General features: G+C 54.1%; 45 protein-coding genes and 1 pseudogene. 20 read left to right on the forward strand and 26 right to left on the reverse strand.

The genetic code is table 11. The features are described from left to right. Positions 1–419: 419 nt before the first annotated feature. Entirely contained in the window at positions 420–1,955 is a 1,536-nt protein-coding gene (locus ACTVJH_RS12375) for an ATP-binding protein (RefSeq protein WP_455991218.1), read from the reverse strand. A gap of 161 nt (positions 1,956–2,116) precedes the next feature. Next, positions 2,117–3,661 carry an ATP-binding protein gene (locus tag ACTVJH_RS12380; protein WP_455991220.1) on the reverse strand — a complete coding sequence of 515 codons (1,545 nt, stop codon included), beginning with the start codon at positions 3,659–3,661 and terminating at the stop codon, positions 2,117–2,119. A 265-nt stretch (positions 3,662–3,926) separates the two neighbouring features. Here ACTVJH_RS12380 and ACTVJH_RS12385 point away from each other — a divergent pair, with 265 nt between their 5' ends. Next, entirely contained in the window at positions 3,927–4,166 is a 240-nt protein-coding gene (locus tag ACTVJH_RS12385; RefSeq protein ID WP_455991306.1) for a hypothetical protein, read from the forward strand. Here the strand turns inward: ACTVJH_RS12385 and ACTVJH_RS12390 are convergent. Continuing rightward, a pseudogene (locus tag ACTVJH_RS12390) lies at positions 4,133–4,512 on the reverse strand (integrase core domain-containing protein); the annotation flags it as partial. The gene ACTVJH_RS12385 and the pseudogene ACTVJH_RS12390 sit on opposite strands and share 34 nt — an antisense overlap. Before the next feature lie 353 nt (positions 4,513–4,865). On the opposite strand from ACTVJH_RS12390, the gene htpG reads away from it, so the two are divergent. The 4 genes from htpG to ACTVJH_RS12410 are packed head-to-tail and all read left to right on the forward strand — an operon-like array spanning position 4,866 to position 10,688. Further along, complete coding sequence (gene htpG / locus ACTVJH_RS12395; RefSeq protein WP_455991222.1) at positions 4,866–6,788, forward strand: molecular chaperone HtpG; 1,923 nt, start codon at positions 4,866–4,868, stop codon at positions 6,786–6,788. Positions 6,789–6,847: 59 nt separating this feature from the next. Further along, on the forward strand, positions 6,848–7,765 hold the full coding sequence (locus ACTVJH_RS12400) for an AAA family ATPase (protein WP_455991224.1): 918 nt from the start codon (positions 6,848–6,850) through the stop codon (positions 7,763–7,765). Further along, the gene (locus tag ACTVJH_RS12405) at positions 7,762–8,730 is read left to right on the forward strand and encodes a DUF58 domain-containing protein (RefSeq protein WP_455991226.1); all 969 of its coding nucleotides are present in this window, start codon (positions 7,762–7,764) and stop codon (positions 8,728–8,730) included. Before ACTVJH_RS12400 ends, ACTVJH_RS12405 begins: the two co-directional genes overlap by 4 nt. After that, positions 8,727–10,688, forward strand: a complete 1,962-nt coding sequence (locus ACTVJH_RS12410) for a transglutaminase family protein (RefSeq protein WP_455991228.1) — start codon at positions 8,727–8,729, stop codon at positions 10,686–10,688. The genes ACTVJH_RS12405 and ACTVJH_RS12410 overlap by 4 nt, the downstream gene beginning before the upstream one ends. A 38-nt stretch (positions 10,689–10,726) precedes the next feature. Here the strand turns inward: ACTVJH_RS12410 and ACTVJH_RS12415 are convergent, their stop codons facing one another. Further along, entirely contained in the window at positions 10,727–11,617 is an 891-nt protein-coding gene (locus ACTVJH_RS12415; protein WP_455991230.1) for a YitT family protein, read from the reverse strand. 147 nt (positions 11,618–11,764) lie between these two features. Between ACTVJH_RS12415 and ACTVJH_RS12420 the strand changes: the two genes are divergently transcribed. Beyond that, the gene (locus ACTVJH_RS12420) at positions 11,765–11,953 is read left to right on the forward strand and encodes a hypothetical protein (protein ID WP_455991232.1); all 189 of its coding nucleotides are present in this window, start codon (positions 11,765–11,767) and stop codon (positions 11,951–11,953) included. Between the two features lie 53 nt (positions 11,954–12,006). On the opposite strand, the gene ACTVJH_RS12425 is transcribed toward ACTVJH_RS12420, so the two are convergent. The 3 genes from ACTVJH_RS12425 to ACTVJH_RS12435 form a co-directional block, all read right to left on the reverse strand. Beyond that, the gene (locus ACTVJH_RS12425; protein WP_455991234.1) at positions 12,007–12,660 is read right to left on the reverse strand and encodes a lactate utilization protein; all 654 of its coding nucleotides are present in this window, start codon (positions 12,658–12,660) and stop codon (positions 12,007–12,009) included. A gap of 216 nt (positions 12,661–12,876) precedes the next feature. Continuing rightward, entirely contained in the window at positions 12,877–13,617 is a 741-nt protein-coding gene (locus tag ACTVJH_RS12430) for a polyphenol oxidase family protein (RefSeq protein WP_455991236.1), read from the reverse strand. Positions 13,618–13,868: 251 nt separating this feature from the next. Continuing rightward, positions 13,869–14,441 carry a 5-formyltetrahydrofolate cyclo-ligase gene (locus ACTVJH_RS12435; RefSeq protein ID WP_455991238.1) on the reverse strand — a complete coding sequence of 191 codons (573 nt, stop codon included), beginning with the start codon at positions 14,439–14,441 and terminating at the stop codon, positions 13,869–13,871. Between the two features lie 177 nt (positions 14,442–14,618). Between ACTVJH_RS12435 and ACTVJH_RS12440 the strand changes: the two genes are divergently transcribed. Both ACTVJH_RS12440 and ACTVJH_RS12445 read left to right on the forward strand, forming a co-directional pair. Further along, entirely contained in the window at positions 14,619–15,290 is a 672-nt protein-coding gene (locus ACTVJH_RS12440; protein ID WP_455991240.1) for a metallophosphoesterase, read from the forward strand. Positions 15,291–15,304: 14 nt separating this feature from the next. Next, positions 15,305–16,072: an exodeoxyribonuclease III gene (locus ACTVJH_RS12445; RefSeq protein ID WP_455991242.1), complete on the forward strand. Its 768-nt coding sequence runs from the start codon at positions 15,305–15,307 to the stop codon at positions 16,070–16,072. Positions 16,073–16,079: 7 nt separating this feature from the next. Here ACTVJH_RS12445 and ACTVJH_RS12450 read toward each other — a convergent pair whose 3' ends face one another. From ACTVJH_RS12450 to ACTVJH_RS12520, 15 genes are all read right to left on the reverse strand, one after another. After that, positions 16,080–17,585: an alpha,alpha-trehalose-phosphate synthase (UDP-forming) gene (locus ACTVJH_RS12450; RefSeq protein WP_455991244.1), complete on the reverse strand. Its 1,506-nt coding sequence runs from the start codon at positions 17,583–17,585 to the stop codon at positions 16,080–16,082. Further along, positions 17,582–18,388, reverse strand: a complete 807-nt coding sequence (gene otsB / locus ACTVJH_RS12455; protein WP_455991246.1) for a trehalose-phosphatase — start codon at positions 18,386–18,388, stop codon at positions 17,582–17,584. The genes ACTVJH_RS12450 and otsB overlap by 4 nt, the downstream gene beginning before the upstream one ends. Beyond that, a complete protein-coding gene (locus tag ACTVJH_RS12460; protein ID WP_455991248.1) occupies positions 18,385–19,617 on the reverse strand; it encodes a glycosyltransferase in 1,233 nt (410 codons plus the stop codon). The genes otsB and ACTVJH_RS12460 overlap by 4 nt, the downstream gene beginning before the upstream one ends. Then, positions 19,614–20,276, reverse strand: coding sequence for a DUF5752 family protein (locus tag ACTVJH_RS12465; RefSeq protein ID WP_455991250.1), 663 nt, complete (start codon positions 20,274–20,276; stop codon positions 19,614–19,616). The genes ACTVJH_RS12460 and ACTVJH_RS12465 overlap by 4 nt, the downstream gene beginning before the upstream one ends. Before the next feature lie 496 nt (positions 20,277–20,772). Then, on the reverse strand, positions 20,773–22,062 hold the full coding sequence (locus ACTVJH_RS12470) for a DUF401 family protein (RefSeq protein ID WP_455991252.1): 1,290 nt from the start codon (positions 22,060–22,062) through the stop codon (positions 20,773–20,775). 11 nt (positions 22,063–22,073) lie between these two features. Then, positions 22,074–23,600: an ABC transporter ATP-binding protein gene (locus ACTVJH_RS12475; RefSeq protein ID WP_455991254.1), complete on the reverse strand. Its 1,527-nt coding sequence runs from the start codon at positions 23,598–23,600 to the stop codon at positions 22,074–22,076. Positions 23,601–23,731: 131 nt separating this feature from the next. Continuing rightward, positions 23,732–24,394: an adenine phosphoribosyltransferase gene (locus ACTVJH_RS12480; RefSeq protein WP_455991256.1), complete on the reverse strand. Its 663-nt coding sequence runs from the start codon at positions 24,392–24,394 to the stop codon at positions 23,732–23,734. 258 nt (positions 24,395–24,652) lie between these two features. Next, positions 24,653–25,636, reverse strand: a complete 984-nt coding sequence (glpX, locus tag ACTVJH_RS12485; RefSeq protein WP_455991258.1) for a class II fructose-bisphosphatase — start codon at positions 25,634–25,636, stop codon at positions 24,653–24,655. Positions 25,637–25,915: 279 nt separating this feature from the next. Further along, positions 25,916–27,919: a transketolase gene (tkt, locus tag ACTVJH_RS12490; RefSeq protein ID WP_455991260.1), complete on the reverse strand. Its 2,004-nt coding sequence runs from the start codon at positions 27,917–27,919 to the stop codon at positions 25,916–25,918. Positions 27,920–27,954: 35 nt separating this feature from the next. Further along, a complete protein-coding gene (gene rpiB, locus ACTVJH_RS12495; protein WP_455991262.1) occupies positions 27,955–28,395 on the reverse strand; it encodes a ribose 5-phosphate isomerase B in 441 nt (146 codons plus the stop codon). Between the two features lie 64 nt (positions 28,396–28,459). Beyond that, a complete protein-coding gene (locus ACTVJH_RS12500; protein WP_455991264.1) occupies positions 28,460–28,807 on the reverse strand; it encodes a hypothetical protein in 348 nt (115 codons plus the stop codon). Between the two features lie 66 nt (positions 28,808–28,873). Next, positions 28,874–29,740, reverse strand: a complete 867-nt coding sequence (locus ACTVJH_RS12505) for a hypothetical protein (protein WP_455991266.1) — start codon at positions 29,738–29,740, stop codon at positions 28,874–28,876. Next, positions 29,733–31,391: a tetratricopeptide repeat protein gene (locus tag ACTVJH_RS12510; protein WP_455991268.1), complete on the reverse strand. Its 1,659-nt coding sequence runs from the start codon at positions 31,389–31,391 to the stop codon at positions 29,733–29,735. Before ACTVJH_RS12510 ends, ACTVJH_RS12505 begins: the two co-directional genes overlap by 8 nt. Before the next feature lie 10 nt (positions 31,392–31,401). After that, positions 31,402–32,193: a hypothetical protein gene (locus tag ACTVJH_RS12515; protein WP_455991270.1), complete on the reverse strand. Its 792-nt coding sequence runs from the start codon at positions 32,191–32,193 to the stop codon at positions 31,402–31,404. Beyond that, a complete protein-coding gene (locus tag ACTVJH_RS12520; protein ID WP_455991272.1) occupies positions 32,183–33,151 on the reverse strand; it encodes a sigma-70 family RNA polymerase sigma factor in 969 nt (322 codons plus the stop codon). Before ACTVJH_RS12520 ends, ACTVJH_RS12515 begins: the two co-directional genes overlap by 11 nt. Before the next feature lie 397 nt (positions 33,152–33,548). Here ACTVJH_RS12520 and ACTVJH_RS12525 point away from each other — a divergent pair, with 397 nt between their 5' ends. The 10 genes from ACTVJH_RS12525 (at position 33,549) to ACTVJH_RS12570 (ending at position 44,752) form a co-directional block, all read left to right on the forward strand. Beyond that, on the forward strand, positions 33,549–35,972 hold the full coding sequence (locus ACTVJH_RS12525) for a homocysteine S-methyltransferase family protein (RefSeq protein WP_455991274.1): 2,424 nt from the start codon (positions 33,549–33,551) through the stop codon (positions 35,970–35,972). 26 nt (positions 35,973–35,998) lie between these two features. Further along, positions 35,999–36,490: a TlpA family protein disulfide reductase gene (locus tag ACTVJH_RS12530; RefSeq protein WP_455991276.1), complete on the forward strand. Its 492-nt coding sequence runs from the start codon at positions 35,999–36,001 to the stop codon at positions 36,488–36,490. 40 nt (positions 36,491–36,530) lie between these two features. Beyond that, positions 36,531–37,007 (forward strand): N-acetyltransferase, encoded by a 477-nt coding sequence (locus ACTVJH_RS12535; protein WP_455991278.1) that lies wholly within the window; start codon positions 36,531–36,533, stop codon positions 37,005–37,007. A gap of 76 nt (positions 37,008–37,083) precedes the next feature. Beyond that, the gene (gene hpt, locus ACTVJH_RS12540) at positions 37,084–37,605 is read left to right on the forward strand and encodes a hypoxanthine phosphoribosyltransferase (RefSeq protein WP_455991280.1); all 522 of its coding nucleotides are present in this window, start codon (positions 37,084–37,086) and stop codon (positions 37,603–37,605) included. A gap of 100 nt (positions 37,606–37,705) precedes the next feature. After that, on the forward strand, positions 37,706–38,518 hold the full coding sequence (locus ACTVJH_RS12545; protein ID WP_455991282.1) for a DUF3426 domain-containing protein: 813 nt from the start codon (positions 37,706–37,708) through the stop codon (positions 38,516–38,518). A 321-nt stretch (positions 38,519–38,839) separates the two neighbouring features. Beyond that, positions 38,840–40,174, forward strand: a complete 1,335-nt coding sequence (gene radA / locus ACTVJH_RS12550) for a DNA repair protein RadA (RefSeq protein ID WP_455991304.1) — start codon at positions 38,840–38,842, stop codon at positions 40,172–40,174. Between the two features lie 401 nt (positions 40,175–40,575). Continuing rightward, complete coding sequence (locus ACTVJH_RS12555; protein WP_455991284.1) at positions 40,576–41,346, forward strand: hypothetical protein; 771 nt, start codon at positions 40,576–40,578, stop codon at positions 41,344–41,346. Continuing rightward, positions 41,343–42,953 (forward strand): B12-binding domain-containing radical SAM protein, encoded by a 1,611-nt coding sequence (locus ACTVJH_RS12560; protein WP_455991286.1) that lies wholly within the window; start codon positions 41,343–41,345, stop codon positions 42,951–42,953. The genes ACTVJH_RS12555 and ACTVJH_RS12560 overlap by 4 nt, the downstream gene beginning before the upstream one ends. A 25-nt stretch (positions 42,954–42,978) precedes the next feature. Then, complete coding sequence (locus ACTVJH_RS12565; RefSeq protein ID WP_455991288.1) at positions 42,979–43,692, forward strand: hypothetical protein; 714 nt, start codon at positions 42,979–42,981, stop codon at positions 43,690–43,692. Positions 43,693–43,711: 19 nt separating this feature from the next. Continuing rightward, on the forward strand, positions 43,712–44,752 hold the full coding sequence (locus tag ACTVJH_RS12570) for a threonine aldolase family protein (RefSeq protein ID WP_455991290.1): 1,041 nt from the start codon (positions 43,712–43,714) through the stop codon (positions 44,750–44,752). Positions 44,753–44,927: 175 nt separating this feature from the next. On the opposite strand, the gene ACTVJH_RS12575 is transcribed toward ACTVJH_RS12570, so the two are convergent. The 3 genes from ACTVJH_RS12575 to ACTVJH_RS12585 all read right to left on the reverse strand — a co-directional run bounded on the left by ACTVJH_RS12575 (position 44,928) and on the right by ACTVJH_RS12585 (position 47,807). Beyond that, positions 44,928–45,848, reverse strand: a complete 921-nt coding sequence (locus ACTVJH_RS12575) for a transposase (RefSeq protein ID WP_455991292.1) — start codon at positions 45,846–45,848, stop codon at positions 44,928–44,930. Between the two features lie 108 nt (positions 45,849–45,956). After that, entirely contained in the window at positions 45,957–46,673 is a 717-nt protein-coding gene (locus ACTVJH_RS12580) for a 2-dehydropantoate 2-reductase (protein ID WP_455991294.1), read from the reverse strand. A 315-nt stretch (positions 46,674–46,988) separates the two neighbouring features. After that, entirely contained in the window at positions 46,989–47,807 is an 819-nt protein-coding gene (locus ACTVJH_RS12585; protein WP_455991296.1) for a hypothetical protein, read from the reverse strand. Between the two features lie 509 nt (positions 47,808–48,316). On the opposite strand from ACTVJH_RS12585, the gene ACTVJH_RS12590 reads away from it, so the two are divergent. Then, positions 48,317–50,119 carry a methyl-accepting chemotaxis protein gene (locus tag ACTVJH_RS12590; RefSeq protein WP_455991298.1) on the forward strand — a complete coding sequence of 601 codons (1,803 nt, stop codon included), beginning with the start codon at positions 48,317–48,319 and terminating at the stop codon, positions 50,117–50,119. 449 nt (positions 50,120–50,568) lie between these two features. Then, positions 50,569–52,668, forward strand: a complete 2,100-nt coding sequence (locus ACTVJH_RS12595) for a methyl-accepting chemotaxis protein (protein ID WP_455991300.1) — start codon at positions 50,569–50,571, stop codon at positions 52,666–52,668. A gap of 263 nt (positions 52,669–52,931) precedes the next feature. Here the strand turns inward: ACTVJH_RS12595 and ACTVJH_RS12600 are convergent. Next, positions 52,932–53,164 (reverse strand): DJ-1/PfpI family protein (locus ACTVJH_RS12600; RefSeq protein WP_455991302.1); only part of this gene is annotated, 233 nt, incomplete at its 5' end.

Consider the following 53,164-nt stretch of genomic DNA (forward strand, 5'->3'; position numbering starts at 1 on the left):
GAACTCCTGTTTTACGCGATCCACTTCTTCGCGAACACTTTTTTTGTTCATCGTTGCCATGGCCCGTACTATAACACAGGTTTTTTCGACCCTCTGAGATGGCCTGTGCTGGACGAACTAGACGTCTCGAAAAAAATTAGGAGAGTCTCCGTTGGCTGAACAGGAAAAACGTTTGGCTGCCGAGGTTTTTGTGTTGCCCGCTGAAAAAGGGGAAGGGCCAGTCCTCTACCTTGCTGTTTTGCTCTGATGCTAACTCTCCAGGCCGTTTGTCATGCCTTGAAAGTTGTTGAGCGGTCACTGATGATCAGGTTGGCATGGCAGGTAGTACGGCCGACAACTTCCCTGACAAAGGGGGTATGTTTCTCGGTTCTTGTTGGGTTTCTCTGACACAAGGGGCCTATGCCCGTCGAGTTTCTTTGTCACTTTCTTACCCATTCAAACCGAACGATATTTCGTTCCTCACTGGAAAACTCCACCCCGATCAGATAGACCTCCTGTCCTGCAAACTGTTCAGCATAGCCTTTGGTTTTGATCTGCTCCAAAGCCTTGCCCTCACCTGCCTGTTCGATGACCTTGAATTCGATCAGATAGATTCGGTCCTCGAACCGGACCACCAGGTCCATCCGTCCCTTGTTTGCGTGGACTTCGGGACGGACATCGACTCCCGTGGCCGCGAAATAGCAATACACGATGGATGCGTAATAGGCCTCGTACCCGGCAGTCTGATTCTTTTTATACCACTCGCTGGGGATGGAGGCGAAAAAAGCGTGGAAGAGTCTGCCAAGTCCTTTGAGATCATTGGCTTGCAGAATTTCGTACAGGGAAAAGGCGTTGCGCTGTTGCGCGACGGCCGCCCTGGTAAAATACCTCAGGATGTAATCGGCCAGGCTCTGACGAACTTCCTGGTTGGGATAGCCAAGGGTGTACCGCCGCATTCCGCCAAGAATTTCGAGATTTTTGATGGTCAGGTATCCGGTCTGGAAGAGCAGGGTTTCCACTTCGATATGCTCGACATCAAAGCTTCCAAGGAGATTTTCCCCCACCTGCAGGTTGTTTAATTCCGGCACTAGGTATTTTCCGGCAAGCAGAAGCTTGAGCAGGAATGTCGGCGTGGCGCTCTCGAACCAGTAGTTGGAAAACTGTTTGCTATCTAAATAGAGGAGGACATCAAAAGGGTTATAGACCTTTTCTCCCAGCCAGTTATAGCCGTTGTACCATGTTTTGACGGTGTCAAGATTGACATCCTCCAGGTACGCGGCAAATACCTTCTCAAGTTCCTGCTGGGTATAGCCGCAAAGAGTTGAATATCGTTTATCCAGGGTAATATCCTTGAGGTTGTTCAGACCGCTGAACAGGGAAACTTTGCTAAATTTGGATACCCCGGTGATAAAGACCATGCGCAGATAGGGGTCACTGTCTTTCAGGACGGAATAATAATTTTTGAGTTCTTCCCGGATTTCAACGGCCAGATCGGTTTTGTCGATATTATCCAGGATGGGCTTGTCGTACTCGTCAATGAGCACGACGACCTTTTGTCCGGTGACTGCGTGCAAGGTTGCGATAAGTTCAGCAAATCTTCCCTTCAGGCTTTTTTTCGCATATTCGATACCGTGTACGATGGCATGATCGTAGAGGATTTCTTCGAAGGTTGTCTGCAATTCCTCCAGCGAACGCATCACTCCTGCGCCGAAACTGATATGAACGACGGGATTCGCCTGCTCCCAGTCCCAGTTGTCTTCCAGATAGAGTCCTCTAAAGAGATCCCGTTTACCTTCAAAAGCGGCTTTAAGCGTGCTCAGAAAGAGGCTTTTGCCGAACCGGCGCGGGCGGGACAGAAAATAATACCCGCCTCCGGCTTTGCTCAGGTCCGCGACAAACCGGGTTTTATCCACATAGGCAAAACCTTCCTGGATCAGCTTTTCAAAGGTCTGGATACCAATGGGTAATTTTTTCATGATCATCTCCGGAATGTTACGGGGCTGCTTGCTACATGAAATAGTTACGGCAGGCCGGGATCTCAAGGAATAGTTTGGGCATGAGAAAACCGGTTTGGCCGGGGGATGCGCTTTGTGATATCTGGGGGATTGGGGCCCAAACATAAGCGATGTACAGGCATCTACTCTTGCCCCTGTCGTTCCCATTCAAACCGAACGATATTTCGTTCCTCACTGGAAAACTCCACCCCGATCAGATAGACCTCCTGTCCTGCAAACTGTTCAGCATAGCCTTTGGTTTTGATCTGCTCCAAAGCCTTGCCCTCACCTGCCTGTTCGATGACCTTGAATTCGATCAGATAGATTCGGTCCTCGAACCGGACCACCAGGTCCATCCGTCCCTTGTTTGCGTGGACTTCGGGCCGGACATCGACTCCCGTGGCCGCGAAATAGCAATACACGATGGATGCGTAATAGGCCTCGTACCCGGCAGTCTGATTCTTTTTATACCACTCGCTGGGGATGGAGGCGAAAAAAGCGTGAAAAGCTTCTTTTATCCTGTCCAGGTCATTTGCCTGAAGGGCTTCCAGCAGCCTGGACTGATTTCGGAATTTTGCCAGCCTGTCCTTGCAGAAGTCTATCAGGATGGAATTGGTCAAACTGGTTTTGACTTCCAGATTAGGAAAGCCAAGGCTGTATTGGCGGAATGCTCCCGTCTGCTTAAAGCCCGTGAGGGTGAGATATCCAGTTTGGAAAAGCAGGGTCTCGACGGCGATGTCTTCGATTTCGAAACTGCCGACAATCTCCTCCCCGGCCTCGATCTGCTCGATTTCCGGGATCAGATAGCGGCCCTGTCGTAAAAGCTGGATCAAAAAAGAAGGCGTGCCGGTTTCAAACCAATAACTGGCAAAGGTCTTCTTTTTGAAGAACAGCAGAATATCAAAAGGATTGTATACCTTCTTCCCGAGCCAGTTGTACCCATTGTACCAGGTGCGAACTTCATTCAGGTCATGACCGGCGAGATAATCCGCGAAGACATCCTCGAGCTCCTTTTGCGTGTAGCCACAGATATCGGAGAACTCGGGAGTCATGGTAATGTCTTCCAGGTTGTTCAGACCGCTGAACAGGGAAACTTTGCTGAATTTGGATACCCCGGTGATAAAGACCATGCGCAGATAGGGATCGCTGTCCTTCAGGACGGAATAATAATTTTTAAGTTCTTCCCGGATTTCAATGGCCAGATCGGTTGTGTGTATGTTGTCCAGGATGGGCTTGTCGTATTCGTCGACGAGGACGACGACCTTCTGCCCTATTGTTTGTTCTAGCAGCCTGATGACCTGCAAAAACAACTCCCGCAGATCCTGTTTGGTGGTTTTGAGCCCATAGGCTTCGATATGGTCCTCGAGAATCGAAGCGAAACGAATCCTTAGATCCTGCACACTGCGCATCACTCCCGACCCGAAACTGATGTGAATGACAGGGTGTGCCGTATCCCAGTCCCAGTTGTTTTCGAGAGACAGGCCGTCAAAAAGCTCCCGCTTGCCCTGGAATGCGGCATCAAGGGTGCTCAGAAAGAGGCTTTTGCCGAACCGGCGCGGGCGGGACAGAAAGTAATATCCGCCTCCGGATTCATTGAGTTCGGTTATGAATCGGGTTTTGTCCACATAGATAAACCCTTCCTGAATGAGTTTTTCAAAGGTCTGGATACCAATGGGTAATTTTTTCATGATCATCTCCGGGGAAATATCGGTATGGCTAGGAAGGTTGCCATGGGGCCCACCGTGTCAGGGAGGGGGGCATTTCTTCGAAAATTTTTCAGGATCTCCTGTCGCCTGTTCTCTCTGCCTCTGAACTCCTGAGATGTACAGCCTGCTGTCTGACCAATGTTTCAAAAGCAGATCCACATCCCCACCCTGGGCACCATCATCCAGGTTTGACCCGAACAGATAAACGCGTGCCTCTGTGTCTGCGTAGCTGACGGGGATCGTTGGTATGATGTCATTCTGTCCTGATGATAATCGCACAACGCCATCTCCCGAAATAAACCTGTTTTTCGTAAAAAATGCTATGGGCTGGCCTCGTCAGCTCTCACCGTGCCTGCCTGATCGTTTCTTCTCACTATCCTTTTTCATCCAGGATGCGCATCAGTTTTTCCACAACCTGGTAATTGTCAAAGAAGTTGTCGCTTTTTTTGATGTCTATACGACCTTCTGTTCTGATGTTTCTTTGTGATCCTTGGGGTTGAGTTTTACCGCACCCACAACAGACCAATTTCGGGTCCCTCTAGCCCAGCGTTCAGGCCGTTTATTGCGAGCAGCCAGATAGAGTTGATGCCGGGCGTACAATATCTGCCTATCTCGGCCCTGGTGACGATCACCCGGGGTCACAAACCGCAGCCCGCTGTGAAGATGCACTGTGTTATATACCAGGCCACGAATTGAGAGACCCATTCCCGGGCGGCCTCCAAGGTTTCAAAGGGCTTCTCGGGATAATCAGGACGGTACTTGCAGGTCCTGAATAACGATTCCGAGAAGGGATTGTCGTTGCTGACAGCTGGTCTACTGAATGATGGCATCACTCGGGGCTTGTTCACATAAGCAAACTCAGCCTACCCTCGCCATGGGCTGACCTCAAGCACAATGTGTCTGTCAAAAAAGCCCCGGTCATTTGCCGAGGATGAGGTACGTTGTGAAATCTACAAGCAATCCAAATGATTACGAACCCTTCTTCCGTCTCCTTTGTCTCCCGTATTGACTTCCTGTGGATCGGTTTTATCAACTTTCACGCTTTCGTATCATGCGGAAGTGATGGAAATATGGAGAGACGGTTGGGTACAACGTGAACCGTTCAGGTTCAGGCTTGATCAGGGCACGTTCACATCCCGGCCCGATCGTCTTTGAAGATTACAGTTCGTATACATAAGGAGAAGATATGGCTGCTGCACAGGAACATTGCGAGTTCAAAACCGAAATCAAGAAGCTCTTGGATATCATTACCAACTCCCTGTACACCAACCGGGAGATTTTTTTGCGTGAACTGGTGTCAAACGCTTCGGACGCCTTGGACAAGCTCCGTTTCGAAACCAGCAGGGGAACAGCGGTCAAGGACCCGGATCTTTCCCTGGAAATCACCCTTTCGGCCGACGATACAAACCATGTCCTCACCCTCACGGACACGGGGATCGGCATGAGCCGGGACGAGATCGTCCGCTTTCTGGGGACCATTGCCCATTCCGGTTCCGAGCAGTTTCTCGAGAACATGGCCAAGGAAAGCAAGGAGAAACAGGACGCCAGCGACATCATCGGCCGGTTCGGCGTGGGATTTTATTCCGTGTTCATGGTCGCGGACAAGGTCGTGGTCACCTCCCAGTCCATGAACGAGGATGAGGCTTCGGTGCGTTGGACCTCGGACGGCACGGGTTCCTACGATGTGGAGACCCTGGATGAGTCCCTGTCCCGGGGCACGACCATCGAGATCCACCTCAAGGACGAGTACAAGGAGTACGCCACCGAGGATCGGATCAAGCATATCATCAAGACCCATTCCAACTTCATCTCCTTTCCCATCAAGCTGGGCGAAGAAACCGTGAACCAGGTCACGGCCCTGTGGCGGGAACCCAAGTTTTCGGTCAAACAGGAGCAGTACGACGAGTTCTACAAATTTTTGACCTATGACAGCGAACCGCCCCTGGACACCCTGCACATCTCCGTGGACGCCCCGGTCCAGTTCAAGGCCCTCATGTTCGTGCCCAAAAAGGATTATGATATCTTCAATCAGGATCGGGACAAATACGGGCTCGATCTGTATGTGCGCCGGGTGCTGATCCAGAAGGAAAACAAGGACCTGCTTCCCCAGTATCTCGGGTTCGTCAAGGGGGTCGTGGATACCGAAGACCTGCCGCTTAACATCTCCCGGGAAACCCTGCAGGAAAACCGGGTCATCGCCAAGATCAAGTCGACCATCACCAAGCAGATCCTTTCCGGTCTGGAAAAGATGGCCAAGAGCGATCCTGAAAAGTATGCTCAGTTCTGGAAGGAGCATTCCAAGATCTTCAAGATCGGGTATATGGATTTTGCCCACAAGGACCGGTTTGCCGGACTGCTTCGGTTCAACTCCTCCATTCACGAGAACAAGGACGAACTCACCTCCCTGGCCGACTACATCTCCAGGGCCCGGGAAGGGCAGAAGGAGATCTATTACATTTCCGGTCAGAGCAGGGAGGCGGTGGAACTCAATCCCCATTTCGAGATTTTCAAGAAAAAGGGGGTCGAGGTGCTCTATCTGTACGAACCCATTGACGAATTCGCTCTGGAGGCCGTGGGTGAGTTTGAAAAATTCAAGCTCAAGGCCGCTGAAACCGCCGACCTCAAGAGCCTGGATGATTTTGCCGACACCACCGCGGATGACGAACAGCCTGTTGAGGAATTGTCCAAGGACGAATCCGAGTCCCTGGACGAACTCCTGAAGAAGATCAAGGACACCCTGGGTGAGAAGATCACCGAGGTGCGTCTTTCGAGCCGGCTGACATCGAGCCCGGCCTGTCTGGTCAGCCCCGACGGGACCATGAGCTCGCACATGCAGAAGATCATGCGTCTTGTGGGCGGGGGAGACAAGGAGGATTCCGTGCCCACCAAGGTCATGGAGATCAATGGAGACCATCCCCTGGTCAGGAACATGATCGCCATTTTTCATGCCGACACGGACGATCCCTACCTGACTACCTGCATCGAGCAGCTTTATGAATCCTCCCTGCTTCTGGAAGGATATCTTTCCGATCCGCACAAGATGGTCAACCGGATCAACGAGTTGCTTGAACAGTCCAGCGGCTGGTACAAGGAAGTCAAAAAGGTCTAGTTTCAGGATGCCCCCGGACGATTGTCATCGTCCGGGGGCGTCAAGGAAAAAAGGGCGTCATGCACCCAATCCTGGCTTTGGCCGTGGATGAAATCAGCAAGGTGGTCCTGGGCAAGCGGGCACAGATCAGGCTGGCACTGACCTGCTTTCTGGCCCGGGGCCATCTGCTCATCGAGGATCTGCCGGGTATCGGCAAGACCACCCTGGCCCATTGTCTGGCCCGAGTGCTGGGCCTTGATTTTTCCAGGGTCCAATTCACCTCCGATCTGCTCCCCGGGGATCTTCTCGGGGTTTCCGTGTACGAGCAGAATGCCGGGCTGTTCACCTTTCATCCCGGACCCGTGTTCACCCAGGTGCTGCTGGCCGACGAGATCAATCGGGCCACGCCCAAGACCCAGAGCGCACTTCTCGAGGCCATGGAGGAGCGGCAGATAACCGTGGAAGGGACCACCCGCCCCCTTGAGGAACCCTTTTTCGTCATTGCCACTCAAAACCCCCTGGAACAGGCAGGCACCTTTGCCCTGCCCGAATCCCAGAAGGACCGGTTCCTTTTTCGCCTGGCCATGGGCTACCCCGATCCCGAGGCGGAACGTTTCATGCTTCGAAACGATTCTCTGGGGCCTGGTCCTGCAGATCTCAAACCGGTCATGGACGCACACACCCTTGTGGATCTGCAGCAACAGGTAGCAAAGGTCCATGTCTCGGACATCCTGCTTGAATACATCCAGACCATCATGGAGGTCTCCCGGGCCAGTGATCTTTTTTTGGCCGGTCTCTCTCCCCGTGCCGGTCTGGCCCTGCTGCGGGGGGCCAAGTCCTGGGCCTTTGGCGAGGGAAGGGATTACGTCATACCCGAGGATATCCACGAGGTCTTTTACTTTGTGGTCACTCACAGGCTGGCCCCGGCAGCGGCCCACGGTGTTGTCCGGACCGAAGACGTGACCGAACTTCTCAACGCCGTTTTGGTTCCCATATGAAATCTCCTCCGCCTGTGCGCCGATTTTTTGCCAAACGGGCAAGGGCTGAGTTGCCCGTTGTCCTCAACAGAAAACGCATCTTCATCCTGCCCACCAAATTCGGGTTGTTGTTCGCCCTCCTGCTTCTCGCCCTGCTCGTAGGCTCCATCAATTACACCAACAATCTCGGCTTCTTTTTGACATTTCTTCTGGCAGGCATGGGATTTGTCTCCATATTCCACACCTATGTGAACCTTCGCGGACTCGTGATCACGCGAATAACGACCAGAGAAACCTTTGCCGGCAATCCCCTGGTTGTAACTGTGCAGTGCAGCTCACCATCCAGGTCCTTGAGGAACATCCGGATTTCCCTTCGTGGCGAGTCTTTCGCCGGCAATGCAGTATGTATCGACCCGAAAGCGACCAGGACTCTTCCTGTCGCTGGCAGTGCAAAACCACGTGGCATATGGCCCCTGCCTCAACTTGTCGTGCACACGAGCTATCCTCTGGGGCTTTTTCGGGCCTGGTCCAATGTATCGGTTGCGAAAACCTGTGCGGTCTTCCCGGAACCATCCGGGGCTGTTTCCCTGATCTCCAGGGAGACGGCCGGGGATTCGAGTCGCGATGACGGTTCAGGGAGGCGGACCGGAAGCGATGATTTCGCAGGGCTTAGAGAGTATGTTCCAGGGGATCGTATGCAGCGCATTGCCTGGAAATCATCCTCCCGGGGGGCGGGTATTCTGACCAAGGAGTTCGTCACCGGGAGCAGGCGGCATGTGGGCATTCGCTTTGAGGATGCCCGGGGTACAGATGAAGAACGCCTTTCCATGCTCTGCGCCATGGTTCTGGCCGCCGACGCACGGGGGGTTCCCTATTGGCTGGAACTTCCCGGATATGTCTCTGACGTGGACCGAGGGGCCAAGCATCGATATCGCTGCCTGATGCGTCTTGCCGGATACGGTATGGGCACAGGGGGTGCGAGATGAAAAAGCGTGTGTATCTCCAGGTCGATGATCTGTTGCTGGTTCTTTTGGCCGTTGTTTTCGCCCCCCATGTGGTTCGGGTTCCTGTCTGGATCAGTTTGTTCTGCGTTCTGTCCTGGGAAGGGGCCTTTACTATCCGTCGCAGGGGGAGAGGGCCCCTTCCGCGAGTGGTGGTCATTGTCCTGGCCCTTGTGTGCACGGTGGGTGCGGCCTTCAGTTTCGCCGGTTCCCTTGGCAGGGAGGCAGGGGTGGGGCTTCTCTCGCTCATGCTCGCCTTGAAACCTTTGGAGACACGGAGTGATCGGGACAGGATGGTCATCATCTTTCTGGCCTATTTTCTGACCCTGACCAATGTCCTTTATTCCCAGTCGTTGGCCATGGCCGGATATATGGTAGTCTGCGTCGTCCTGGCATCCATGATCCAGATCCGGATCAACGATGAGCATGGCAGGACCGGAACGCATTTCAAAACGAGCTGTGTCCTTCTTGGTCAGGCATTGCCCCTGGCCCTGGTCCTTTTTCTGCTTTTCCCGCGTCTTTCAGGGAGCTTATGGGGATTTCAGAATCAGCAGGCCGCAGGCGTGACCGGGCTTTCCGACTCCATGTCCCCGGGGCGGATCAGCGCCTTGGCCCTGTCCCGGGCCATAGCCTTTCGGGTCAGCTTCGAGGAGGACCGGGTTCCTCCACGAGGATCATTGTACTGGCGAACCCTTGTGCTCTCCCGGTTCGACGGCCGAGAGTGGACCCAGGGGGATGTCCGGGATCTCAAAAAGTGGGACGTGCAAGCGGCTGATCCCGTCAGATACACGGTCACGGCCGAGCCTTCGGAGAGGACCTTTATGTTTGCACTCGATCTGCCCACTACGGCTCCCCTGACAGTGACCCGGTCCCAAGATCTGACCCTGAAGGCTCCGGTCAAGATTTCCAAACGGGTCCGTTACCCACTGGTTTCATGTCTCGACTGCCCGAACAAGATGGCCGGAGATCTAGATTCTATGGTCGAGCTGCCGCCGTATGGAGGAAAACAGGCATGGGATCTGGCCCTTTCGTGGCGAAAGTCATCCCGCTCTGCCAGGGAGATCGTGGACACGGCCCTTTCCTACTTCAGGACCAATGACTTCTCTTATACCTTACATCCCCCTCTTCTGGCCATGGATGACCCGGTGGAGGACTTTTTGTTCAATGTGCGCAAGGGGTATTGCGAACATTACGCCTCGGCATTCACCTTTTTGATGCGCGCTGCCGGTATCCCGGCCCGGGTGGTTGTGGGGTATCAGGGCGGGGAGATGAACCCGGTGGGCGATTACATGATCGTTCGTCAGTCAGATGCCCATGCCTGGTCCGAGGTCTGGCTGGATGATGAGGGGTGGACGCGTATCGATCCCACGTCAGCGGTATCGCCCCTGCGCATCGATCAGGGAGCCGGTGCCGTTGCCGCCCGGGAGGTGGGGACCATCTTCGAGGCTCCGGCCCTGGGTCCCGTCCGCTGGGTTCTGGACCAGGTGCGGCTCAATTGGGACGCCTTGAACAATGTCTGGAATCAATGGGTCCTTGATTACAGTGCCGGGCGGCAAAAAAAGCTGCTGGAATTTCTGGGCCTCGCCCGGACCTGGAAGGGGATCTCCACGGGAATCATCCTCAGCCTGATGGCGGTACTCGGATTCGGCGCGGGACTGCTTCTCTATCTGGGAAGACCCGTGCGCACGGCCACAGACAGGGTCTCGGTAATCTATGCACGCTTTTTGAAGAAGACATCGGCGTGGCCCAACGAAAAGGGACTTCCTCCGGTGACGTACCTGACCGATCTGATGGAGAAAATTCCGGAAAGGGCAGAGGAAATCCGGGTGATCCGGGATCTGTACGTGTCCCTGCGTTATCGTCCGCAAGGCCCGGAGTATGAACGGGATCTGCGGGCATTCAGGGAAAGCGTCAGAATCTTCAAGCGGGTGAAAAAGCGATGATTGTTTGATCCGAAATCAGCCCCTGGCCGGATATCGGGTCAATAGATCTTGCGTTTGGAAAATCCCTTGCCAATGACGTTCAAGGTGTTTTCAAAGATGACAAAGGCGCTGGGGTCCACGGAAAAGACGAGTTCCTCCACATCCTTGAGCTGCAGGGTATTCACCACCGTGAGGATGACCTTTCTGGGACTGTGGGAGTAGGCCCCGCGGCCGTACAAAATGGTTGCGCCCCGGCGGAGGCGGTTGTTGACCAGTTTGACAATCTCGTCGGGCTTTGACGAAATGATGAGCACCATTTTTCGCTGGTTGAACAGGCTCAGGATATAGTCAGTGATCTGCGCCGAGATAAACACCGCGGTCAGGGAATAGAGGACCTTGTCTGTTTCAAGGGTGGCAAAGGCGGCCGCAAAAACCAGCGCATTGGTCATGAATCCGATCTGGCCGATGCGAAGACCGAATTTTTGATTCAGCCAGATGGCGATGATGTCTGTTCCCCCGGTCGATCCCAGAGACCTGAAGCTGATCCCCAGTCCCAGACCGCTGACACATCCAAAGGAAAGGGCGGCGAGAAAACTGTCCTGGACAGGCAGGGCGAGGTGAACGAGTTCGAGAAAAACCGAGACCATGAGTGCCCCGTACATGCTGTACCAGAAAAACCTTCGGCTGATACTGAAATAGCCCAGGGCAAACACCGGGATGTTGAAGATAAAAAGCCATACCCCCGGCGTGATCACTGAAAACAAATAGTATAAAAGGATGCCAAGCCCGGAAAATCCACCGGTCACAAGTCCGTGCGGGATGGCGATCCCGTTGATGGCTATGGCGATGAACAAGGCACCTGTGGTCAGTAAAAACAGATTCCAGGGAATGGAATAGGTGATATCCCTGTAGGTGGAAGCCGGGGCGGCTTTCTGGGAGATGGTTTGCATGATTGTACCTGGTAAATGGTGGTTGCCAATGAGCAGAGGCTGCATGATGAGGGGGAGGGCTGATCGCATCAACCGGTATTCTTGTCAATAAGAATATGCATTCGACGATTCTGATTTTTTCCAAACAGGCTGTTCCTGGACGCATTCGTGTTCAGCAAAGGTGGAAACCCAGAAAAATGGAAAGAATCTCAGAGTATTGTTGCACATTTCCTGTCTGAAAAAGCCCCGCTTGGTGACGGGGCTTTTTCAGTGGAAAATTGGCGTGGTACCATGTCGCCTGCTTTATTAGTACCTTACTCAGAATATTCTGTAATAAAAAACAAGAAAATTCTGTAACCGCTTGAACTTAAAACTTAAAACCTAAAACTTAAAACTGCGGCTTGGCCGCATTAGAATCCCAGGTCCTCGTTGACAAGGACCACCTTGATCCGTTTGGGGGGAAAGGCCTTTTCCGTGATTGTCCAGGTGTTGCAGATGCGATCCGGGCTCTTGCAGTCCTGGCAATAGGATGTCTTGATGCAGGGGGTTTTCTTGTCCAGGCGCATGGCATTGACCGGGGCGACGTAATTTTTGATCCGGTACATGGCCTCGTCCAGATCGGTGACGATTTTATTTCTGCCGGCCAAAACGATGACGTTTTTGGGGCCAAAGGTGAGCGCGCCCACCCGATTGCCTATCATGTCCAGGTTGACCAGGGTTCCGTCCACTGTGATGGCGTTGCTGCCGGTGACAAAGAGATCCACTAAAAGGGCCTGACGGCGGCGTTCATAGGATGCTTCCTTGGACAGGTTCTTGTCGTAGGTATCGAGGATCTCGAGGTCTTCGCGGTTTGCGAGTGCATCATAGAGACCTATGTCCTTGAAGGTTGTGGAGCCGCCCCAGGAAAGGGTCTTTGCCCCGGTCTGGGGGAGGATGGTCTCAAGAACCAGGGTCTTGGCATCTTTGGCTGTGTTGGCAATAAAGACCTCGAAATTGTTCTTTTCAAGGGCCTGGGCCGTGTCCTTGATGCGCATGTTCCAATAGGTGTCGATGGGGTTGTTCATGGGGTGACTCCTTGGGTTTTGAGGTCGAAGGGGTATAAGGTTTCAAGGGTTAAGGAAGAAAGTGCGCAGTTCGCAGGGCGCAGGGAAAGACAGGTTGAAAGGTTAAAAATATGTATGCAAAATCGAGCCGTTATTCATTTTTGTAGTATGTTTCGGGTAAAGGAGCGGGCGGGATGTCCGCACTTCCGGTAAAAGAGGTGATGATGTATGGGGCTGTCATTTTTCCATCCAGATGATGGATGCCTGTCTGCCGCAGGTATTGTTCCTGCGGTAGGAGAAGAACCACTCTTTCATGGAGTGGGTGCACAGGTCCAGGGCGAAGATGTTTTTCGGGAAGAGGCCCGCTTCGGTGAGCTGGTCTCTAGTCAGCTGCCAGAGGTCCATGGTTTGTGTTTTCGGGTCGAAATAGCAGGTGAACGCTTCTCCCCATTCCGTATCGAAATTCGTGAACTCGCTTTTGATCGGGCTGAGGCTGGGGCCTCGAACGGCCAGGACCTCTTTCGGTTCAATGCCGTAGGTACTGCAAAAGGCGATGACCGCCTGTTGGGGGAAGAGCATCCGGTTCCCTCGCCAGCCGCAATGGATGGCCGCTACATAGTTGCCTGAGGCGTGGGCCAGCAGGATGGGCTGACAATCTGCGGTCTTGATCACCAGACCAACCCCTTTTTCCCGGGTGGACAGCCCGTCTCCGGGATCTTCGGTCCCTTGAATGACGTCATGTTGGGGGTTGGGGATAAAGCCGCAACCGTGGACCTGCTTGAGCTCGCACCACTTGGAAAATCCCAGTTCCTTGCGGAATGCGTTGCGGTTGGCAAGAACCGTTTCGGGTTCGTCGCCCACTTCGAAAGAGATGTTGTTTCCTGCGAAAGGCCCCGTGCTGGTGCCGCCCATGCGGGTGCCAAAGGCGCAACGGATATGAGGCAGATCGGGGAAGGTGAAAGGGATGGAGGAAAGCATGGGGATTCCTTGGTTAGGTGATTAGGTTTTAAGTTTGAGGTTTTAGGTAACAGCGAGGGAGACGGGAGGCGGGAGACCGGAGACGGGTATCCGTAGAGACAAGGCATGTCTTGTCTTCGAAGATGGCGGCAAAAAGAGAAAATTCAATTCACAAAGTGAGAACTTTATTTCAAGAGTCGACAAAACCCGTGTCTCCGGTCTCCCGCCTCCCGTCTCCGTTCTTCGTTTTTCGTTCTTTTCATCTTCTATCCTTAAATCCGGATCATCTCATCTTCCGTAACAATAACATCGACTCGTTGATCCCACGGATCATGCGGCAAATGGTCCATAATCTGACAGGAAAATGCCAGGCCGATGACCAGGGCGTCATCCAAGGGATGGTCGGCTAGAAAGCGGTCGTAGTAGCCGCCTCCATAGCCGATGCGGTGCCCCTGGCGGTCAAATCCCACTCCAGGGACAAGGATGATCTCCGCCTTGGGATCGTCCATGAACGTACATTGGTTTCTGTCTGGTTCCGGGATATTGTACGAACCCTGGATCAGTTGTTTGTTGCTGCCGACAGAGTAAAAGTCCATGCATCCGGGTTCGTCCTTGCGGCAGCAGGGCAGAAGCACCCGGCATTTTCGGTTCAGGCAGTCGTCAAACAACGGCCAGGTGTCCACTTCATCGTTGACCGGAAGATAGAGCATCAGGGTGGCGGCCTTTTTCCAGGCGTCAAGTCCGGTAATACGCTCTCTGATCCGTTTATTGGCCCGGACCTTGGCATCCCTGGCCATGGCCCTGCGGCGTGCAAGAAGGGTGGAACGGATGGTTGATTTGTCCATGGTAAGTAACGTAGTGATCTGCTGGTTGCGGGCGAAGTCTTTTACAAGCGCCTCGGTATGGACAAGCCGCACATGACCGACGTGTTTGCTGCAGGAGACTGCCCTCTGTGCGCCTCGAATATGCGAGAGCCGGATAATGCTGCAAGCTGTATGAAATTGCAAAAAAGGAGCGGCGCTATGGCCACTGAGAAACTATGGATCGCCCTTGGCGACATACATGAAAACCTGACACATCTTTCCAGGATTCCTGACCTTGGCAAGGCGGAGCATGTCCTTGTTTCAGGGGATCTTACCAATTGTGGAGACAGAAGAAAAGCCGGGAGGATCATCGAGAAAATACGCTCATACAATCCCCGGGTACTTGCCCAGATCGGGAATATGGATTTGGCCGATGTGGATGTGTTTTTTACGGAACAGCAGATAAACACCCATGCACGAGCCGTGGATCTGGGTTCTGGTGTCACTTTGATCGGGCTCGGGTATTCCCTGACAACTCCTTTTCATACACCGTCCGAACAAGGGGAAGATGTTTTCAGAGAGTGGCTGGATACAGCCTATGCCGGGTGCGGGGAGTATGATCACCTGATTCTTATGTCGCACAATCCTCCCGTGGATACGAAAACGGATCGCATTGGATCCGGGGCCCATGTGGGCAGCCGGGCTGTAAGGGAGTTCATCGAGAAGGTTCAGCCCGATGTGTGCATCACCGGTCATATTCATGAATCCAGGGGGACGGACCGGATCGGCAGAACCGTGATCGTCAATCCGGGCGATTTCGCATCAGGCGGATATGTGGTCCTTACGAAGGACGACAGCTCCATCCGGGTCAGGCTGGAACAGGTACAATAACCAATGGGAGATCAATGAAAATCTATTCGTGGAACGTGAACGGGGTCAGAGCGGTAATCAAAAAAGGGTTTTGGGACTGGTTTGCCCAGGCGGATGCGGATGTGGTCGGTATCCAGGAGACCAAGGCCCATGAAGAACAGCTCGACCCTGCTGACCGATCGCCTGAGGGGTACGGGGCCATCTGGAATTCCTCAAAGATCAAGAAAGGGTATTCCGGCACAGCCTGTTTTTATCGCAACGCACCTCTTTCTGTACAAACCGGGTTTCCGGACGGCAGTTTCCAGGGGGAAGGGCGGCTCATTCTGCTTGAATATCCGCAGTTCTATCTGTTCAATATCTATTTTCCCAATGGTCAATCCAGTGACGAGCGCCTGGATTTCAAGATGGGCTATTACGATGCCTTTCTCGCCTATGCCCAGGAACTCAGGAAAACCAAGCCCATCGTCGTGTTCGGGGATTTCAACACCGCCCACACGGATATCGACCTGAAAAATCCCAGGGCCAACGAGAAACGGTCCGGGTTCCTGCCCAGTGAACGGGCCTGGATCGACCGGTTCATCGACCACGGCTATGTGGACACCTTCCGCATGTTCACCAAGGAACCGGGTCACTATTCCTGGTGGACCTACCGGTTCAACGCCCGCAAAAATAACGCCGGATGGCGGATCGATTATTTTTTCGTATCCGAAGAATTGCAGGACAAGGTCAAAAATGCCTGGATCGAGCCGCAGGTCATGGGTTCGGATCATTGTCCCATCGGTTTGGAACTGGATCTGGACTAGGTGATTCTCAGGTTTCGTCGGACTCGGTTGGTTCGGAATCAGGGACAAAAAGGCCGATTTTGGGAAACGAACTCAAATCGCCTGTTTTGGCCGCATGCAAAAAGGTGTTGGCCCAATTGAAGATATCATTTTTTTTGATGGCCTTTCGCAACAGCGTCATGCGTTCGTATTGCTCGGAAGCGTTCATGGTCAATGCCTGGTGCAGGGCTTCACTCACTCCGTGCTCGTCATACGGGTTGACCAGGATGGCCCCGTGGCTCAATTCGGCTGCCGCCCCGGCAAATTCGCTTAAAACGAGCACCCCGTCCTTTTGGTTCCTGCAGGCACAGTATTCCTTGCAGACCAGATTCATCCCGTCTTTTATAGGGGTGACCAGGCAAACATCAGAGCGGATGTATTGCCGGATGAGTTCCTCCCGGCTCAGGGATTGAAACAGATAGTGGATGGGTATCCAGCCGTTTTGACTGAACCTGCCGTTTATCTCGCCCACAAGCTGATCGATTTCCTGTTTGAGCTGGTCGTAGGATCCAACGTCCTGGCGACTGGGGACTAAAATCTGTTTAAAGATGATTTTTCGGGCATACTCGGGATGCTTTTCCAGGAGCTGGGCGATGCCCCGAAGCCGCAAGGGGATGCCCTTGGTATAATCGAGGCGATCGACCCCGAGAATGATCTTGTATTCATCTTCCTTGCGTCTATCCGGAATATTTGGGGCTTTGTGTCCCTGAGTGCGCGCTATCCGGGAAAACGTCTTGAAATCGATGCTGATGGGAAAGGAGCCCACCCAGATCTCCCGGCCATTGATGGTGTAAGATCGTACATGGCCTTCCCCCTGTTCCCTGGCCTCGGGTATGAGATTGAATACGCAGTCCCTGAAATTGCGCATGTCCCGAACGGTCTGAAATCCAATAAGATCGAATTCGAGCAGAGCTGTGAGCAGCTCAAGACGCCAGGGCAGTTTGAGAAAGATGTCCAGGGGCGGAAAGGGGATATGCAGAAAAAAACCGGTTGTGCGCGCAATATTTTGATCAAGAAGTTCCCGGGCCACCAGCATGAGATGATAGTCGTGTACCCAGATGTAATCTGATGGTTTGCTGTATTCACCAATGGTTTTGGCAAAATGGGCGTTCACTGCCTTGTAGCTTTGCCAATAGGAAGGGTCGTACCTGCAAAAGGCCGGGAATTCGTGAAACAGAGGCCAGATGATCTCGTTTGAAAATCCCGCGTAATAGCTTTCCACCTCCTCTTTGGTCAGATCCACGCTATAGAGATCAAACCCGCTCGTAGCGGTTTCCTTTTGCAGGAGCCGGGTAAATTCGTCCGGGGTGGTGAAATCATCACTGGCAATGCCCAGCCAGCCGATCCAAAGCCCCCCCCGGTCCCTGAAGACAGGCCCCATGGCCGTGACCAGACCTCCTGATCCTGGAGATGCTTTCCAGCCATCATGTTCGTCTTTTTCCAGGACAATGGGGAGTCTGTTGGAGACGACCACGATACGTCGTCTGTTGTTCATGCTCGTAACTCCTGTTTTTTTGCCTGGTGTGTGATTTCCAGCCAGGTTTGAAGTGTCAAACGAACTGCCTGACAATCCTCGATGATCGCGTCGGCCATGGTGGGCCGATTATCTCTTCCCACTTTGATTCCAAGTCCCTGCGGCGGCAGACGGGTGAAGACGTCTTCGTCGGTAAGATCATCCCCCATATAGACGATCAGATCTGCAGGCGGGTCCAGGGAATCGATACATTCAAGCAGGGCGATCCCCTTGTGTCGGCCCGGTGTGCGCAGTTCGATCCCGCCGTTAAAGGTCAGGATTTCCAGATTATGGTGATCAGCCAACAGGGACCATGCGTTGCGGATTTGCTCGAGCAGCTTGTCGGCCGTTTTTTCATCCTCTCCCCGCACATGCAGTGCCACACTGGTTTGTTTGTCCTCCAATCGACCTCTATCTGATATTTCCCTGGCCTGGGTTTTGGCCCGTTCGATTCCCTGGGCCTGCGTGGCAGTGATCTCTTCTCGAATGATCGTTTTATTGTGCGAGAGCACCTCCATGCCGTGAGAACCGATGTAAGTGCCCGGGATCTGAATCATGGCCCGGAGTTCGCTCACGGGCCGGCCCGAGACAAGGATGATCCGTGTCGGGGTCAACATGGCGATCTCTTTGAGTATCTCAGGAATACCCGGTAAGGGATGGGCCTGTAACGGATCGACATGAAAGGGCGCCAGGGTCCCGTCATAGTCCAGACCGAGTGCCGGGTGGCGTGATGACCGCACCTGGTTCCAGAATGCCTGGTTCAGGGGTACGTTTTTCTCGCTCATAATTCGATGCGCTCCTCGAGTCCGTGCAGTACGGCCGACATAAGGGTCAGGTATTCGCGCAAATGCCGGGTGAGCAGGAAGTTTTCCTGAACAAATCCCCTGGCCTTGTTCCCCATTTCAATCAGTTTATCCCGATTCTTGAGCAGATACCGGATACGCAGGGCCGCTCCTTCCGGTGTATTGACCAGAAATCCGGTGTGGTAGTTGATCACCTGCAGCCTGATGCCTCCGGTATCCCCGCCAATGACCGGTTTACCTTTCCACATGGCCTCGGTCACGGTCAGGCCGAATCCTTCCTTGGTCGATTTCTGGATAACAATGTCCGAGATGCGCTGCAGGGCATTGATGGTCACGTTGGAATCCGGTGGAAGTTCAAGGACGTGGATGTCCGGATCGTCGCCAGCAGCCTCGAGCACCTCGGCCAGAACCTCCTTGCCCTCGGGATCGTCCGAGGCCCCGCCACCGGCCAGGACCAGCTGGACCGGATAGTATTCCCTGACCAGTCGGTAGGCCTGGATGACCCCTACCGGGTCCTTGAACCGGTCGAACCTCGAAATCTGGGTGATCACCGGGCGAGAGGGATCGATCCCCCAGTCCTGATACACGGATTCCTTTTCCATCCAGTTGAGATCCCGGTTTTTGTCACTTAAAGGATCGATGGATGGCGGTACCAGATACATGGGATGGGGCAGGGGCTGGGCAAAAGCGGCCAGCGACCAGATGGAGGCATCGTATCCGGTTACGAAGCGCCGCAGATATTTCCACAGGGGACGATAGGGACGGCTGACATCGATATGACAGCGCCAGATCCACTTGCCCTTGCGGTTGGGCAGGGCGTTTAAGAGTGGAGCGGGCTGGGGATCGTGAATAAAGACAATGTCCGCGTTTTCCAGGATATCCTGCAATTCTCCGGCACGCTTGATGTTGGTTGATTCATAGGCTGCCAGAAGTTGTTTGGTCATCTCGACCCGATTGCCCTGAAGTCCATTGTGGAATCGTTTGGTGCAATTATAGAATTCTGGCGGGCCGGTGATGATTTCCCATGAGGCATCGAGTCCGAGTTCCTTTTTGAGCGGGATGAGACGGTTTAAGATCTCTGCGACCCCGCCGCCTTCCCGGGTCGAATTGACATGGACAATGGACAACCCCTTGAGACTTTCAGCGAGCTGATGGAGCTGATCGATGACATTGTCACCAACGATACGGGCGTATTGTTCGAGAAGGGTCATGACAATCCCTCCTGCTGGGCGCATTCGGCACAGATGCCGCTCAATTCGGCGCGTAGTTCGGACAGGGTGGTGAAATAGGGGTCCACACTGGCCAGGCGGTTGGCAAGGATGTCTTTGGCGCTTCCAAATTGATACAGCCATTCGGTGAAGTCATTTTTGCCGTGGATGGTTCTCCCGCGTGCGTCGATGAAATGATAGAAAATGCTTCCCGAGGTCATGTCCGCGATGCTCCTGGTCAGTTCCCCAGGATCGCTCAAGCGGCGGTTGGTATCAAAGACCACGATCTGGGCATGGGTGAAGTGAAAGGGGTTTTTGGCCTTGATCCAGGTTGCCAAAATGCTTTCGTCCATGCGTTCTTCGATGATATCGACAAGCTCCTGTCTGAGTTCTTCCAGACTGGTGAACTGGGTCGGATCCACCAGGGCCAGTCGTTCGGCAAGGATGGAGTCTCGTAATCCGTGCCAGGCCCACCCGGCAAAATCATTTTGGTACTCGGGTTCGTCAAAATAGGGCCGAAGCAGGCCACCCCAGAAATGGTAGTAGATGCAGGACAGGGACGTGGAAACAAGCCGGTCCCGGAATTCACGCAGGTCCTGAGCCCTGGTCCCTGTTGCAATGGGGATGAGGGCGCAATCCTTGATGACAAATGGTTCTTCCATGCTTTCCTCCGAACAGATGTGATGCGATGCTGCTGATGCTGCTGCTGATTGGTTGATCTGTTAGCACGGATGGGAGAGATTTGGCAAATGGGGAGGAAGAAAGGCGGTTTTAGGTGTTAGGTGTTAGGTTTTAGGTAACGACAAGTGCCCCCAGTGTCAGGAAGGGGTAGGGGCACGGCGTGCCGTGCCCTTGATGTAAGAAAAAGTACGGGAGAACGGCGGTTTTAGTATCTTACTCGTGAAAGTCTGCCATAAAAAACAAGAAAATTTTATAACCGCTTGAACTTAAAACTTAAAACCTAAAACCTAAAACTGCGGCTTGGCCGCATTAGGTTTTTAGGTAACGGCAAAAAAAAAGCGGTGGGGCGGTAAAATTCCGGACGTGATCCGTCATCCCGGCCTTTGCCTGGATGACGACGAGGGATGAAAATTCAGCTCCAAAATGACAACTTTTTTTCAGGACTCAAAGGGAAAAGACAGAGAAGGGCATGGGGGATCAGGCGGTCCATTGCAAAAAGAAAAAGAGCATGGTTCCGAGAGATGCGAACAGCAGACACGGGGGAACGAGTCTGCGCCAGGTAGCGGCCAGCTCGGTGTGGAAGAATTGGCAGGTGAGAATGAAGCAGATGTGGATGGGGGAGATCATCACCCCGGTGAATCCGGCAACAGATGCCAGGACGAGATAGGGGATCGTCTGGTCCTGCATGCCCAGGGTGGTCAAAAGACCCAGAAGAAGTGGGAAGGTGGAGCCGACAAAGGCCACGTTGATTCCGGCGATGGCTCCGACCAGAAAGGGGAGAAAGACCGAGGCGGCAAAGAGGGCTGCATTTCCGCCTGCGCTCTGTGCCATGGCGTCGACCACGCGGGCGGCGTCCATGATCTCCTTGAAGATGAACACCGATGTGACCACCAGGAGCATGTCGCGCAGGCTCTTTTTGGTCAGGACCTGAATCAGAAATGTGCGTCCAAGGCGGTTCTGGATCATGACGCACAAAACGGATGCGGCCAGCGCGGCGATCACTCCCAGCTCAAAGGGCACGCCGGGTGCGACAAGGGGGATCAGGCTTTCAAGTCCCACGGCACCGGCAATGGCCACTAGAAGCGGAAGTCCCTGAACAAGTACCTTGCAAGGTGAGCGTTGGGCGCCCCGGGCAGGTTCCGGATGGACGTTTATTTTGAGGACACCCGGTCGCAGGAAAAAGATCCAGCCCGAAGCGAACATGAACAAAATGGCCGGCCAGGTGCGGGAGATCAGGGATGCGATGGGGATGTCCGCCAGGGCCACGGTCAGGATGATCCCGGGATACAGGGGCCAGCCGAGCTCCCAGATGTGGCGGAACCAATAGTTGATCAGGGCCTTGTCCCTGTTTGAGACCTCCATGTCCTGGGACACGGTCTCGATCATGGGCGCGGAAAATACGGCCCCGCCGGGCATGGGCAGAAGACCGATCAGGGCGGGAAAAAATATCAGTCTCAGTCTCGGGCTGGTCAGATATCCGGACAGGGCGTCCATGAGCCGTCTGGATTGTCCGGAACGTTCCAATGCGTCCGAGAGCATGAGGATCAGCGCCACAATGGCCACAAGAAAGAGAAATTTGTCACCTGTGAGGGCTTTTGCTCCTGCCTGTCCCATCGGCAGGGGTCCGATTCCAAACACCAGTCCCAGGGCGATTCCACCTGTTAGAATGGACAGCCCCAGGGAAAGTTTGAAGCGCATACCCGCCAGCATGATGACAAAGGCGAGCAGAACCTTGGCAAAGGGGACGTATGGGATGAAAATGTTCATGATCCGTGTGGCTATGAGGATTTTTCCGAGGTTCCGGCCATGAGCAGGCCGATGCGGGAGATGCCGTCCGTGTCGTTTGAGGAGATGATTTCCAGAATTCGGCCCCGGAACATGACGGCGATGCGGTCAGCCAGGGAGAGAACTTCTTTGAGATCTCCGGAAACCAGGAGAATGCCGGCGTGTTCCCGCTGGGCGATCAGGGTCTGCCAGACTTCTTCAGTGGCTCCGATGTCCAGCCCCTGGGTAGGCTGTTCGGCGATGATCAGGCGGGGATTTTTTCCCAGCTCACGGGCAAGGATGATTTTTTGGAGGTTGCCTCCGGAGAGATGTCCCGCTTTGGAGTCGATGTCATTGGGAGTGAGAACCTTGTAGGTTTCAAGGGCCCTGGAAGTCAGATCCCTGGCCTTGTCGGCCTGCAGGAAAGGGCCTTTGGAAAATTCATCGATGCGAGTGAGCATGTAGTTTTCGGTCAGATCGAGGCTGGCAATGGTTCCGGTCGTATGCCGGTCTTCGGGAATATAGGCCAGGTCGGTTTTGTTTGCCCGTCTCCATGTCAGATGGGTATAATTTGTCTCCTGCCAGCAGATGCTTCCCTCGCTGAAAGGAGCAAGCCCGGTCAGGGCAGCTATGAGCGCTTCCTGACCATTCCCTGCCACACCGGTTATCGCCAGGATTTCCCCTTTTCGGATTTCCAGATCGATCTCTTCAAAAACTATTCTTCCTTCCTCATTGATCCCCTTGAGTCCCTTTGCCGAGAGTACGGGAGCTTCGGGGGCAATATTCTCTTTATCCACTTTGAGTACGATTTCACGGCCGACCATGAGTCTTGCCAGTTCACGCTTGCTGCGGACCTGCTCCGGCAGGATGTGGGTGATCATCCTGCCCCGGCGCATGATGCTTATTTGATCGGCCAGCTGCATAACCTCGTCGAGTTTGTGGGTGATAAAGACAATGGGGTGGCCGGATCTGGCAAGTTTTTTGAGTGTCTTGAAGAAGAGGGCGATTTCCGATGGGGTCAGGATGGCCGTGGGCTCGTCAAAGATGAGAATTTCGGCGTTACGGAAAAGCAGTTTGAGGATTTCGACCCGCTGCCGTTCTCCCATGGAGAGGTCGCCCACCCGGGCCATGGGATCGACGACCAGCCCGTACTGGTCAGAGAGTTCGCGGATGCGGGCGGCAGCGCCCTTTAAGTCGAGAATCGGGGTGGCTGAAGGGGTGCCCAGGACGATATTTTCGACGACACTCAGGGGTTCAATGAGCATGAACCGCTGATAGACCATGCCGATCCCCCGTCCCAGGGCCTGGGAGGGGGAGGAGAACCGGACGGTCTCGTTGTTGAGTACGATTTCGCCTTCATCCGGCTGATACCGGCCCGAAAGGACCGACATGAGCGTACTCTTGCCCGCTCCATTTTCGCCCAGCAGGGCGTGGATCTTCCCGGCATGGATGTCCAGGGTAATCTTGTTGTTGGCTACAAGATTACCGAAGCGTTTGGTAATATTTTTGAGCTGAAGGACCGGGGCGTCGGGGCTGTTCATGGGGGGGCGGTTTTAGGTGTTAGGTGTTAAGTTTTAGGTTGTAAGTTCCAAGGAGAAAGTGTGCAGGAAAAGAGATTGCTGATGTCGAGTCCTTCCACTTACCACCTAAAACCTAACACCTAAAACAGTTTTTATCCTTTGGTTCTTTCAGGCTGGGGAAGGCGGGCCAGGGAGTGGACCGGGGTGGTGATGTAGGGATTGGATTCACCCTCCTGGGCCACGCAAAAGACACCGAGAATCTCCGGTACCCTCTGCAGTCCGGCCAGGTGAGCGGTTTCCTCAACCAGGCTGTCCAGGGCCGCGATGGTGCTTCCGGTGCTGACTACATCGTCGATGATGATGATGCCCCGACTTGCCTGGGCGAGCAGGTTCATGTCCCGTTCGTAGATATACAGAAAACCGCTTTTTTCAGATGTGGCGATATTGTCCACTGCCACCTGAATGACCGGACGACGGGCTGCCTCCATGTGTGGTTTGATCCGATTGTAGGCCACAGCTACTGCCTCCATGTCCAGTTCTTCGGAGACCACCTGACTGAGCTGGAGGGCCTTTTCAACAACGGTCAGCACGGCAACGCCGGTCAGATCGGGAATGATCGAGGTGATTTTTTGGGCCAAAAGTTGTCCCATATCCCGGTTCAGCCGTGTCTGACCCACAAGATTGAACGAAGCCACCTTGAACCGTCCCTCTTCCTTGTCGATGAACACATAGGGAAGCTCGATGGGATACTCCAGTCCATCCACATGCAGGGAATATTTATCGCCCGATTCAAGCGATCCGAGGATGTCGATCATGAGAGTTTCCTTGGGTTGTAAAAGTGCGCTGTGAAAAAGTGGAGACTCGTTTTATTAACGTATTGAGCCCAAATCTTTTTTGTCTTTGGCCCTGTTCTCTTGTGTATGATGGTGCCGTCTCTGCGCACTGCCTGCTGCGCACTGTGCACTTTTGTTAGTACCTTACTCGTGAAAGTCTGCCATAAAAAACAAGAAAATTTTATAACCGATTGAACTTAAAACTTAAAACCTAAAACCTAAAACTGCGGCTTGGCCGCATTAGTCATACTTGATGGAGCTAAAACGCATCAGCTTGTCCCATTTATGCCAGGACTGGACCCGGCGGACAGTGCCGGTCTTGCCACGGAGAACCAGGGATGTCGTGGACGCACCCTGGCCGGTGTATTGGACGCCGGCGAGAAAGGTGCCCCCGGAAATCCCTGTGGCCGCGAAAAAGACGTCTTCACTGGCAACCAGGGTATCCACGTCGAGAATCTGGGTCAGATCGTGGCCGCTTTTCTTGAGGGCCTTTTTTTCCTTGTCCAGCTGGGGATCGAGCCGTGCCAGGATCTGGCCTCCCAGGGCCTTGATGGCGCAGGCAGCGAGAACGCCTTCGGGTGTTCCCCCGGTGCCCATCATGATGTCCACCTCACTGGTGGGATCCACCGCCATGAGGGCCCCGGCAACGTCGCCGTCCGTGTGTAGCTGAATTCTGGCACCGGCCTCGCGGATGGAGGCAATCAGCTTTTTGTGACGGGGCTTGTCCAGAACAAAAACCACCAGATCGTTGACGTCCTTACCCAGGGCCTTGGCCGCCTCTGTGAGATTGTCCTTTACCGGGGCCTCGAGATCGACCACGTCGCGGGCGGCTGAGGGTACAACCAGCTTTCTCATGTAATAACTCGGACCCGGATCGTACATGGATCCTGCAGGGGCGACACCGATAACCGCAATGGCGTTGGGTCGGCCAAAGGCCAGAAGATTGGTTCCTTCCACCGGATCAACGGCAATATCGACCCGGGCACCCTTGCCGGTCCCAAGTCGCTCACCGTTATACAGGGCCGGGGCCTCATCCTTTTCGCCTTCACCGATGATCACCGTGCCGTCGACGTCCACGGAATCAAATGACAAACGCATGGCATCAACAGCCGCACCGTCACCCTCTTCCTTGTTGCCTTTGCCCAGCCACCTGGCCGAGGCCAGAGCCGCTGACTCGGTCACCCGGACAAGATCCATGGCCAGATTGCGTTGGGGTGCTTCCATGACAGTTCCTCGAGATGTAGAGATAGAAGAAATTTTAGAAATTTTTGAGATTGGAAAGACGGTTTTAGGTGTTAGGCTTTAGGTGATTAGGTTTCAGAACTCGACACGCGCACACAAAAGGACCCGAGGTCCGTGATCCGAGGTCGTTTTTCGTCTTTATCGGATCTCAGACCTCGGTTTTTTCCTTACCCCTTACCCTTTCGCATACTCGGAGTGCAGAAACTATTTCGCTGGTTCCCTGTCTTTTCCTAAAACTTAAAACCTAACACCTAAAACCAATTATTTCAAAAACGTTTCGTTAATCCGCTTGATGACATTTTCCACGGTGAAGCCGTAGGTTTCCTTGAGTATATTTGCCGGGGCCGAGGCGCCGAAGTGGTTCATGCCGATGACGTGACCGTCCAGGCCGACGTATTTGTACCAGATGTCCGGGCTGCCGGCTTCGACGGCCAATCGTTTGCGCACGTTGTTGGGCAGAACCTTTTCCTTGTAGGCAGCGTCCTGTTCGTCAAAGAGCTCCATGCAGGGCATGGAGACAACGCGGATTTTGGCCTCGGGAAGTGCCCGGGCAGCGCCAAGGGCCAGATGAACCTCCGATCCGCTGGCAACCAGGATGATTTCGGGTTGGCCATCTTGTGGATCTTCCAGAATATATCCGCCTTTGACAACGTCTTCCTTGATCTGGGGATGGGTGGTCGGGTCCATGACCGGAAGGCCCTGCCGGGTGAAGACGAGGACGCTGGGCCGGGTTTCCTGTTTCATGGCGATGTCGAAACAGGCTGCGCTCTCGAAGGCATCACCGGGGCGCAGGGTCAGCAGATTGGGGATAAGCCGCAGGGAGCTTATATGTTCAACAGGCTGATGGGTCGGACCGTCCTCGCCCACAAAAAAAGAATCATGGGTGAATACGTGGATGACGGGCAGTTTCTGCAGGGCGGACATGCGCAGGGCGTTACGTTCATAATCGGAAAAGACCAGAAAGGTCGCTCCAAAGGGGATGATCCCGCCGTGCAGGGCGATACCATTTAAGATGACGCCCATGGGAAATTCCCGGACACCAAAGCTGAAATTGCGTCCCAACGGGTTGTCCTTCCCAAAGATGCCCGTTGTCTCTCTGAAATGTACGGTTTGATTGGACGGATCCAGATCCGCTGAGCCACCCATAAGATTGGGGAACTGATCGATAAGTCCGTTCAAACAGGCACCAAAGGCCTTGCGGGTGGCCAGATCGGTTCCAGGTTCGAAATCAGGCCAGGTGATCTCCCGCTGGGCGGCGGGTTTGTGGATATTTTCCCACAAAGAGGCAAAGGATGCATCCTGGGACTGTTTGTGTGCCAATGCCTCGGACCACTGGTCAGAAAGATCTGACAAGAAGGCAAACCGCTGCCTGTAGTGGGTGAGCACCTCGTCAGGCAGAAAAAAAGACCGGTCTTCGGGAAGACCGAGCTGTTTCTTGGTCGCTGCGATCTCTTCGGGGGACATGGGCGAACCATGGGTTGTTTCGCTTCCTTCCAGAGTGGCGCTTCCCTTGGCCATTGTTGTATGACCAATGATCAGGGTCGGCTGATCCGTTGCCGCTCTGGCCTCCTTGAGGGCCGAGCGGATGGCCTCGTGATCATGACCATCGATCTCGATGACCTGCCAGCACATGCTCTCGAAAAGCTTCCGTGTATCCGAACAATCGGCCCGATCGGTCGGACCGGCCAGCTGGATCTTGTTACTGTCATAATAGGCAATGAGCCTGCCGAGTCCCCACTGGCCGAAAAGGGCGGCACTTCCAAGGGACAGGGGTTCCTGCAGGTCCCCGTCGGAAACAAGCACATAGGTGAAGTGGTTGGTTATGTCCTGGCCGAGTTTGTGTCGCAGAAAGGTCTCGGCAGCGGCCATGCCGCCGGCCATGGCAAATCCCTGACCAAGAGGGCCGGTGGTCGCCTCGACCCCGGGGGTCTGATCGTGTTCGGGATGGCCTGGGGTTTTACTCTCGAATTGACGGAATGCCTTGAGATCCTCGATGGACAGATAGCCGTTCATGGTCAGCAGGCTGTAAAGAAGCATGGATTCGTGGCCAGCGGACAGAACGAACCGGTCCCTGTTCCACCAATGGGGATTTTCAGGATCGAAATTTAAAAATTCCTTGAAGAGGATATATGCAAAGTCAGCCGAGGACATGGCGCCGCCCGGATGCCCGGAGTTGGCTTTTCTGGTTGCATCCATGATCAATCCCTTGATCACGTTCACGCTGTACATATCCATTTGCTGCCCGGTCTGTGGGGTCGTACTCATGAGAATGGTCCTTGCCTTGATATTGGTTCAAGCGATTAAATGGTTGGTTCCATGAGGTCGATCCTGCGTTGATGCCGACCTCCCTCGAAGCTGTTGTCCAAAAATGCGTCCACAATGGCCTTGGCCAGGTCGATGCCGGTGATCCGGCCTCCCATGCAGAGGACATTGGCATCGTTGTGTCTGCGGGTCATGCGGGCCAGGTATTCATTGGTACACAGGGCCGCACGGATTCCGGCCATCTTGTTGGCGGCCATGGACATGCCCACACCTGATCCGCAGATCAGGATGCCGAGTGTCTTCTGGCCCACGACCTCTTTGCAGAGGGCCTGCGCATAAACGGGATAGTCGCAGCTGTCCAGAGAGTGGGTTCCCACATCCTGGACAGCATATCCCTTGTTTTCGAGGTAGGCAGCGATTTCCTGTTTCAGGGGAAAACCGGCATGGTCGGAACCTATGATGACGGGGGAGGTACTCATGATCTCCTCAAAGAATGGTTTAAAGGATAGACGGTTACAGCATATATGCTACGACGCGAAAGAATCAGCTTTCACTGCGACGTTTGACGTACTCACTGCGGGATTTTTGCAAATCCTGCTCCATATGATCGATTTCTTCCTTGAGAAAAGAAATCTGCTTCAAGGGAATTTCGGCCTCGGTATCTTCGGGATGAAGCGATTTTTCCTCTTCCACAAAGTATGCATAGACCTTGCCCAGAGAAAGGTATTCTTCGTTCAGCCGCTTGCGCAATTGTTTGATCTCCCAGCGTCTGAACATTTTGATAAACAGCCACTTGAATTCACTGAAGATGACCTTCCAGCCGTTAAGCAGATTGTTCCACAAGGCCTTGAAAAAAGATTGTTCCTGAAAATTTTTGGAGTCGGCATCCATAGAGAACCTCGTTTGAGTTGCTGGTTGCTAAAACAGCGTCACCTACCGGGATGGTTTGTCCGGAAGTCATAAGGTGGTTGCGTTTGTTTCATTGGTTCGGACAGGGGAGAAGGTATCGATATTGATAGTTTCGGTACCATCGGGAAGTTCGATGGCAAGGTCGGTCGTAAAATGGCCCGGCCCGGTGGATTTGACCCGAATGATAGCACGGGTCGTATCATCCATGATCATGGAAATTTTGTGACTATACAAAGATGCATCCTGGTAGTCAAAAACGACCTTCCACCCCTTGCTTCCAATCAGTTCGAGAACGCGTCCCAACTGATCGACATGGATCGATTCTATACGGGTGGGCTGGGCAAAGAAAATCCTGCTTCCCGTATCCTGAAGTTGTTCTCGAACAGGCTGGTCCGGGAGGATGGTCACGAGTTTTCCCTGCAGGACCAGGGAGAGTTCGCGCAGGGAAAACGGGCAGGGAAACCCCAGACTCTGCACCCCGAATCTGGCATCCGAGGCCGTGTACATTTTTTTCTCCCCGGGAAAATAGGCCTGCCAGATATCGGTTTCTTCCCGCCACATGGAGATGGTTCGGCCTATCCCCGCCTCGAGATCCATGCGAATGGGATAGTCGAGACGTCCGAACAGACGCATGATCATCCGGTGTTTGTGTTCCTTGGAGGAGTAGTTGATGCTGGTTTTGATGGAGAAATTATCAAGCGGCTTGAGGGTTTTTTGCTGACGTTTGAAAACCGTCCAATAGGACGCGATCTCGGGTGCCCCTGGTTGCAATCTGGGCGCGCAGGCAGTCAGAGATACAAGAAAAAGAAACAGAAAAAGAAGTCCCCAGCCGGGAATATAGGGAGGAAAAAAAGAAGACCGCACCTGTTTTCGCAGGGGAACGGTCAGGAAACGAAACCATGTGCTGTCAGTCATTGGAGGGGTGCGGCTCGTGAAGTTTTTCCGCCTGGGATCTACCTTTTCGGGCCTGGTCTTCTTTACCCAGGGCGTCAGCTATGATGGCATAGTGTTCCCAGATGGTCGGATCGTTGTCGGCCAGTTTGACAGCCTGGCTAATAGCCTCCCAGGCCTTGTTCAGTTGGCCCTGTTTGAAAAGAACCCAGGCCAGGGAATCCATGTAATATCCGTTGTCGGGATCTTGTTTGAGAGCGTTGTTCACCAGCACAAGCGCCCGGTCGAGATTCTGTTCCAATTCAGCCAGGGAATATCCGAGATAGTTGAGGGCTTCGGGATAATCTGGATTGATGACAATGATTTTCTCCATGTATTCCATTGCCTTGGATTTGTCGCCCTGATCGTCCCAGAGTACGCCAAGACTGAAGAGAATATCGATATTTTCGGGCCAGGAAACATGCCCCGTATCCAGAAGTTCAGCGGCTTTTTGCCATGACCCTTTTTCCTTGAGCAGGGAGGCCTTGATGAGCAGGAATCTGGGTTGGTCGGGAAATTTTTTCATGCCTTGATCTGCAAGTTCCAACGCCTTCTCGATATTTCCCTGTCCGTAGAAAAGATCGGTCCTGAAAAGAAGTCCCCGCTCGAAATAGGGATCGCTTTCCGGGATACGGGATAGATAGGCGGCTGCTTTTTGTGGTGAGTCCTGGCCTTCATAGGCGAGCAGTGCCAGAGTGAACCATCCCTTGGAAGGGAAGTTGTCATTTTCCGCCAGGGGTTCGAGAATTCCTGCTGCGTAGGAGTGAAATTGTTGATTCAGGAACAGGTTGGCCGCATCGATCTGAAACTCCATGTCATCGGGACGCTGCTTGGTCAGCCCAAAGGCCTTGTCCGGCGCATTGAGTTTTAGATGGAGCCTGATCATGGTCAAAAGAAGGTGGGTGTTCGGTTCTCCCTGGGTTGCCAGATCCTCATAGATCTTTAATGCCTCGACATATTGTTTGTCCCGCTCGTAGAGATATCCCAGTTCCGCTTTGGCCCGAAAAAAATGGGGATCCTTGGCAAGGGCTGTAGTCAATGCCTGAATGGCACGCTCCTGCAGGCCGATGTTGGCGGCTGACTTGCCGATCAGATACCATGTGTTTTCGTCTCGCGACGCTTCCGGGATAGCCTGCAGTTTGTCCAGGGCCCGGGCGAATTCATTTTGTTTGATAAGCAGTGCCCCCACTTCCCGGACCATGTCCCAGTTGTCAGGATGAAGGCGCAGGTAATCTTCCAGGGTGAGGCCTGCGTCGTCCCACCGCTGAACCGCTTCATAGGTCTTGGCCAGAGAGACATAAAGTCCGGGGGCATCGGGAAAGCGCTTGATCCCGGTCTTGAGCGTCTCACGTGCCTCGCCGAATTCCTTGGATTGCCAAAGAAGTTCAGCTTTTTCGAGATAGAGATAGGGTGTGGCAAGAATGTCCAGGGCCTGGCTCAGGGCCTGGATCGCCTCCTCAACGTTTCCCTTTTGTTTGAGCTCCTGAAATTTGAGATAGGAAAAAGTGGCCTGGGCTTTTGGGGAAAGATCCCATGAAACGGGCTCTCGGGGGGGGGCGTGATGACTGCTGCAACTGGGCAGCGAGCATGCAAGAAGGGCTATTGCCAAAAAGATAGGTATGCGAAGTATCGTCATTGTCGGATCGCTATAGGGAGTGATCAGGATGGGAGGGATGCGGCCTGGGTTTTTCCGGGACGATCTGGTCACAAAGATGCTGATGCAGGTGTTCTCGGATGGCAAGACCCGCATGGACGAATTGGGGACCATAGCGCTGACCGATTCCGGTTTTGAAGGTCAAGGCACTGGAAAGATTACTTGTAATGTCACCGGGAAGATGAAGCCACATGTCTTGGATCGTCCAGTGTTTTTTTTCTGGATTGGTGTCAAAGAAAAATGATCGCAGATGGTCCAGGCTCCATCGGAATTTATCCGCATCATGAAGGGCGTTACGTACCCACTGATATACCGGTGGCAACGTATTACAATCTTCAAAACGATTTTCATGATGCTCTATGGCAAAGACAACAGCCTCTTTTTCAACATCCAGAAGCGGATACCCGGACAAAATCTGCCGTGCCGTAGCCGCTCCCTGCCTGGCGTGATCAGGTGTTGGGGCATACATATCATGCATGAGCCCTGCGAGCTGGGCCAATAGAGACCATTGTTTGATCTGTTTTGGATCCCATCCCCGTCCTTCAACAAGAATCAGGGTTCCCGCATCGATGGCCACTTTTTTCCCATGCTCTATCCCATGATCCTGATTCTGTTCAAGATAGGGGAGCACATCCTTTTTGCAGCGTCCTACAAGAGAATTGGTAAAGAAAAAGGTCTTGCTGATGTCATGGTATTTTTTAAAATCCAGGTAAAAGCCCATCCGGCAGTCCGAGGCCTGGTTGGTGGCTTCGGAACTGAGTTCGTCCAGGGTACTATCGGTCACTGATCCATTCCTCGGAAAAATCCGTGATTTCCTGCGAAAGATGCTCCTTGAGTTTCTTGAGCAATCTGGCCTCGATTTGGCGGACCCGTTCTCGGGTAATCCCGTACTTTTCACCGATTTCACGAAGGGTCAATGGTTTTTCAGCCAGAAGTCTATCGTAGAGAATGTCCCTTTCCTTGTCGTTGAGATCCGGAATGATTCCCTTGATCTTGTCTCGGAGAAGATCGCTTATCTCTCCATCGGCCATGTCTGTTTCAATACTCGTGGACTCAGCCGGAATGAAATCCATGGGCGTGAAGCTCGAGTCGTCCCCGCCCACGCTCATGTCCAGTGAGAGATCCTTCTGGCCGAGGCGTTGGCCCATTTCCACGACCTCGTCTTCTGAGACCTGAAGGTTTTTGGATATCTGGCTGGTGTCGGGGGTATATCCCAGCGCCTCGAGACGATTGCGCTCCTTTCCCAGATTGTAGAAGAGCTTGCGCTGGGCCTGGGTGGTTCCGATCTTGACCATTCGCCAATTGTCCATGATGAATTTCAGGATATAGGCCTTGATCCAGAAGGCAGCGTAATAGGAAAATTTGATCCCCTTTTCAGGATCGAATTTCTGTACCGCCTTCATGAGCCCGACATTGCCCTCCTGGATGAGATCGAGCACGTTTTTCATCCATCGCCTCTGGAAATCCAGGGCGATTTTGACCACAAGACGCAAATTGGCCGAAGTCAGCCGAAACGCGGCTTCCTGGTCATTTTCATCCCGGATTTTTCGAGCCAGATCGAATTCTTCTCCCGGCTCCAAGGGGGGGAACTTCTTGATCTCCTGAAAATACAGTCTCAGAGGGTCAATGGTCGCCAGACTGTTGCTTGGAGCGGGAATCAGGGTAAAAGTGTCGTCCTCACCGTTTTTGGTTTGCTGATTTTTTGTGTCTAAAGAGGGATCGGTAGGTGTTTTTTCAGTCATTATATCGTGATGTTTTTGGGAGCAAAGCAAAGGGGGGATGCGCTGTGCATCATAAAAAATCAAAAAATCAACATATATTTTTTATTTGTCCTTTTCAATCTTTTTCAGTAAGCGGTTTAGACGCAAATGAAGGTGGCAAGCCGGTTGAAAGAAAAAGACCGGCTTTTTTCATTCCCAGAGGATCCCCATGGGTGTCCTTTGGGGTGCCTTAGAGGCAGATCGTTTGTGTTTCTGCTCGTGATTGGTACTGTCTGCTCGGGGCGATACGAGAGGATATCATCGTTTTCGACATGGTTTGGGAGATCCCTGATCCAGCCTGAGAGGGACCTGCTTGCAAGGTATGTTCGTGACCCCGGTAAACGGGTTGGTCGTTTGGAATTCTTTCAAGGAGCATGACTTGAGATCGTTGAGAACATTTCTTAGTTCCGGCAAGACCATCATTTTCGATGGGGGCATGGGCACGCTGCTTCAGGCCAGGGGACTTGGGCCGGGTGAATCTCCCGAGCATTTTTGTCTGCGATGTCCGGAAACCGTTGAACAGATTCATCGGGAATATTTTCAGGCCGGGGCCCATGTGGTGACCACGAACACCTTTGGTGGAACCCGGTTCAAGCTGGGAGCTGAGATCGACTGCCAGGAAATGAACCGCATCGGGGCCTCCCTTGCACGCAAGGCCGTGGGCGACAAGGGGTTTGTGGCCGGAAGTGTCGGTCCGACGGGCAGGATGATCGAGCCCCTTGGGGATGTGACCTTCCGGGAGCTGGTCCAGGCCTTTGAAGAGCAGATTCGCGGGCTGGTTCAGGGCGGTGTCGATCTCATCCTCGGTGAGACCCATTTTGACCTGGCCGAGGCCCGGGCGGTTGTGGTCGCAGCCCGCAACGTCTGCGATCTTCCCGTGGGCATTTCCATGACCTTTGAAAACGGGATCAGTCTGACCGGAACGAGCCCCGGGGTCTTTCGGGACAGCGTCGAAAACATGGGCGTTGATATCGTGGCCACCAATTGCAGTGCCGGTCCCGAAGGATTGCTCGTTGTCGCTCGGGAGATGCTCGAGGGGACACAGACCCCGCTTTTGGTGGAACCCAATGCCGGACTTCCGGAGCTGGTGGATGGAGAAACCGTTTTTCGTCTCGCCCCCGAGGATTTTGCCGATCAGACCCGGGAATTTGTCCGCGCAGGGGTTCAATGCGTGGGAGGGTGCTGCGGAACAACTCCCGATCACATCCGGGCCCTTGTGGCCGCTACCGCGTCACTGGTTCCTGAAATTTCACAGCCATCCAGCCGCCCCTGTGTGGTTCTGACCTCCCGGTCCTCCGCCCTGCCCCTGGGATTTGAATACCCTTTTCAGATCATTGGCGAACGCATCAATCCCACCGGTAAAAAAGAGCTTATCGCCCAATTGCAGGACGGAAATATTTCCCGAGCCCTGGAATTGGCACGCGAGCAGGTTCAAATGGGTGTTGGAGCTCTCGATGTGAACGTGGGTGCGCCCATGGTCGACGAGAAGGAGCTTTTACCGTTGCTGGTACGCGAACTCTCTTCCCAGGTGCAGACCCCGCTGTGTATCGACTCCAGTGATGAAGGGGCCGTCATCGAGGCGCTCAACGTCTATCCCGGTTCGCCCCTGATCAATTCCATCAGCGGTGAGCCCGGCAAGATGGAGCGGCTTGGTCCTTTGTGCCGGGATTACGGTGCGCCGTTCATTCTTCTTCCCCTCAAGGCGGGGAAGCTGCCGGTGCAGGCTGCCGAGCGGATCGCCATTATCGATGAACTTCTCGATCAGGCCGACTCATTGTCCATACCCAGGCGGCTTGTCCTGGTGGATGCCCTGGCTCTCACGGTCTCATCCAAGCCCATGGCCGCCAAAGCCTGTCTCGAGGTCATCCGTTACTGCCGTGAGTCTCTGGGACTGACCACGGTCATGGGACTTTCAAATATTTCCTTTGGACTCCCCGCCCGAGAGCTTCTCAATACCCATTTCATGACCATGTGCATGGCCATGGGCATGGGGGCATGCATTGCCAATCCCAATTCCCGGCGTATCCAGGAGACCCTGGCCGCCAGCGAGGTTCTTCTGGGGCGTGATCCACAGGCGGCTTCGTTTATTCGGAAGTTTTCCGACTGGAAGCCCGGGGCAGAGGTGGTGGCGTCTTCCCGGGATATGCAGACCGATTCAGACAGCGAGGGAAAGAGTCCCATCGAAGGGGCCGTGATCACAGGGGACAAGGAGCGCATTGAAAAGATGGTCCTGCAGGCTGTTGAGGAGGGTGCCGATCCCTTTGAGGTTGTCAACAAGGAACTCATTCCCGGTATCACCGTGGTCGGGGAAAAATACGAGCGCAGGGAATTTTTTCTCCCCCAATTGCTGCGATCCGCCGAGACCATGCAAAAGGGATTTGATGTCTTGCGGCCCTACCTGGAAAAGGACGGTGCCAAGGCCAAGACCCGGGTCGTCATGGCCACGGTGGAAGGGGATATCCATGATATCGGCAAGAACATCGTCTGCCTGATGCTTGGTAATCACGGGTTCGAGGTCATCGATCTGGGCAAGGATGTGCCTGCCGCCACCATCGTCAAGGCCGTTGAGGAGAGCGGAGCCAGGCTGGTTGGGCTCTCGGCACTCATGACCACAACCATGACCCGGATGCAGGATACCGTCGATCTGCTCAAAGAAAGACACCTTGACTGCAAGGTCATGATCGGCGGGGCGGTTGTCACCGAGGCCTTTGCCAAACGGATAGGTGCACACGGCTATTCCGAGGATGCGGTCTCCGCAGTCAGGCTGGCGCAGCAGCTCTGCATGCAGGAAACAAAAGCGTGAACTCTCAGAGAGGGGACAAGAAGAATATGACCACACAAACAAAGGTTCTTATGACCGCGGTGGTGTTTGTAACGCTTGTGATGACGGCAGTCTTTTCGGCCCCGGCCTGGGCTTCGGAAGTGAAGACCCTGTCCAGACAGGATCTGGACTCCATGATCAAGGCCAATGCGGGAGCGATTACGATTGTTTCCTATTGGGCGACCTGGTGTTCGGCGTGTCGTCAGGAAATTCCGGCGCTTAATGATGTGCATGCGACCTATCCTCGTGAGGAAGTCAGAGTCATTGGAGTCTCTTTTGATAAAGATACCAGACAGCTCGATACATTCTTGAAATTGGCCGGCATCGAGTATGAGATCTACCGCGTACCTGAAAAACATCGCTACGGTTTCAAGGAGATCGTGGCCCTGCCCACGCTTGTGTTCTACAAAAAAAACGGCAAAAAGGGCTGGACCAACAAGGGGTTGATGCTTTCAGAGCAGATACGCAGAACCATAGATGTTTTTGCAGAACAGAACTAGGTGGATCCAGCCTATGGGAACCGATGTGGAGACAACAGGGATGGCAGAAATCATTTTGCGCAAGGCCATGGTCAAAGATGTCAAGCAGATTCATGAACTGCTGATGAAGGAGGTGGGTACGGGCGAGGGAATTGTCCTGCCGCGATCCTTCAACGACCTCTACAACCGACTCCGTGATTTTTATGTTCTCGAGGACGATGTCAATCGCGCTATCGTGGGCTGCTGCGCTTTGGCCATAACCTGGAATGATATTGCCGAGATCAGATCCCTGGTGGTCTCCCCGTCGTTGCGCAAAAAAGGATGGGGACGTCGGCTGGTTGAGGCCTGCGTGAGCGAGGCGCTGACCTTTGGACTGTTCAGGGTCTTTACGCTGACGGCCAAACCGGAATTTTTCAAGAAGCTTGGTTTTTGTCTGGTCGATCACGCAACCCTGCCCCAGAAGGTCTGGGCGGATTGCCTCAACTGCCCCAAGTATCCGGATCAGTGCAACGAAGTGGCCATGCAGCTGACATTTTGATTTTGAATTTTACACTGTTGCAGTACCGTCATTTTGACCTGAACAGGTATGTTTTTGATGTAGTGATGGAGAATCGATGAAAAAAAAAGTCGTGTTTGACAAGGATGTCATTGCCAAGCGGGTCAAGGAATTGGGCAGGGAGATTTCCGGGCGTTATGGCAACGAGCCGCTGGTCTGCGTGTGCGTACTCAAGGGCGCGTTTGTCTTTTTTGCCGATCTCATGCGCAGTCTAACGATCGATCCGGAATTGGATTTCGTACGTTTGGCAAGTTATGCGGGCGGAACGTCCCGGGAAGGAAAAATGATCTTTTCCAAGGACATGGAGGTTTCCATCCAGGACAAGCATGTTCTTATTGTCGAGGATATCGTGGACACCGGCCACTCCATGCAGTATCTGACCAGAATTCTTGAGGCACGACGTCCTCGATCCATCGCCATTGCCGCCCTGGTTGACAAAAGCGAGCGCAGGGAGCTGGACGTTCGTGTCGATTTTCCCGGTTTCGCCTTGGACAAGGGATTCATTGTGGGATATGGGCTTGACTACGATGAAAAATATCGAGGTCTGGAAGGGGTTTACGAATTGGTTTTCGACGATTGACCCCTTTGAGTCCATGAATCCAAACGGTATTCCCCCGGGTGTGTCGTGTGGCATGTTGACTGACGACACTTTTTTCAATGCACCATGATGTGAGGTCGGTATGATTGTACAATGTCCTGAGTGCTCTGTTCGATATAATCTGGATGATGAACGGATCGGTCCCAAGGGAAGCAAGGTCCGGTGTACGCGATGCGGGCATGTTTTTCAGGTTTCCAAACTCAAAGAGGAATTCATCGAGGATACGGTCGACCAGGTGTTCAGCAAGGCACCTGCATTTTTCGATGACTCCACAGAGACTGCCGGCGATTCAGATGATGGTGACAAGGCGTCCAGCAAGCCTGAAGGTTCCCATAAAACCGGGCGCGGCAGGAAGATTTTTCTCTGGCTCCTTCTTGTACTTCTCATTCTCATCGGCGTGGGAATCGGTGCCTATTATTATGCCCCGCACCTTCTGGACAATACCGGAACCGGAGCCTTTACCGGAAACAAGGTCGAGAAGCAGAAACCGAGCACGGATACGGTCATTCCGGAAATCGCCCTGGAAAATGTACGCCAATACTTTGTGAAGAACGAGAAAATCGGCCAGATTTTTGTTGTCGAGGGCAAGGCCGTGAACGAATTCAAGGTTCCCAAGGAATTGATCAAGCTCAGGATCAAGCTGTTTGATGAACAGGGCGAGATCATTGGATCCAAGGAATTCTTGTGCGGCAATGTCGTTTCCTATTTTCAGCTTCAGGTGCTCAAGGAGGACGAGCTCGAGTCGGCCCTGACCGCCAAGGTAGGTATCTTGACCAACAACACCAATCTGAAGCCTCAAACCGGTGTGCCCTTCATGGTCGTTTTCACCAATCCGCCCGAGACGTTGAGCGAATTCGCCCTGGAACCCATCGAGGCCAAAGATCCACCGGAATGAGAAAAAAGGGTTGTAAGTGGCAACAAAGTGCGCAGTTCGCAGTAGGCAGTGCGCAGGGAAAGGATAGTTTCAAGGGGTAAGGGTTACGGGGTAAGGCGGTGGTGGATTTTCAGCAACTGCACGGAATTGTTTTCCTTAACCCTTGAAGCTTTTTCATTCCGAAGGGCAGAAACTGTTTCGTTGGTCCCGGCCTTTTCCCGTCTCCCGTCTCCCTGCCTCTTGTTTGTGTCTTTAACCCTTTCTTTTTCCATGTGTGACAATCAAACAGAAGGGCGGTCCTGCAGGTCGCCCTTTTGTCGTATCAACGAGTAGAGTATGTCCATGAAAACCAAGGAAATCTATCGTTGCTCCCAATGCGGTACCACCACTCCCCGATGGATGGGACAATGTCCGGGATGCAAAGAGTGGAACACGCTCGAATCAGAGGTTGTGTCCAAGGACAGGCCGGTTCGTTCGCTGAAGGATAGTGCCGGACTGGTCAGCCTGAATGATCCACCGCCCGAGACACGATTGGAGCATATTCCCACCCATATCGACGGGTTGGACGGGTTGCTCGGCAAGGGACTTGTTCCCGGGGCTGTTCTGCTTCTCGGTGGCGAACCGGGTATCGGCAAGTCCACGCTGCTGCTTCAATTGGCCTCCAGCGCGGCTGGGTCGGGACGACAAAGTATCTATGTTTCAGGTGAGGAATCCCTGGGACAGCTTCGGGGAAGGGCGGTTCGGATCGGACTTGAGCTCAAAAATGTCATGGCCATGGCCACCAATCAGATCGAGGATGTGCTCGAGACCATGGACGGCAAAAATCGTCCCAGGTTGATCATTCTCGACTCTGTTCAGACCATGGCCTCCGGGGCCGTTGACGGGATTCCGGGCAGCGTCAGTCAGGTTCGGGCCGTGGCCATGCAGATTATTGAAAAGGCCAAGGAAACCGGGGTCTGCGTGGTTATTGTCGGTCACGTGACCAAGGATGGTCAGATCGCCGGACCCAAGCTCCTGGAACACATGGTCGATACGGTTTTGTCCCTGGAGGGTGACAAACATCATCTTTTCCGCATGCTCCGTGTGCTCAAGAACCGGTTCGGACCGACCAACGAACTTTTGCTTTTCGAGATGCAGTCTTCGGGCATGCGGGTGGTTCTCGATCCTTCGACTTTTTTCTTACAGGCCCGGGATGCGGGGCTGAGCGGCACCGCCGTGGTCATGGGGCTTGACGGACAGCGTCCCTTTGCCGTGGAGGTGCAGGCCCTGGCCAGTCGGACCTATCTGACATTTCCCAGGCGCACGGCATTGGGGCTGGATGCCAATCGGCTGAACCTCATTCTCGCGGTGATGGAAAAGCGGCTCAAGATCAATCTCGGGCAGCTCGATATCTACGCCAAGATCGGCGGGGGGCTCAAACTGAGCGATCCCGGGGTCGATCTGGGGCTGGTGGCGGCTATTCTCTCCTCGGTGTATGACCGACCGCTGCCCGAACGGTCGGTTTTCTGGGGCGAGGTGGATTTAAACGGTCAGATCCGGCCCGTTGTCGGACAGGATGTCCGCCTCAAACAGGCTTGCAGCTTGGGGTATGATCCGGTGTTCTGCCCCCGGACCGGCAAGCAGAAAAAAACCGGCAGTTCTTCGATCATGGGATTTCACGAACAGCTTTTTGGGTAAAGGCGGTTTGAGGTGTTAGGTGATGAGGTTTTAGGAAGGGACGGGAAACGGGAGACAGGAGGCATGGAGACGGGAAACGGGAAACGGGAGACGGGAGACGGGAGACAGGAGACAGGAGACGGGAAGCGGGAGGCAAGGAGACGGGAAACGGGAGGCAAGGAGACGGGAGACAGGAAAAGGCCGGGACCAACGAAACAGGTTCTGTCCTCTGTGTACGCGGAACATGCGAAAGTGGTAAGGGTTAAGGTGTGGGCACACGGTGGTCAGGTTTGAGGATTCGACATTTTTCCTTAACCCTTAAACCTTAACCCTTCAATCTTCCTCATTTTTCGCTGGCAAAAACAATCCTTTAGCTGGTTCGATCAGATAGCAGGGCAGACGGGAAAGGAACGAGGTTTTTTGTGACCAAACTTTCGGAGACCATGAAACGGGTCGGGTGGATCATGAAGCGTCACGACAACGGGTCGTGGACGGTTCATGCTTCTAACGCTCGGGATTACATGTTTCATCCGGGAAAGGGTTGGTCGGTTCCCCTGTCAGATGTCGAGGCGGCGCTTGAGGCGGATGTCGCGGCCCTTGATGCGGGAACCCTGGACCCCTCGCGCACGCTCTCCCGATCAACGGCCCTCGATCACACGAAAAACCCTTCGCAGCCCGTGGTTCGGATCTGCAGGGACGGGCTTGTGGCGGGTAAACGGGTCCTGCATCTTGGAACCGGGCTGGACCGCTTTGCCAAAAAGACCATGCTCGATGCCGGGGCCGTGGAGGTCATCGACTATGATCCCAATTTCTTTCCGGACCGGTCGGTGCTTGAAACGGCCTATGATGTGGTTGTGTGCAACTATGTCCTGAACATCCTTCCGCCGGCAGAACGGAATCTCGTGTACGCGGATATCGCACGGTGCACTGCGCCCCGGGGCCGGGCCTATCTTTGCGTCCAGGGCAAGTGGCCGGTCGAAAACAAGCACAGGATCGTGGGCCGTTTTGCGGACGGCTTTGTGGTCATGGACGGTCCAACCCCGCATTTTCGCAAGGGATATGACCCAGAAGAATTCACGGCTGAAATCCAGGCAACCATCGGTGGAAGGGCACGAGTTATGTGCATGTTCTACAGCAACACCCTGGCCGAGTGGATTCCCGGATCACGGGGTGCGGGGGATGACGCTTCATGAACAAGGTGCTTCTCCTGTACACCGATCCCTATTACCTGGTGAAGCAGGTCTATCCCTTTGGTCTGGATCTGATCGCATCGACTCTTCGCTCCCATGGCTACCAGGTCGAGCTGGACTACCCCTTTCTGCCCGGGCCGGATGTCGGGACGAATCTGTACGATATCGTTACCAGGTTCCGCCCCGACTGTATCGGGCTGGGCATTCGAAACATCGACACGACCATGGCCTGCGAAGCATACGGCAATTTTCAGGGACCGGGTTTTTCGGCCCGCTATTTTCTGCCGGAGATAAAGACTATCTGTTCCTGGCTTGGGGACAACCTGCCCGGGGTACCCGTGATTGCCGGGGGCGGAGGATTTACCATCTCACCCGAGGCCATGCTCGAGGAATTGGGACTTGATTTTGGCATCCAGGGTGAGGGTGAACGCGCATTTTTGCAGTTTCTCGAGTGCTGGCCGGACAAAGAAAGGGTGAAGTCCATTCCCGGCCTTGTCTGGCGGGATGCGGGCGGCGGGAGCACTCCCAGGATTCCCCATGTGTTCGATGCTTCGTATCCCCGGGCCCGGGAACCAAAATTCCGCTACGCCCTGGAGTACGCTGCCCTGCCCGTCCAGCTCAAGCGGGGATGCAACCAGGGGTGTTCCTTTTGCGTGGAGCCGCTGCTCGAGGGACGCAGATTCGTTCATCGGCCCATTCCCGAGGTTGTGGATGAGCTCGGCCGTCTGGCTGAGAACTATCCGGACGTGCGCAAGATCTTTTTTATTGATACGGAATTCAATATCCCGAATCTGGAGTATCCCCAGGCATTGATCGAGGCGATCCTTGCTGCCGGACTCCATGACCAGTTCCGGTTCGCTTCCCAGTTTTTGCCCCGTCCCTTTACCCGGGAATTCGCCTTGCTGCTCAAACAGGCGGCCTTTTCCCTGGTCTTCACCTGTGACAGTTTCGCGGATACGATTTTAGACCGAAACGGTATGTCCTATCGGCAGAAGGATATTCTGGAAGCCCTGGCCATATGCGAGGATCTGGAGCTGGATCATACCGTGGATCTGATCTTCGGCCTGCCCGGCGAGTCTCACGAAACTCTGGAAGAGACCCTCTCCCTCATGCGCAACCATCCTCCTTTTGCATGGCGCAGGTATGAGTACACCATCGGGGCCCGGATCTATGAAGGCACGCCGTTGCACCGCATGATCCAAGCCCGGGAAGACACCACCCACGTCTATGGACGCATGACCCCCGGTATGCTCGAGCCCTGTTTCTACTGCTCCCCCAGGCCTCCCCTGGAACTCAAGCGGGACATTGACGCGGTCCTCCCCTTTGCCCTGGAATTTAAGAACGGTTCGGACGCGGCATCAAGGCAGCGCCTTGGCGTCTGCTGGCTGGCGGACCAATGTCGGTGGGATGAAACAGCGCAATCTTTTTTCGAACTGGATCTTGCTTCCCAGGTCACTGTGTACGGGTATGTTTTCAAGAGTCTTGTGCTGGCAGATCAGATCGACATGGCCCGGTCTCTTCTTGAATATGTCTGGCAGGAGATGAACGAGCAGGGGGGCTTTGATCAGGAGATGGGCATGGTCGGGCATTATCTCGGACTGCTAAAATAACTGCCCTATACGGAAGGTGGTGCTGTTGGTTACATTCATTCCGGCCTGTGATCTGAAAAGCAGATACGACGTGCTCGGCCATTTCTATTCCATAACCTTTGCTTCGGGCCGGTCGGTGGACTGTCGCAGCGTCCTTGAAATCGTGGACAGGCGGGACACCCCGGAAGATCTGACCGGGTTTTCCAAGACATGTCCGGACGCGGTCTGCATCATGATGAATCCCGGTTCATCCAGGCCGCTTGTTCCCGTGGACACGGTAATCACTCCTGATGGCGCGCACCAACTCATCCATACTTCCCTTGTCCCCACGCGGCCGGACATCACCCAGTATCAGGTCATGCGGCTTATGCACTATCGCTTGTGGCGTCATGTCCGGGTGCTGAATCTTTCGGATCTGCGGGACCCCAAAAGCGGGAAATTCGTGGAACGTTACGCTGCCCTCGAGGCCGAGGAACAGAGCGAAATCCACTGCGTGTTTTCCGCAGAAAGAAACGACGAGCTCGCGTGTCGTCTCGGGCCAGCAGACAGGGTCCCGGTGATCTGCGCCTGGGGGGTGAGCCCCGATCTGGATCCCCTCATCCACCGCTGCATGGATCGGCTGGCCGGACGCCGGGTGCTGGGACTGCTCAAGCAGAACACCTCGGACAAATATTTTCATCCCCTGCCCACGTTGCAACGGGCCAAGGAGGCCTGGGTGTCCGACATGGTCGCCCTGTGCCGAGAGGACAGTGAACAATAGATAGGGAGATTTGTGAATCATGCATGTGTACAGCTTTCTCAACGACTATTGCGAAGGGGCTCACCCCGACCTTCTGAACATTCTGGCAGCAACCAATAAGCAGCAGGAAACAGGGTACGGTGAGGATAGCCTTTCCCAAAAGGCCCGTGAACTGATCCTTGCCGAAACAGGCGATCCTGCAGCCGAGGTCCACTTCGTGTCAGGCGGGACCCAGGCCAATCTCATTGTCCTGGCTTCCATGCTCAAGCCCTTCGAGTCGGTTATTGCACCGGATTCCGGGCATATCAATGTCCATGAGACCGGGGCCATCGAGGCATCGGGGCACAAGGTCCACGGCGTGCCCGCCCGGGAGGGCAAGATTCGGGTCGAGAGCATCCGTGCCGTGGTAAAAGAACATGGGGACGAGCACATGGTGCATCCCGCTGCCGTGTATCTCTCTAACTCCACGGAATTGGGCACGGTGTACACCCTTGCTGAACTGGAGGAGATCGCCTCCGTGTGCCGGGAGCTCGGATTGTATCTTCATCTGGACGGGGCCAGGCTGGGATGCGCCCTTGCAAGCCCCCAGTCGGACATGACCATGGCCGACATCGCCCGGCTTACGGATGTCTTTTATATAGGCGGGACGAAAAACGGTGGACTGCTCGGGGAGGCCATCGTCATTACCAACAAGGATCTTCAGCCCTATTTCAGATATCACATCAAGCAGCGCGGCGGCATGCTCGCCAAGGGGCGGATCCTGGGCTCCCAGTTTGTTGGGCTTTTTACAAACGGTCTGTTCTACAGACTTGCCGAGCACGCCAACACCATGGCCGCACGGCTGGCCCGGGGACTTGAAGACCTCGGTTTTTCGTTTGCGACGCCTCCCCAGACCAATCAGGTTTTCCCCATTTTTCCCAATGAGCTGATCCGGCAGCTGAATACGGGATATGCTTTCCATACCTGGGAAAAGGCCGGCCCCGACCAGAGCGTTGTCCGCCTTGTGACCTCCTGGGCAACCCCGGAAGAGGCCGTGGATGGATGTATCGAGGATATCCGGAATACAGGAATTCGTGGCTGAGTTTTCTGCCTGCAAAACGGACTAGGCACACGACAGGATGTGTGGTTAGTATCTTACCCGAAAAAGTCTGCCATAAAAATCAAGAAAATTCTCTAACAGCTTGAACTTAAAACCTAAAGCCTAAAACCTAAAACTGCGGCTTGGCCGCATTAGAACCTGTTTTGCTGTACGGTTTTCAACCTGTACGGAGCCTTTTCATGGAAAAGACGCCTTTGGCTCCGGCCAGGGAAGTGAATTTCCGTTCGTCCTTTGAATTGAGCAGGTGTTTTACCTGATCGAAGACCTCCCGGACGAATTCTTTTGATCCCAATATCCCGGCATCGCTGAAGTAGCGGGTCCGGTAGCAGAAGAGTTCAAACCGTTTCAGCTCGAAATTCTTTGTTCTCTCCTTTTTGACGATCTCCGGGTCCATGGGCTTTCCCTTGCCCGTATCCACGGCCCCGGTTTCATAGACGAATTGTCTATACTTGCGTATGATTTCAGACGGTTCGTGCTCGCCCCATTCCTTCATCCCGAAATCCGCAGACAGCAACCCGTCCTGGTTTCCCGTCTGGACGTGATAGCCGAGGGAGCACCATCTGTACTGCTCCGGGCGTTTAACGATGCCCGCCCTGATAGGATTCAAGTCGACATAGGCCAGCAGGTTGATCAGGGATCGTCCGTTCTGGACGATCAGAGACTTGAACCGATCCCCCCAGAAATAGCCTTTCCTGCCGTGCCGCTTATTGTAGTAGCGCGTGAATCCTTGTTTGATATCTTTGACATATCTGGCCAGGGAGGACCAGCGTTCCCTGAATTTCGCGATGGTCTGATCACTGATTTCTCGACCCTCGGGAAACCATTTTTTCAGCCGTTCACGTATCTGATCATCGGAAAAGTGATCTGCCGTATACATGCGGGTGACCAGATGAAAATGGTTGGACATGACGCAAAGTCCCAGCACATCCACGAAATAGAACCTGCTCAATTTCCGGATGAGCCCGAGCAGAAAATCCTTTTCCGCATTTTCAAGAGGAAATCCGTCCAGCGCCGTCCTGGAAATGACATGATATACGGTAGGAACGTCCGACCGGACAAACCGAGCTATTCTGGGCATCTACCACCTCCTGAGATCAAAATTCAAGGCAAACGAGAGTCGTCAACGTGTTGGTTATTATGAAAAGTACTTCAGCCAAGCTATTTTTTCAACTTTTAGCCTGTCCCTTTATGCTTTCTGGGAGGCGGCACCGGCCTGGACTTCCTGCATCAGATCAAGGGCCAGTTGCCGGGACTGGGGACAGGCCATGATCTTGTCCGTGGGCGCATCAAGCAGGGCACAGGTCCCGTTAAAGGGGATGTTCCACATGAGCTTTTTCCACCGGGCCAGGACAAGGTCCTGGGAAAGATCAATGGGGATGCCTGCCTTTTGAAAGGGAGCGGCAATGTGGTGCATGGTCTGGGTGATGCCTGCAGGCTGTTCGTCCTTGTCATATTGGGCCAGGAGTATCTTGCCGTATTCCAGATGCGTGATGTGGCCCGGTCCCAGCTTGTTGCAGCACACCAGGCACAGTCCGCCCAGGATATGTTCGGCCCGGGTCTTTTCCGCAATGAACTGTTCGCCGCCAAGACCGTTTTGCAGGAGAACAATGGCGGTATGAGGGCCCACAACCGGCTCGAGCAGGCCGGGCAACAGGTGGTTCTGGGTACTTTTCAGGGCAACCAGCACCACATCGCATACAGGCATGTCCCGGGCCTGGCCATAGGCATTGACCTTTGGAAAAAACATGTCCCCGTCCACGGAATCGACCCGCAGACCGTTTTTGCGCACATGTTCGAAATCGCTGTGGAACAGGAAATGAACATCACATCCGGCCTGGATGAGTTTGGCTCCATAAAAGCATCCAATGGCACCGGATCCAATAATACCGTATTGTATTCCCATGATTTTTTCTCCTTGAGGCGTAGTAAAGCCAAAGGCGTATACGAAGATGGCGGCTAAAGGGCAAGGGAGCAAAAATCCGGGGACCGGCAACCCCTGTCTGCTGGCCGGGGCTTTTGCAGCAGGAGAAAGGGGGTTCTCCCTTTTTCTTGGTCCTGCGGCGTGATTTGGGAGCAGGGGGCAATGCGGGCGGTGCCCCAGTCCCCCATGAAGAACCATGCAAACCAGACAGAGGAACACGCCCTGTGCGACAAGGCTGCCGGGTGGATTCAACCCGGGGGATAACCCGGGTTGGTCCTGGATGTAAGAGCATGATTTTCAGAGGGAAATGCCCCAGAACGCGCAGGCGTTTTTCTGGATGAGTTGTGTATGGACGTCTGCGCCCATGCCGGGAAGAGGCCGGGACACTGTTTTCCGATACAAGGGATCTGTTTTCAGAGCGGAATCGCTGTTGAGCATGATCCGATGGACAAGTTGCGGATGGTGATCAAGAATGTTCACCAGCTTTTGGGGTGTCATCTTGCCCTCTTGCATGGTCATTCCCATCATGAGACCCGTCTCCATGACCATGAAAAGATTTTCCTCATCCACGTGATCAATGAGGATGCGCGAATGCAGCAATGGGACTTCGGCCACCAGTTCCAGGATCAGCCGGGTCATCCGGCCCTTGTTTTTGCGGGGGGTATGGATGCCGATTCTCTTGTCCGGGGGCAGCAGGGAACTGGCCCAGGAGAGTTGTTCCCTGAGGGCGGCAATCTCGCGATCACTGCCTGTTTCAAGGCCCAATTCGCCCAGTCCGAGACAGAAGGGCCTGGCCACATGGGAGCCAAGACTCTGCCAGAAGGTATCGCCCATCCATCCCCTGGATGGTGCAGGCAGGGAACGGGGATGCACCCCCACCAGGTAGTAGAGGCAAAACCCCGTGATGTCCGGGTTCCTGCACAATGCTTCCAGGGAATTGAAATACGGGGGAAAGCTTTCCCACCCTTCTGGCTGGTGCACATAGGACCAGGATATGCCGGCTCCTGCTCCGGCATACGCGGCAAAATCCTCGGGACACACATGATGCAGAATATCCGCATGCAAATGGGAGTCCACCAGGCTGACCTGTCCAGGGTTGATCAATGATGTTTTCATGGGCTTTCTGTATCAATGCAACCACCGACCCGCAACCCGGACAGGCTTCCCGGTCCGCCTGTTCTTTGGGCAAGGCACCACCGAGGGAAAATGCGGTTGTGGATGTCCTGGTCAAAACAGTATCCAGCAGCACAGACCGCGTTTGCCTTCTGGCCCGGCAGGATATGACCGGGAATCCGTTGCGGTTCGCCACGCCTCGCCCCTGGGAACCGAAAGAAAAGAGATTGCCCTTGCCAGAGCAGGGAAAGTCTGGATAGGTATTACACCTATGGTCTTGCGTCGTCCTGCAATCCGCGAGTCCTTTTGGGGGTATCCCGGGATCTGCGAGTTTCAGTCGACACACAGGAAGTCAAGGCAGACAGGCCTTGTTCTCTATGTTGTGATACCGGGTCGCTACCCGCGGCATGTTGTCCTGGGTCACCCAGTGTATGGGGGTGCACGTGGCAAGGATTGCCCGGGAGGTATCAATCGCTGTGGCATGGAATACGATACGCAGCAGGGGAGGAGTGGTGAAAAATATAAGTATTCGCTGGAAAATTATTGTTCTGGTTGCTGTGGGCATGTTTGCCCTGGCCATCATCATGGGTGGTCTGCGCATCCGTGACATCAAGCAAGGCGCGGTTGAGGGCATGGTTCGCAAGAGCCAGGCCATTGTTCTCATGGCCGAGGCCGGCCGCAACCAGATGGCCCATAAGCTTCAACAGGGGGTTATCCGTCCTTTGGACGAGATCCCGGCGGACAAGCTGCTGGAAGCCGTGCCTGTTGTGACGGCCATGCAGATGGCGGCTGAAAATGCGGCCAAGGCCGGATACCGGTTCAAGGCCCCCAAGGTCAGCCCCCGCAATCCCGCCAACACGCCCACTCCTTTTGAGCGCCAGGTCCTTCAGGAATTGCAATCCGGAAACATAAAGGAAAAGATTGTTGTTGAGGATGATCAGGTCCGTTATTTCAAGCCGGTCTATCTGACCCAGGACTGTCTGTTCTGCCATGGAGATCCCAAGGGAAGCAAAGATCCCTTGGGCGGTATCAAGGAAGGCTGGAAGGTTGGCGAGATGCACGGGGCCTTTGAGATCATCACTTCCCTGGAGCAGACCAACAAGGAGGTCTTGAACGCGGCCATAGGGGTTGGCCTCTGGTCGCTGCTGCTTTTTGGTGTGGTTATCGGGGTGATCTATCTGTTCATGAACCGGGCCCTTTTCAACCCCCTTCTTAGGATCAAGGGATATGCCCTGGCTGTTGCCGGCGGCAATCTGCAGGCAACGCCTGGCGGGACATTTCATGCGGAACTGGCGGATGTGGAACATTCCATCTCCACCATGGTGGGCAATCTCAAGGGCAAGATGCAGGAGGCCGAGGACAAGAGCCAGGAGGCTGAAGTTCAGAAGCAACGGGCCGAACAGGCCCTTGAAGAGGCCAAGGCCCAGGAGGCCAAGGTGGTGCAGCTGCTGGACAAGATGACCCATGTGGCTGCCGAGGCGGCAGAGATTTCAGAGCAGCTGGCATCTGCGTCCACCGAACTGGCCGCCCAGGTGGACGAAGTCAGTTCCGGAGCTGAAATACAGGATCAGCGCAGCACGGAAACGGCCACGGCCATGGAGGAGATGAACGCTGCCGTGCTTGAAGTGGCCCGCAACTCGGGTTCGGCTTCCAACAGCGCCGACAACACCAAGGAAAAGGCCGCTCTGGGGGCTGAAGTTGTACAACGTTCCGTACAGGCCAATGACAGGGTCATGGTCCAGGCCAGGACCCTCAAGAACAAGATGTCCTCTCTTGGAGAAGAGGCCGAGGATATCGGGCGGATTCTGGATGTCATCAGCGATATTGCCGACCAGACCAATCTTCTTGCCCTCAATGCGGCCATAGAGGCTGCGCGGGCCGGTGAAGCCGGGCGCGGATTCGCAGTGGTGGCCGATGAGGTGCGCAAGCTGGCGGAAAAGACCATGCAGGCCACCAAGGAAGTCGGGGCTGCCATCAATGAAATTCAGACCGGGGCCAGCGAAAATATCCAGGTTGTTGATGTGGCGGTTGAAGCGGTCAGAGAGGCCAATACCCTGGCCAAGGAATCCGGGGATGCCCTCAAGCGGATTGTCCAGATGGCCGTTGAAACCTCGGATGAAGTGCGCTCCATTGCAACGGCAGCCGAAGAGCAGAGTACGGTGAGCGAAGAGATCAACCGGGCCGTGGAGGAGATTAGCCGGGTGACGGCCGAGACTTCTGCCGGCATGAATGAGGCTGCCCAGGCGGTTAACGAACTGGCTCGACTGGCCGAGAAGTTGCGCAGCCTGATCAATCTGATGACGGAAAGCAGTTAGTCGCTCGTAAGGCAATAACCCAAAAAAGGCCCGGTTGGATTTTTCCAGCCGGGCCTTTTTTTCCGTGGTTGTCCTCGTATCCTTGGGGAACTCCCTTGTTATGGAGCTGCGCATTGTCATAGATCAACTGGCATCCCGGCATGTCAGGCGGCACATGATACAAGGTCATTGAAACCTTCTGAAAGATACGGACCTGGGCGCCAAAATCCCTTCCAAGGTCTGGTCAGGCAGATGCCCAAGGCATGGTTTCAGGATTGTTTTCCAAGCACAGGAAATTATTTTTTTCTTGTCATACAAAAGGGTTGACTGCCGTAATAATATTTGAAATCATTATCAATAAGAAACATGCAGCTTGATTGTCAGACAACGTGAACGGTGTGTTGTCCGGGCTGGTTTCTTGCAAAGCCGGCCCAGCACATGCCGTCCCAAAGGAAAGGAACAGATATGATATGAGGACATTGCAAAAACTCGTGGTCTCCATCAAGGGGCGGATAATTCTCCTGGTGGTATTCATGGGAATCTTTGGTGGAGTTATTTTTGCGGGTATGTTGTATACAACCCATGAAATCAAACAGATCGGTCTGGACGAGGTGCAGGCAGCTGTTCGCGCAGGGGAAAAATTAGAGCTCAAAACCGCGGTCCATTCCGCGGCCATGGTTCTGGGGACGCTGCTTCGTGACAAATCACGCCAGGAACATGTCAGGCTTCTCAAGCAAGCCCTTGATCCCCTGCGGTTTGGTCCCGACAATGAAGGGTATTTCTATGTTTATGACCTTTCCGGGATCAATGTGGCTCATCCCATGAAACCGGATCTGGTGGGCAAGAATCTTTGGGGGTTCAAGGACAAGGTGGGTACCCTCCTTATTCAGGATTCCATTCGTGCGGCCAAACAGGGCGGCGGTTTTGTGGAGTTTTTCTGGGACAAGCCCGGCACGAACGTTTTGGCCAAAAAGCTTTCCTACGCCGAAGCAATCCCTGGTACGGATTTATGGATCGCCACCGGCATTTATCTGGATGCCGAGGCCCGCACGGTACAAGGCATGTCCGATCGCGTTGACCAAAGTTCTACCCGCAGTATCATGATCATTACCCTTTTGATCGCTGCATTTTTTCTACTGGTTGTGTTGCCCCTTGCCATTTTCATCTTCCGTTCCATAGCGCGTCCCCTGACCACCATGACGGAGCAGGTGGAAGCTGTTGCCAAAGGGGATCTTAACGTGCGTTTTGATCTTTCGGGCAGGGATGAACTGGCAGTGATGCGCCGTTCCGTGGCCCGCATGGTGGACATTCTCAAGGAGCGGATCGCTTTTTCCGATGGTGTCCTTGATGCCATCACCATGCCCTGTGCGGTGTATGACAAGGACAACCGGGTGATGTTCGCCAATGAGGCGGTTTGCCAGGCCATTGGTGTCACAGGGTCTGCCAGGAGCCAGATCGGGAAAACTGCCGGAGAGTTCATCTATGGGGATGCCTCGAAACAAACGATCTCAGCAGAACCCTTGCGCACCGGTTCCCGGATTCATCAGGAAGTCCCTTTTGTGACCAGGAAGGGAGAACAAAGGATTTTTGATGTTACGTCCACTCCCCTTGTGAACGAAAAGGGAGACATCATTGCGGCCGTGGCCCTGTGGTTCGATCTGACCACCATCAGGGAACAGCAGAGGCTTATTGAGCAAACCAATGAGGCCATTATTGCAGGTACAACCAAGGCCGCAGAAATATCCGACCGGGTCGCTTCCGCATCTGAGGAACTTTCCGCACAAATCGAACAATCCCGTCAGGGTGCCAGGGACCAGCGGGACCGCTCATCAGAGTCTGCCACAGCCATGGAAGAGATGAATGCCAGCATGATGGAGGTGGCTTCCAATGTCTCCAATGCGGCTCAACTGGCCGAGGAAACCCGGGATGCCGCGAAACAGGGTATGGGAGTTGTGGACGAGGTTATTGAGGGAATCAAAAAAATAAGCAGTGATTTCAAAGAGGTAAACATCGCTTTTCAGGGGCTCCATAAACAGTCCGAGGCGATTACCCATATTGTCCAGGTGATCGATGACATAGCTGATCAGACCAATCTTCTGGCCCTGAACGCGGCCATTGAGGCTGCGCGTGCCGGCGATGCTGGCAGGGGGTTTGCCGTGGTTGCCGATGAGGTGCGCAAGCTGGCTGAAAAGACCATGGGCGCTACAAAGGAAGTGAACGGATCCATTTCCGGGATGCAAGCCATTGTCTCCAGGACGAACGAGGGCATGGCCCATGTGGAACCCCTCATTGAATCGGTCATTGCCCAGTCGGGCACAGCAGACAAGACCCTGCACGGAATTGTTGACAAGGTGGACCAAACATCCCAGCAGGTTGTATCCATCGCCTCTGCCAGTGAAGAACAGTCTGCAGTCAGCGAGCAAATCAATCACTCCTTTGAGGAAGTCAATCGGATCGCTGCGGAAACCGCCGATGCCATGGAGCAATCGGCCCAGGCAGTGGCCGACCTGGCCGAGCTGGCCCAGGACCTCAACCGGGTGATGGATTCCATGCGTGAGAAGATCGGCTGATCCCTCTTTACGCAAGGGATGATCCTTCAGATCCCGGCAGGACGGTCTGGCTGGCTGAGAAAAAGGGCCCAGTCTGATCAACATGATGACGGCGAGCCGTTAGTTGCCACAAGGCAATCACCACAAAAGCCCGGCTGGATTGTACCAGCCGGGCTTTTGCGCATGCAGGGGACATGGTTGGCGTTTGTCAGCGTTGGTCACCACATTCCGGAAGGTGCTGGGGATGTGGTGACGTTGCACCCTCCCTTTTGTGTACAGCACGGTCATGTTTGATCCTCTGCCAGGGCCTGAAGGATCGTTTGCATGAAGGCGGGCAGATCATCCGGCTTGCGACTGGTGATGAGGTTGCCGTCCCTGACCACTTGTTCATCTGTCCAATGGGCTCCGGCATGGACGAGATCGTCCTTTATGGCAAAAAAGGAGGTGACCCGGCGGTTTTCAAGGATCTGGGCCGAAGCGAGCATCCATCCGGCGTGGCAGATGGCGGCCACGATTT

The sequence above is a fragment of the Desulfoplanes sp. PS50 genome, from assembly GCF_053851535.1.

Coding starts and splice junctions, on each gene's coding strand:
- ACTVJH_RS12545 (WP_455991282.1), top strand. CDS start 37,706: ATGATTGTACAATGTCCTGAGTGCTCTGTTCGATATAATCTGGATGAT.
- ACTVJH_RS12530 (WP_455991276.1), top strand. CDS start 35,999: ATGACCACACAAACAAAGGTTCTTATGACCGCGGTGGTGTTTGTAACG.
- ACTVJH_RS12595 (WP_455991300.1), top strand. CDS start 50,569: ATGAGGACATTGCAAAAACTCGTGGTCTCCATCAAGGGGCGGATAATT.
- ACTVJH_RS12405 (WP_455991226.1), top strand. CDS start 7,762: ATGAAATCTCCTCCGCCTGTGCGCCGATTTTTTGCCAAACGGGCAAGG.
- ACTVJH_RS12475 (WP_455991254.1), bottom strand. CDS start 23,600: ATGAACAGCCCCGACGCCCCGGTCCTTCAGCTCAAAAATATTACCAAA.
- ACTVJH_RS12465 (WP_455991250.1), bottom strand. CDS start 20,276: ATGGAAGAACCATTTGTCATCAAGGATTGCGCCCTCATCCCCATTGCA.
- otsB (WP_455991246.1), bottom strand. CDS start 18,388: ATGAGCGAGAAAAACGTACCCCTGAACCAGGCATTCTGGAACCAGGTG.
- ACTVJH_RS12435 (WP_455991238.1), bottom strand. CDS start 14,441: ATGGACAAATCAACCATCCGTTCCACCCTTCTTGCACGCCGCAGGGCC.
- radA (WP_455991304.1), top strand. CDS start 38,840: ATGAAAACCAAGGAAATCTATCGTTGCTCCCAATGCGGTACCACCACT.
- ACTVJH_RS12410 (WP_455991228.1), top strand. CDS start 8,727: ATGAAAAAGCGTGTGTATCTCCAGGTCGATGATCTGTTGCTGGTTCTT.
- htpG (WP_455991222.1), top strand. CDS start 4,866: ATGGCTGCTGCACAGGAACATTGCGAGTTCAAAACCGAAATCAAGAAG.
- ACTVJH_RS12535 (WP_455991278.1), top strand. CDS start 36,531: ATGGCAGAAATCATTTTGCGCAAGGCCATGGTCAAAGATGTCAAGCAG.
- ACTVJH_RS12440 (WP_455991240.1), top strand. CDS start 14,619: ATGGCCACTGAGAAACTATGGATCGCCCTTGGCGACATACATGAAAAC.
- glpX (WP_455991258.1), bottom strand. CDS start 25,636: ATGGAAGCACCCCAACGCAATCTGGCCATGGATCTTGTCCGGGTGACC.
- ACTVJH_RS12400 (WP_455991224.1), top strand. CDS start 6,848: ATGCACCCAATCCTGGCTTTGGCCGTGGATGAAATCAGCAAGGTGGTC.
- hpt (WP_455991280.1), top strand. CDS start 37,084: ATGAAAAAAAAAGTCGTGTTTGACAAGGATGTCATTGCCAAGCGGGTC.
- ACTVJH_RS12430 (WP_455991236.1), bottom strand. CDS start 13,617: ATGCTTTCCTCCATCCCTTTCACCTTCCCCGATCTGCCTCATATCCGT.
- ACTVJH_RS12505 (WP_455991266.1), bottom strand. CDS start 29,740: ATGACTGACAGCACATGGTTTCGTTTCCTGACCGTTCCCCTGCGAAAA.
- ACTVJH_RS12425 (WP_455991234.1), bottom strand. CDS start 12,660: ATGAACAACCCCATCGACACCTATTGGAACATGCGCATCAAGGACACG.
- ACTVJH_RS12445 (WP_455991242.1), top strand. CDS start 15,305: ATGAAAATCTATTCGTGGAACGTGAACGGGGTCAGAGCGGTAATCAAA.
- ACTVJH_RS12470 (WP_455991252.1), bottom strand. CDS start 22,062: ATGAACATTTTCATCCCATACGTCCCCTTTGCCAAGGTTCTGCTCGCC.
- ACTVJH_RS12380 (WP_455991220.1), bottom strand. CDS start 3,661: ATGAAAAAATTACCCATTGGTATCCAGACCTTTGAAAAACTCATTCAG.
- ACTVJH_RS12500 (WP_455991264.1), bottom strand. CDS start 28,807: ATGGATGCCGACTCCAAAAATTTTCAGGAACAATCTTTTTTCAAGGCC.
- rpiB (WP_455991262.1), bottom strand. CDS start 28,395: ATGAGTACCTCCCCCGTCATCATAGGTTCCGACCATGCCGGTTTTCCC.
- ACTVJH_RS12570 (WP_455991290.1), top strand. CDS start 43,712: ATGCATGTGTACAGCTTTCTCAACGACTATTGCGAAGGGGCTCACCCC.
- ACTVJH_RS12415 (WP_455991230.1), bottom strand. CDS start 11,617: ATGCAAACCATCTCCCAGAAAGCCGCCCCGGCTTCCACCTACAGGGAT.
- ACTVJH_RS12450 (WP_455991244.1), bottom strand. CDS start 17,585: ATGAACAACAGACGACGTATCGTGGTCGTCTCCAACAGACTCCCCATT.
- ACTVJH_RS12575 (WP_455991292.1), bottom strand. CDS start 45,848: ATGCCCAGAATAGCTCGGTTTGTCCGGTCGGACGTTCCTACCGTATAT.
- ACTVJH_RS12385 (WP_455991306.1), top strand. CDS start 3,927: ATGATGTCATTCTGTCCTGATGATAATCGCACAACGCCATCTCCCGAA.
- tkt (WP_455991260.1), bottom strand. CDS start 27,919: ATGAGTACGACCCCACAGACCGGGCAGCAAATGGATATGTACAGCGTG.
- ACTVJH_RS12375 (WP_455991218.1), bottom strand. CDS start 1,955: ATGAAAAAATTACCCATTGGTATCCAGACCTTTGAAAAGCTGATCCAG.
- ACTVJH_RS12510 (WP_455991268.1), bottom strand. CDS start 31,391: ATGACGATACTTCGCATACCTATCTTTTTGGCAATAGCCCTTCTTGCA.
- ACTVJH_RS12560 (WP_455991286.1), top strand. CDS start 41,343: ATGAACAAGGTGCTTCTCCTGTACACCGATCCCTATTACCTGGTGAAG.
- ACTVJH_RS12520 (WP_455991272.1), bottom strand. CDS start 33,151: ATGACTGAAAAAACACCTACCGATCCCTCTTTAGACACAAAAAATCAG.
- ACTVJH_RS12480 (WP_455991256.1), bottom strand. CDS start 24,394: ATGATCGACATCCTCGGATCGCTTGAATCGGGCGATAAATATTCCCTG.
- ACTVJH_RS12460 (WP_455991248.1), bottom strand. CDS start 19,617: ATGACCCTTCTCGAACAATACGCCCGTATCGTTGGTGACAATGTCATC.
- ACTVJH_RS12585 (WP_455991296.1), bottom strand. CDS start 47,807: ATGAAAACATCATTGATCAACCCTGGACAGGTCAGCCTGGTGGACTCC.
- ACTVJH_RS12580 (WP_455991294.1), bottom strand. CDS start 46,673: ATGGGAATACAATACGGTATTATTGGATCCGGTGCCATTGGATGCTTT.